Below are 56,555 nucleotides of genomic sequence, written 5' to 3' on the forward strand. Positions count from 1 at the left end.
GGCGCGGCGTGGGCGGCCCCGGCCGGGACGGCGGCCTGGGGGGCCGCGGGCGGCGCGGGCAGCGGCGCGCCCGGCGGGGGGACCGGGCCCGGCAGTCCGGGCGCCCCCGGGAAGAACGGCGTCGAGCCCGCCCCCGGGCGCGGTTCGGCGCCGTCCCCGGCGCGGCCCTTCTCGAGCTCGGTCATGATCGCTCCCACTGTTCGGCTGGACGACCCATGGTGTCGGAGAGACGGGCGGGACGTCACGCAGGCCCCCTCCCGCGGGCGCGTCCGCGGGCCCGCCCGCCGGCGCGCCCGCCCGCCGGCGCGCCCGCCCGTCCGCGGGAGGCATCCCGGCTACGTGCCGGCGCTCCGGTCTCTCTATGCTGCTGGTCAGGCCGTGAACAAAAGGAGACCGCCGCCTTGACCGCAGAGCCGGAGAAGCCCGTGGACCAGCAGGGGCGCGACGAGGCGTCCGGCTCGGGCGCCGCGGAGCACCAGTCCCGCCTCGAGGAGGAGAGGGGCGGCGCGGGCGTGCCCGACAACTTCCAGCGGCTGTGGACCCCGCACCGGATGGCCTACATCAAGGGCGAGAACAAGCCCACCGGCCCGGGGGCGGGGGAGGGCTGCCCGTTCTGCGAGATCCCGGCGATGACCGACGAGGAGGGCCTCGTCGTCGCGCGGGGCCGGTCGGTCTTCACCGTCCTCAACCTCTACCCGTACAACTCCGGGCACCTCATGGTCGTCCCGTACCGGCACGTCGCCGACTACGGCGACCTCGACGAGGCGGAGTACACCGAGCTCGCCGTCTTCACCCGCCGCTCGCTCGCCGCGCTGCGCAAGGCCAGCGGCGCGCAGGGGTTCAACGTCGGCATGAACCTCGGGCTGGTCGCCGGTGCCGGGATCGCCGCGCACCTGCACCAGCACGTGGTGCCGCGGTGGGGCGGCGACACCAACTTCATGCCGGTCGTCGGGCACACCCGGGTGCTGCCGCAGCTGCTGCGCGACACCCGGCAGATCCTCGCCGACGCCTGGCCGCAGGACTGACGGCCCCTTCGCGCGAGCGCGGGGGGAGCACGGCATGATGGACGCCATGACGCGACGCGAGCGGCCGGTGCTGGTCTACGACGGCGACTGCGGGTTCTGCACGGCCTCGGTGCGGTTCCTGGAGCGCCGTGTGCCCGTGGACGCCGAGGTCGTCGCGTTCCAGTTCGCCGACCTCGCCGCGCTCGGCACCACGTGGGAGCGGGCCGAGCACGAGGTGCTGTGGGTCGACCGGGCGGGACGCGTCAGCGGCGGGGCGGAGGCGATCGGACGGCTGCTGACGGCGGCCGGCGGCATCTGGCGCGTCCCGGGCGTCGCCATGCGGACGCCGCCGGTGAGCTGGCTCGCGCACGCCGTGTACCGGCTCGTCGCGAACAACCGGCAGCGGATGCCCGGCGGCACCGCCGCCTGCATGCTGCCCGCCGCGCAGCGCCCCGGCGCCCGGAGCTGACCGCCGCCGTCCGGCCCGCCGGGCTTCAGGCCGCCTCGGGCACGGCCACGTCGGCCGCGTCGGCCTTGTCCGCCCGGCCGCCGAGCGCCCGGCGGAGCCCCGAAGGGAGCCGTCCGGTGAGCCGCTCCAGCGGCAGGAACGCCGCCAGCCAGATCGCGTGCGGCAGGAAGTGGATGCTCATCAGCGCGTAGGTGACCGCGTGGAACCCCGCGAAGAACAGCACGAACAGGTACAGCGGCCGGCCGCGCAGGAACAGCAGCGCCGGTGAGCTCGCCTCCGCCAGGAACATGAACCACTGGCTCGCCTTCAGCAGCAGCGGGTAGCCGATGAGGCTGCGCCCGAACGCCGTCCCGCGCCGGCTCAGCGCCCACTGGACCGTCGCCCCGTTCGGCCACTCGGGGAACCCGCCGATCTTCACCTTCGCCCACATGGACAGGAAGTAGGCGGCCACCACCGAGATCTGGATCCCGCGCACCGCCCACGCGGACGCCTCGCACCCGTGCTCGTCGTCGATCCGGGCCCGTCCGACGCTCGGCAGGACGAACAGCGCCACCACGAGCGCCAGGTGGTCGTGGTCGACCTTCCCGTACGACATGCTGATCGTGACCCACCACAGGTACCCGCAGGCGCACACGTAGCCGGTCAGGCGCGGCAGGAACCGGCCCGTCGCCGCGGCGAGCCCGGACGCGAGCGTCACGGCCAGCAGCGCGTACATCGCGGCGGGCGTCGGCGCGGGCAGGTGCAGCAGCCGCCCGATCAGCACCGGCCGGTACAGGTCGGCGGGCAGCCGGGCGTGCGCCAGCGAGCTGCTGGTCAGCAGCAGCATGTCGAACGGCAGGAACGCGTACCCGAGGATCCGCAGCCACGCGACCCGGGCCCGCGGGACCGGCCCGAACCACCAGCGCCCCCACGGGCCGCGCGCGGCGGGCTCCGGCCCGGCGGGACGGACGGGCCGGGGCGCCTCCGGCGTCGCGGCGGCGGTCACCGCACGTCCCAGACGACGCGGTTGACGCGCCTGGTGGACACGACCTCGCCGTGCTGCAGCTTCTTGATCTCCTCTACGACGTAGATCCGGGTGAGCCGCGGGCCGCCGGGATGCAGCCGGTGCTGCCCCTCGGCGATGCCCTGCAGCAGCGACGGGTCGTGGACGATCCGGTCCATCTGCCCCTCGATCTCGGCGCGCTTCATGCCGGTCCCGACGGCGTCGCGGGACAGCTCGACGTGCCGGCCCTCGGCGGTGTCGGCCTCCAGCCAGAACGAGCCGATCGTCCCGCCGTCGTTCTTCACCGAGAACGCGAACTGCGTCATCGGCCCGATGGGGAAGTCGTCGTTGCTTCCGAACGCGCTGGTGAACAGCAGCGCGGCGACGAATGCCGCGCCGGTGAGCGATCGCCAGAACCGTGCGCGGGCGCTCAGGCGGAGGACGGGCGGTTTCACCGGGCAAGCCTAGAGCGCGGCCCGTCGCAGCTGCGACACGGTGACGAAGTCGAAACCGCGGCCGCGCAGCCCGCGGATCATCTCGGGCAGCCGCTCGATCGCGGTCCTGCGGCTCGCGGCGCCGACGTCGTGCGCGAGGACGATGGTGCCGGGCCGGACGTTGTCGACGACCGCGGCGACCATCTCGTCCGGCCGGCGGCCGAGCGCCCTGTCCTGCACCAGCAGCGACCACAGCACGAGTTCGTAGCCGTGCTGCGCGGCGACGTGCAGGGTGGTGCCGCCGAGCCGGCCCCACGGCGGCCGCAGCAGCGCCGGTGCGCGCCCGGTGACCTGCTCGATGGTCTGGTGCGTGCGGTGGATGGAGCGGTAGGCGTGCGCGAAGCTCATCCTGGACAGGTCGTCGTGCTTCCAGGTGTGGTTGCCGACCTCGTGCCGGCCGAGCCGGCCCGCGACGAGGCGGGCGTTGCGGGCGAGCCGGCTGCCGACCATGAAGAACGTCGCCGGCACCTTCGCCTCGTCGAGCGCGTCGAGCGCCTGCGGGGTCCAGCGCTCCATCGGCCCGTCGTCGAAGGTCAGCGCGACCAGCCGGCGGCGGGTGTGCACCGCCCACACGACGTCGACCTGCCGGTCGGGAGGCTGCCAGGAGTCGACGGACGCGGCGGACGCGGGGGTCGGCGGGTCCTCGCGGCGCCATGCCTGCTCGGTGGCGAACCCCGCGCCGCCGGCGAGCAGCCCGCCGGCCGCGAGGCCGAGGCCGCGGATGATGTTGCGGCGCCCGGGCCGGGCGGGCCGCCGGTCTTCCCCCGTGTCGTTCATGGCGCAGTAAGAATTTCACGCCGCGAACCGCCCGCCATCGCCCGAGATGCCGAAATCGGAGTCACCCTCAGGGATGAGGCCGCGCCGCCATCCGGACGACTCCGGAAGGATCAGCGAACGTGCCCCGGACGGTGCGGCCGCGAGGGCGGGCGGGGCGGGCGCCGGCCTGCGCCCGCCCCGCCCGCGGCGCGCTGCCGTGCGCTAGTCGTGCGCCGCCTCGGCCTTCGCGACCTTGTCCGCCAGATGCGAGGGAAGCGGCTCGTACCGCAGGAACGTCCGGTCGAACGTGCCGGTGCCCTGCGACATCGACCGCAGGTCGATCGCGTACCGGACGATCTCCAGCTGCGGCACCTCCGCCTTGATCATCGTCCGGCCGCCCGGCACCGCCTGCGAGCCGAGCACCCGGCCGCGCCGCGAGGTGAGGTCGGACATCACCGGCCCCACGTACTCGTCGGCGATCAGCACGCTCACCTCGTCCACCGGCTCCAGCAGCAGCACCGGCACCTGCCCGGCGGCGTCCTTCAGCGCGAGCGCGCCGGCGGCCTGGAAGGCCATGTCGGAGGAGTCCACCGAGTGCGCCTTGCCGTCGTACAGCGTGACCTTGACGTCGACCAGCGGGTATCCGGCGGACACGCCGCGCTCCATCTGCTGCCGGACGCCCTTCTCGACCGACGGGATGAACTGCCGCGGCACCACCCCGCCGACGATCTTGTCGACGAACTCGAAGCCCTCGCCGGACGGCAGCGGCTCCACCTCGATGTGGCAGATGCCGTACTGGCCGTGGCCGCCGCTCTGCTTGACGTGCCGGCCGAGCCCCTTGGCGGACCCGCCGAACGTCTCGCGCAGCGGCACCCGCAGCTCGACCCGCTCCACCTCGACGCCGTACCGGGCGCTGAGCCGGTCGATGAGGACGTCGGCGTGCGCCTCGCCCATGCACCACAGCACCAGCTGCCGCGTCTCGGCGTTGTTCTCCAGCCGCAGCGTCGGGTCCTCGGCGACCAGCCGGCCGAGCGCCTGGCCGAGCTTGTCCTCGTCGGCCTTGGACTTGGCGCGGATCGCCACGGGCAGCAGCGGGTCCGGCATCGTCCACGGCGCCATCACCATCGGCGACGACGGGTCGGACAGCGTGTCGCCGGTCTCGGCGCGCGAGAGCTTCGCGACCGCGCAGATGTCCCCGGCGCCGCACGAGGCGACCGTCCGCTGCGTCTTGCCGAGCGGGGAGGTGAGGGCGCCCACCCGTTCGTCGACGTCGTGGTCCTCGTGCCCGCGCTCCTGCATGCCGTGCCCGGACACGTGCACGGTGGTGTCGGGGCGCAGCGTCCCGGAGAACACCCGGACCAGCGAGATCCGCCCGACGTACGGGTCGGACGTGGTCTTGACCACCTCGGCGACCAGCGGCCCGTCGGGGTCGCAGCCGATCTCCCTCGGCGGCCCGCCCTCGACCGGCGTCACCGGGGGGATGCCGTGCTCGAGGGGCGAGGGGAACGCCTGGGTGACGACCTCCAGCAGCTCCAGCATCCCGACGACCGGCCCGGGGCGGTCGCCGTGCGGCACCGACGTGGCGAGCACCGGGTAGAAGCTGCCGCGCGCCACCGCGGTCTCCAGGTCCTCGATGAGCGCCTTGACGTCGATCTCCTCGCCGGACAGGTACCGGTCCATGAGGGTCTCGTCCTCGCTCTCCTGGATGATCCCCTCGATCAGCGACGCGCGCTGCTCGGAGATCTGCTCCAGGTACTCCGGGTCGGGCGCGCACTCGGTGCGCTCGCCGGTGGAGTAGTCCAGGCAGCGCTGCGTGAGCAGCCCGATCAGGCCCTTCAGCCCGTCGCCGTCCGCCGCCGGGAAGTACAGCGGGAGCACGCCCTCGCCGAAGGCGTCCTGGCAGCTCAGCACCACGTCGTCGAAGTCGCCGCGCTGCTGGTCGATCTTGGTGATGACGACCGCGCGGGGCATCCCGACCCGGGCGCACTCGTCCCAGATCATCCGGGTGAGGCCGTCGATCCCGTCCACCGCCGAGATCACGAACAGCGCCGCGTCGGCGGCGCGCAGCCCGGCCCGCAGGTCGCCGACGAAGTCGGCGTAGCCGGGGGTGTCGATGAGGTTGACCTTGATGTCGCCGTGCGTGAGCGGGGCGAGCGCGAGGTTGACCGAGCGCTGCTGGCGGACCTCGACGTCGTCGAAGTCGCTGACCGTGGTGCCCTCCTCGACCCGGCCGGCCCGCTGCAGCGTGCCCGCCGCCGTCAGCAGCGCCTCCACGAGCGTGGTCTTTCCCGCCCCCGAATGGCCGACCAGCGCGACGTTGCGCACCCTGTCGCACCCGCCGGCCTCCGGTGCCCTGCCGGGGGCTCCCGGGTGTCCTCCCTTGTCCGCCATGACTACCTCCTCGGACGGGCCTCCTCGCGGGGGCCCGCGTCGGCTGGGGCCCGGCCCGGAGGGGCCCGGCCCTGACGTCCGAGTGCGGCGTCCTCGTCCAACGTGCGTGACCGACGTCACACCCGTGTCAACACCCTTTCCCGTGAGCGGCGGGATCACAAGGGGTGAACGGCAAACAACGTGCTTCTGTCCGCCGCACGGGGCCGCAAACCCGGGCCTGACCGCGTCCGGTCGGCGGCGGCACTACGATCGGACGCGCCAACGGCGGCCCCTGGCCGATGCCGGCGGCCCTTCATCCGGCAGCACGAGAACGGACGGCGATGCTCAACAGAATCAGGCCCGCGCTGGGGCGCGTCCTGACGCCCATCGGACGGACGGTCGCGCGGACCGGGGTGTCGCCCAACGCCATCACGGTCATCGGCACCGCCGGCGTCGCCGCCGGCGCGCTCGTGCTGTTCCCGCGCGGGGAGTTCTTCTGGGGCACGATGGTGATCACCGCGTTCGTGCTGTTCGACATGCTCGACGGCGCGGTCGCCCGGGTCACCGGCAAGATCTCCAAGTTCGGCGCGTTCCTGGACTCCACCATGGACCGGGTCGCGGACGCGGCGATCTTCTCCGGGCTGATGATCGGGCTGTACCGGGACGGGCAGCACGGCCTCGCCGGCGTCGCCCTGTACTGCCTCGTCGCCGGGGTCGTCGTGTCCTACGCCAAGGCCCGCGCCGAGGGCCTCGGGTACACCTGCAACGTGGGCATCGCCGAGCGTGCCGAACGCCTGATCGTCGCCCTGGTCGCGGCCGGGTTCGACGGCCTCGGTGTGCCCTACGTCCTGGCAGTCGCGCTGTGGGCGCTGGCGGTGCTCAGCACCGTCACCGTCGGGCAGCGGTTCGCGACGGTGTACGCCCAGGCGAAGGACGACCCCGCGCCGAAGCCCGCCGCGTCCGCGCCCGCCTCGGGGCCGGCCTCCGGGCCCGGCGCGTCCGCCGCCGGGAACGAAGAGGACGAGGAGAACGGCGAGAAGGCGCACGCGAAGGCGGGCCCGCCGCCGCGCCGGTGACCCCGCCGCGCGGTGACCGGCCGCGCCGAACGCCGTACCCGTGACCGGGCCGCGCCGCCGACCGGGCGGCGCCCGGCCCAGGAGGGAGCCGTGCCCGTGACCGCGCCCGCAGGCGGCTCCGCGCCCGCGTCGCTGCGCGACGAGGTGATGGACGCCGCCTACGCGCTCGGCTGGACGGTCGTCCGCAAGATGCCCGAGGGCGCCGCCCGGCTGGTGTTCACCGCGGTCGCCGACCGCGCCTGGCAGGCCAACGGCGGCGGCGTCCGGCAGCTCGAGCGCAACCTGTGCCGCGTCCTCGGCAAGGACGCCGTGGACGACGAGGTCCGCGTGCTCAGCAAGCGCGTGCTGCGCTCCTACGCCCGCTACTGGCTCGAGGTGTTCCGGCTGCCGGAGTACGGCCGGGACCGGATCGTCGGCCGGATGCGGGTCACCGGCGAGAAGAAGATCTTCTCGAACCTGGAGGCCGGCCGCGGCGTGATCCTTGCGCTGCCGCACATGGGCAACTACGAGCACGCCGGCGCCTGGCTCGCCGCCCGCGGGCACCCGTTCACCACCGTCGCCGAGCGGCTCAGGCCCGAGTCGCTGTTCGACCGGTTCGTGGAGTTCCGCGAGAGCCTCGGCATGGAGGTCCTCGCGCACACCGGCGCGTCGGCGTTCGGCCGGATGGCGCAGCGGCTGCGCGCCGGGCGGCCCGTCTGCCTGGTCGTCGACCGCGACCTCACCGCGAGCGGCGTCGACGTGGAGTTCTTCGGCGCCACCGCGCGGATGCCCGCCGTTTCCGCGGCGCTGGCGCTGCAGACGGGCGCAGCCCTCATTCCCGTGACACTCTGGTACGAGGGGAAGTACTGGGCGGCGCGCGTCCACGGAGAGGTCCCGGTCCCGGACGAGGGCGCCAGGCGGGAGAAGATCCAGACCATGACGCAGGAGATCGCGCGGGTCTTCGAGGCGGGCATCGCCGCCCATCCGGAGGACTGGCACATGCTGCAGAAGGTTTGGGTGGACGACCTGGACCCGGCCGGGCCGGGCGGGGCGTCCCGGTGAACGTCGGCATCGTCTGCCCCTACACCTGGAACGTCCCGGGCGGCGTCCAGCAGCACATCCGCGACCTCGCCGAGGCGCTGATCGCGCTCGGGCACCGGGTGTCGGTGATCACGCCCGCCGACGACGACGCCGACCTGCCGCCCTACGCCGTGCCGGCGGGGCGCGCCGTCCCCGTCCCCTACAACGGGTCGGTGGCGCGGCTGGCGTTCGGGTTCCTGTCGTCGGCGCGGGTGCGCCGGTGGATCAACGAGGGCGGCTTCGACGTCCTGCACGTCCACGAGCCCGCCGCGCCGTCGCTCGGCCTGCTGGCCTGCTGGGCGGCGGACGGGCCGATCGTCGGCACCTTCCACGCCTCCTACCAGCGGTCCCGCGCGCTGTCGGTGACCGCGCCGATCCTGCGCAGCGCGCTGGAGAAGATCAACGGCCGGATCGCGGTGTCGGAGGCGGCCCGCACCAGCCTGGTCGAGCACCTCGGCGGCGACGCGGTGCTGATCCCGAACGGGGTCGCCACCGAGCGGTACGCGATGGCCGCCCCGCTGCCGGGCTGGCGCGGGCGCGCCGGCGGGCCGGGCGGCGGCGAGGCGCTCGGCTTCCTCGGCCGGATGGACGAGCCGCGCAAGGGCCTGCCGGTGCTGCTGCGCGCGTTCGAGATCCTCGGCCGCCGCCGCCCGGGGCTGCGGCTGCTGCTCGCCGGGCCCGGCGACGCCGGCGACGTGGCCGCCCGCGTCACCCCGGAGCTGCGCGACCGGGTGGCCGTGCTCGGCATGGTGAGCGAGGAGGACAAGATCCGGGTCTACCACTCGGTGGACGCGTTCGTCGCGCCGAACCTCGGCGGCGAGAGCTTCGGCATCGTGCTCGCCGAGGCGATGTCGGCGGGCGCGCCGATCCTCGCCAGCGACATCGAGGCGTTCGACCGGGTGCTGCTCGGCGGCCGCGCGGGGGCGCTGTTCCCGGCGGGCGACCACGAGGCGCTCGCCGCCGCGGCCGCCGCGCTGCTGGACGACCCGGCCCGGCGCAAGCAGTTGTCCGCGGAGGCCCGCGCCGCCGTCCGCGCCTACGACTGGTCGTCGGTGGCCCGCGACGTGCTGCGGGTCTACGAGACGGTCGCGTACGCGGGCGCCGGCGTCGTCGAGTCCGGCGCCGGCGCCTGAGGGACGGCCCGATGCTCTACCACTGGATCATCGACGTGCTGTTCTGGGTCGCCGTCGTGTTCCTCGTCGGGGTGTACGTGTCGTGGCGCGCCACCCGGCTGGACCGGCTGCACGTCCGCGTCGAGACAGCCCGCGCCGCGCTGGACGCCGCGCTGGTGCGGCGGGCCGCCGCGGCGCTGGAGCTCGCGGCGTCCCGGCTGCTGGACCCGGCCGCGAGCCTGGTGCTGGCGACCGCCGCCCACGAGGCCCGGACCGCCGACGCCGACAACCGCGAGTTCGCCGAGAGCGATCTCTCGCGCGCGCTGCGCGCCGTGGCCGACCAGCCGGACTTCGCCGGCACGGTCGCGGGGGAGGGCGGCGATGGCGCCGACGTGCTGGAGGAGCTGTCCTCGTCGGCGGCGAAGGTCGCTTACGCGCGCCGCTTCTACAACGACGCCGTCGCGCAGGCGCGCGCCGCGCGCCGCAAGCCGCTGATCCGCGTCCTGCCGCTGGCCGGCCGCGCGGCGCTGCCGGACTTCTTCGAGATCGACGACGACCCGCCGGGCGTCTGACACCACCCGCGGCCCGGCCCGCCGCACCGCCGAATTGATCGCGTCGGCACCCCCGAGTTGATCGCTCCGGGCCCGTCGCCGCGTACAGCGGACCGGGCGAACGCATCGATTCCGTTCGCTACCCTCGGGCAGATCGCCGCAAAGGGAGGGTTATGCGACACGCGTGGCACAGGACGGCACGGGGCCGGGCGGTCGTCGGGCTCGGCGCCGCCGTGCTCGGCGCGGCCCTCGGGGCCTGTTCCGGCTCGCACGGTGCCGGCACCGCGGCACCGCCGAGCGCGCACGGCGGCGCGTCCTCCGGCGCCCCCTCCGGGACCCCCGCGCCGGCGACGCACCCGTTCACCGGCGGCACCACGGGGCTGCACAACCCCGTCCTCGCCGTGAAGATCGAGAACACGAGGCCCGCGCTGCCGCAGGCGGGGGTGCCGGCCGCCGACATCGTCTACGTCGAGCAGGTGGAGGGCGGCGAGACCCGGCTGATGGCGGTCTACTCGTCCAAGCTGCCGAAGCGGGTCGGGCCGGTCCGCAGCGCCCGCATCTCCGACCTGCACATCCTCCCGCAGTTCGGGCATCCCGCCTTCGCCTTCTCCGGCGTGCAGAGCAAGATGAAGAAGTACATCCGCGAGGCGCCGGTGTACGACATCTCCCAGGAGAACGCCGGATCCGCCTACTCCCGCTCCAGCGCCCGGCAGATCCCCTATAACCTCTACGGCGACCCGAAGGCGCTGCTCAAGCACGCGCCCAAGGCGTCCGCGCCGCGCGACATCGGCTTCCGCTTCGGCCCCGCGCCCGAGGGCGGCAGGCCGACCGCCTCGTTCACCGCGAAATGGCCGGCGGCGACGATGGGCTTCACCTGGTCGGCCAAGCAGAAGCGGTGGCTCGCCAGCTGGGGCGGCAAGCCCGATGTCGCGGCCGAAGGCGGACGGCTCGGCGGCGCGACGATCGTCGTCCAGTACGCCAGGACGACCCGGTCCAAGTTCCACGACTTCCTCGGCAGCTACACCCCGCTGATCCAGACGACCGGCACCGGCCGCGCCACCGTGCTGCGCGACGGCAAGGCCTACGACGCCGAGTGGTCGCGCCCCTCGGAGACCTCCGGCACCACCTACACCACCGCCGGCGGCAAGCCGATGACGTTCGCGCGCGGACAGGTCTGGGTGGTCCTGGTGAACGACGGCAAGCCCCACATTCCATAGCGCCGCGGGCGGCCGGTCAACGGCCAATTCCCGCCCATTGGCCTGCCCCCGCGGCGGCGTCGAAAGGCCCCGCTAGCAGGCAATATCATGGAGGCGAACTGTCGTCCGCGCACGTGAGGAATGCCCGTGTCCACTTTGAATTCCGCCCCGGAGAACGCGCCCGAGACCGGCACCGCCCGCGTCAAGCGCGGCATGGCGGAGATGCTCAAGGGCGGCGTGATCATGGACGTCGTCACCCCCGAGCAGGCGAAGATCGCCGAGGACGCCGGTGCCGTCGCGGTGATGGCCCTGGAGCGGGTGCCCGCCGACATCCGCGCCGAGGGCGGCATCTCCCGGATGAGCGACCCCGACATGATCGACGGCATCATCGGCGCGGTGTCGATCCCGGTCATGGCCAAGGCCCGCATCGGCCACTTCGTCGAGGCGCAGGTCCTGCAGGCCCTCGGCGTCGACTACGTCGACGAGTCCGAGGTGCTCACCCCGGCCGACTACGAGAACCACATCGACAAGTGGGCGTTCACCGTCCCGTTCGTGTGCGGCGCCACCAACCTCGGCGAGGCGCTGCGCCGCATCACCGAGGGCGCGGCCATGATCCGCTCCAAGGGCGAGGCCGGCACGGGCGACGTGTCGAACGCCACCACCCACATGCGGCAGATCCGGCAGGAGATCCGCCGCCTGCAGTCGCTGCCCGAGGACGAGCTGTACGTCGCCGCCAAGGAGCTCCAGGCGCCCTACGAGCTGGTCAAGGAGGTCGCGCAGGCCGGCAAGCTGCCCGTTGTGCTGTTCACCGCCGGCGGCATCGCCACCCCCGCGGACGCCGCGATGATGATGCAGCTCGGCGCCGAGGGCGTGTTCGTCGGCTCCGGGATCTTCAAGTCCGGCAACCCGGCCCAGCGCGCCGAGGCGATCGTCAAGGCCACCACCTTCCACGACGACCCCGGCGTGATCGCCAAGGTGTCCCGCGGCCTCGGCGACGCCATGGTCGGCATCAACGTCGCCTCCCTGGGCGAGGACCAGAAGTTCGCCCACCGCGGCTGGTGAACCCCGGCGGCGCCCGCACCGCGCCGCCCGCCCGGCCCGATGACCGGGTGGTCAGGCGGGTGGGCCCCTCCCCGGCGCGGCGCCGGAGCCATTACGCTTGCGGCGCGGCCGGTGAGGGGCCGGGTCGCCGGGGCGGGCCCCCCGGAGACCGGGCGTCCCTGCGCGGTGCCCGGCCGCGGGAGGGGAGAGCATGGCTTGGTCCGTCGCGCTGGCGTGCGCGAGCGCGGGTGAACCCACCGAGGTGTTCCGGCCGGGCCTCGTGCCCGACCCCGCCGAGGCCGCGCGGATCGCGCGCGGCCTCTACCCGGCGGCCACCCTCACCGAGACCGGCGACACCGTCCTGGACTTCGCGCTCTGGCCGTACGAGGACGAGCTGTTCGTCGGCGCGTTCGAGCGCGCACTGCTGCTGTGCGACCGGCGGCTGTTCTGCCTGGACGACGACGCCCGCCGGATCGCCGACACCGCGGCCGCCGCGCTGCCCGGCGCGTCCTGCGGCGTGCTGGTCCTGCACACGGTCATCCGCGGCTGCTGGTTCCGCTGGTACACCGGCGGCGAGCTGCTCCGCGACGTGTTCGTCACCGCGGAGGACGGCGTCGTCGTCGACCAGGGCGAGCGGCTCCCCGCCGAGCGGCCGTTCTGGCGGGCCATCGACGCGGGCGCCCCGGACGTCCCGCTCCCGTTCGACCACGAGGAGTTCGGGCTCGCGCTCGCCGCGGCCCACATGTTCGGGCGCGGCATCGCCGACCGCGGCAAGGACGGCTTCCTGCCGCTGGAGCTCCCGCTCCGCCGCTTCAAGCACGCGTAGTTCCCGCAGGCCCGGCCCGGGCCCTCGCCTGGCGGCTCGGACCCCGACCGGCGGCACCTCGGGGAAGAGCCCCTGCGTCCCGCCGCGTTGTAAGGGATGTCCACGGTTCCGCCCATACGCGCTATCCCCGAGAGGTTCAGCCACGTGACTTCCGCCGTACCGACGATCGGCGTCCTCGCCCTCCAGGGCGACGTGCGCGAGCACGCCCGTGCCCTCGAGCAGGCCGGCGCGCGCACCCTGAACGTGCGGCGCGCCGAGGAGCTCGACCAGGTGGACGGGCTCGTCCTGCCGGGCGGGGAGTCCACCACCATGTGGCGGCTGGCGCGCGCGTTCGAGCTGCTGGAGCCGCTGCGCAAGCGGATCGAGGCGGGGCTGCCCGCCTACGGCTCCTGCGCCGGCATGATCATGCTCGCGGACCGGATCCGGGACGGCGTCGCGGGCCAGGAGACCGTCGGCGGCATCGACATGACCGTGCGGCGCAACGCGTTCGGCCGGCAGGTCGACTCGTTCGAGTCGAACGTCCCGCTGACCGGTATGGGGGACACGCCGTACCACGCCGTTTTCATCCGCGCACCCTGGGTGGAGTCCGTCGGCGACGCCGTCGAGGTCCTCGGACGCGCCGAGAGCGGCCCGAACGCCGGTAGGATCGTCGCCGTCCGCCAGGGTCGCCTCATGGCGACCTCCTTCCACCCGGAGCTGACGGGCGACTTCCGCGTGCACCACTACTTCGCCGATCTGGTGCGCCGGGCGATGCGCAAGGAGGATTGACTGAATGTCCGGCCATTCCAAATGGGCGACGACCAAGCACAAGAAGGCGGCCCTCGACGCCAAGCGGGGCAAGCTCTTCGCCAAGCTGATCAAGAACATCGAGGTGGCGGCCCGCACGGGCGGCGGCGACCCCGACGCCAACCCCACCCTCTACGACGCCATCTACAAGGCGAAGAAGAACTCCGTCCCCAACGACAACATCGAGCGCGCGCGCAAGCGCGGCGCCGGCGAGGAGGCCGGAGGCGCCGACTGGCAGAACATCACCTACGAGGGCTACGCCCCGGGCGGTGTCGCCGTGCTGATCGAGTGCCTGACCGACAACCGCAACCGCGCCGCCTCCGAGGTCCGGGTGGCCCTCACCCGCAACGGCGGCTCCCTCGCCGACCCCGGCTCGGTGTCGTACATGTTCAACCGCAAGGGCGTCGTGATCGTCCCGAAGGCGGGCACCAGCGAGGACGACGTGATGATGGCCGTCCTCGACGCCGGCGCGGAGGAGGTCAACGAGCTCGACGAGGAGAACTTCGAGGTCGTCAGCGAGGCCGGCGACCTCGTCGCGGTCCGCACCGCGCTGGTCGAGGCCGGGATCGACTACGAGTCGGCCGAGAGCAAGTTCCTGCCGAGCGTGACCGTCCCGCTCGACGAGGACAACGCCAAGAAGGTCTTCCGGCTGCTGGACGCCCTCGAGGACTCCGACGACGTCCAGGACGTCTACGCCAACTTCGACGTCTCCGACGAGGTCATGGAGAAGATCGACGCCTGAGCCGCGCCGCGTGCCGTGAACGCCGCCGCCGCCCACGAGGGCGCGGCGGCGTTCGGCGCTCCGGGGCGCCCGCGCGATGGTCTACGGTCGGGATCATGGAGATCCGCGCGCTCGCCCCCGAGGAGATGGAAGCCACCCGCGACATCCGCGCCCGTGCCTTCGGGCCGCTGACGGACGCGGAGTGGGAGGGCACGCTGCGCCGCACCGCGCCGGTGCTGGCGGCGGGACGGCAGTTCGCGGGTTTCGACGGCGACCGGATCGTGGCGACCGGCCGCATCCACGACATGATCCAGTGGTGGCACGGGCGGGCGGTCTCCATGGGCGGCATCGGCGGGATCACGGTCGCGCCCGAGGAGCGCGGGCGCGGGCTCGGACGCCGCCTCATGACCGAGATGCTCGAGCGCTGCGCCGGGTTCGGGCACGCCGTGTCGATGCTGTACCCGGCGACGACGCGGATCTACCGGTCGCTCGGCTGGGAGCACGCCGGCGCCCAGCACGAGATCGAGCTCCCGGCGGAGGCGCTGCGCGGCATCGCCGCCGAGCGGGTGCCGGTCCGCCGCGCCGGGCCCGGGGACGCGGCGGAGGTCGCGGCGGTGATCGGCCGCGTCCACGCATCGGCCCGCGACTGCGGGCCCATCGGCTGGCACGGGTCGATGTGGCCGGGCTTCCTCGACGACCGCGACGGGTACTGCTACCTGGCCGAGGACGGGTTCCTCGCCTATCGCTGGGCCGAGGGGAACACGGCGCTGGAGGTCGTCCGGGCGGTGGCGGCCTCCGAGCGGACGCTGCGCGCGCTCTGGGCCATCGTGGGCTCCGGCTCCTCGACGGCCTCGACGGTGAAGGCCTGCGTCTCGCCCATGGACCCGGTCCTGTGGCTGCCGGGCGAGCGCGAGAAGGAGTCCGTCGGCCGCAAGCAGTGGATGCTGCGGGTCGTGGACGCGCCCGCCGCGATCGAGGCGCGCGGCTACCCCGAGGGCGTCGCCGTCGCGGTCCCGCTGGAGATCGACGACCCGCAGCGGCCGGGGAACTCGGGCCACTGGCGGCTGGAGGTCAAGGACGGCGAGGGCCGGCTGGAACGCTCCGGCGAGGACGCCGCCGCCGTCCGCATGGGCGCGCGGGGCCTGTCCGCCCTCTACGCGGGCGTACCGGTCTCCACCCTGCGCCGCGTCGGCCTGCTCGCGGGCGGGGACGCGGGGGCGCTCTCCGCCGCGTTCGCGGCCACCCCGTACTCCCTCGACTACTTCTAGACCCCCTCGACGACCTTCTGGCGGGACACGCCCGCCGCACGCGAGCGATGTCATCCTGAGTTGGTAGCGTGTTCGGCCGAACAGATGATCGAAGGAGCGGCCGTGCGGGTGATGGGGGTGGACCCCGGGCTCACCCGGTGCGGGGTGGGGGTCGTCGAGGGCGCGCCCGGCAAACGGCTCCACCTGGTGCACGTGTCGGTGGTGCGGACCGACGCCGCCGAGGACCACGCCCTGCGGCTCCTCGGCGTCGAGCGGGGGATCGAGGCGCTGATGGACGAGCTGCGGCCGGACGCCGTCGCCGTCGAGCGGGTGTTCTCCCAGCACAACGTCCGCACCGTGATGGGCACCGCGCAGGCCGCCGGCATCGCGATGCTGGCCGCCGCCCGCCGCGGCCTGCCGGTCGCCCTGCACACCCCGAGCGAGGCCAAGGCCGCCGTCACCGGCAACGGCCGCGCCGACAAGGCGCAGGTGACGGCGATGGTCACCCGGCTGCTGAGCCTGGAGACCGCGCCGAGGCCCGCGGACGCGGCCGACGCGCTCGCCCTGGCGATCTGCCATGTGTGGCGCGGCAGCGCTCAGCGGCGGCTCGCGCGGGCGCAGGTCTCGCGGATCGAGCAGGCGGCGCGCGCCGAGCGCGAGCGCCTCGCCGCCCGCAACGGCACCGCCCCCGGCGGCCCGAGCAGAGGAGGAAGCGTCCAGTGATCGCCTTCGTCAGCGGCCGGGTGGCCGCCGCCGGGCCGGACGGCGCGGTGATCGACGTGCACGGCGTCGGCCTCGCCGTGCAGTGCACGCCCGCCACGCTCGCCGGGCTGCGGGTCGGCGACGAGGCGACGGTGCCGACCTCGCTGGTCGTCCGGGAGGACTCGCTGACCCTCTTCGGGTTCGCCGACGACGACGAGCGGACGGTGTTCGAGCTGCTGCAGACCGCCAGCGGCGTCGGCCCCCGCCTCGCCCTCGCGATGCTCGCCGTGCACACCCCGAACGCGCTGCGCCGCGCCGTCGCCACCGAGGATCTGACCGCGCTGACCAAGGTGCCGGGCATCGGGAAGAAGGGCGCCCAGCGGATCGTGCTGGAGCTGAAGGACCGGCTCGGCGGCCCGGTCGGCGACGGCGCCGCCGAGGTGCGCGCGCCCGCCGCGGCCGAGGCGTGGCGCGCGCAGGTCCAGATGGGCCTGATCAACCTGGGCTGGTCCGCCAAGGACGCCGACGCGGCCGTCGACGCCGTCGCCGCCGACCTCGACGGCGCCGAGGCGCCCCCGGTCGCGGCGCTGCTGAAGTCCGCGCTCAAGAAGCTCGCCAAGTGACGCACCCGGGCGGAGGCGAGGCGATGAGCGGCGAGGGCGAGCGGCTGGTCTCGGCGGACGCGGAGGGCGCCGAGGAGCAGGTGATCGAGGCGGCGCTACGGCCGAAGCGGCTCGACGACTTCGTCGGGCAGGAACGGGTCCGCGAGCAGCTGTCGCTGGTGCTGCGCGGGGCGCTGCGGCGCGGCCGCACGCCCGACCACGTGCTGCTGTCCGGCGGCCCGGGGCTCGGCAAGACGACCCTCGCCATGATCATCGCGGCGGAGCTGGGGCAGCCGCTGCGGATCTCCTCCGGCCCCGCGATCGAGCGCGCCGGGGACCTGGCGGCGGTGCTGTCCACCCTCGCCGAGGGCGAGGTGCTGTTCCTCGACGAGATCCACCGGCTGGCGCGGCCCGCCGAGGAGATGCTCTACATGGCGATGGAGGACTTCCGGGTCGACGTCGTCGTGGGCAAGGGGCCGGGCGCGACCGCGATCCCCCTCGACATCGCGCCGTTCACGCTCGTCGGCGCGACGACCCGGGCGGGCATGCTGCCGGGGCCGCTGCGCGACCGGTTCGGGTTCGTCGCGCACATGGACTTCTACGAGCCCGCCGAGCTGGAGGTGATCGTCCGGCGGTCGGCGCGGCTGCTGGACGTGGAGATCACCGACGACGGCGCCGCCGAGGTCGCCGGGCGCTCCCGGGGGACGCCCCGGATCGCCAACCGGCTGCTGCGCCGCGTCCGCGACTACGCCGAGGTCCGCGCGGACGGCGTGATCACCCGGGACCTGGCGCGGGCCGCGCTGAAACTCTACGAGGTGGACGAGCGCGGCCTGGACCGGCTCGACCGCGCCGTCCTCGCGTCCCTGCTGCGCAAGTTCGGCGGGGGGCCGGTGGGGCTGTCGACGCTGGCGGTGTCGGTGGGGGAGGAGCCCGAGACGGTGGAGGTCGTCGCCGAGCCGTTCCTCGTCCGGCAGGGGCTGCTGGCCCGCACGCCCCGCGGGCGCATCGCGACGCCCGCCGCGTGGGCGCATCTCGGCCTCGCCCAGCCGGCCGCGTCGCCGATGGCCGGTACGCTGTTCGAGGTGGACGACGGCGCCGAGCGGCCCGATTAGTGATCATGTTGTAACGGGATGGGAACTTCCCGGCGCCGCGGGTCGTCACGTCGTTGCCGGGGTCTCGCGTACTCTCTAGACTCCGGGACTTGGTTCCACCGTCTCCAGCCCGCGTTCCCCATGGGGTGGCCGATCCGGTCACAGGCTGGGCAAACCACATCGGAAGGATGCCCCAGTAATGGGCAGCGACATGATTTTGGCGGCTTCGTCCGGCGGCAGCGGGGGCTTCAACCTGCTGCTGCTGCTCGCCGTCCCCGTGGTGTTCTACTTCCTGCTCATCCGGCCGCAGAGCAAGCGGCGCAAGGAGCAGATGCAGATGCAGAGCGCCATGGAACCGGGTGCCCGGGTGCTGACCACCAGCGGCATCCGCGCCACCGTGGTCTCGGTCGACGACGACGGCCTCCTGCTGGAGATCGCGCCGGGCGTCGAGGTCCACTTCGTCAAGCAGGCCGTCATGCAGGTCCTCAAGGACGACGAGCCCGAGGAGCTGGACGACGAGGCCGACGACGACGAGCTCGAGGCGGACGAGGACGGCGAGCGCGTCGACCTGTCCAAGGACGAGCCGGCCGAGGTGGACCTGTCCAAGGACGCCGACGGCGCCGCGGACGCGGCGGGCCTCGGCGACGAGGACGAGGACGCGGAGTCCAAGCCCAAGGCGAAGGCCAAGGCCGGGGAGAAGCCCTCGGCCTGACGCGCCGCCGGCAACGACTCAAGGACGGGAAGAAAACGACCAGTGGCCTCGCCTAGCAACGTTCCCAAGCCCGGGCGCACGCTCTTCGCCCTCTTCGCGGTCATCGCGATCCTGGCCGGCGTCGCGCTCCTGCAGGGGCAGACCAAGCCGAAGCTCGGCCTGGACCTGGCGGGCGGGACGACCGTCACGCTCACCGCCAAGACCGAGAAGGGCAAGAACCCGCCGTCGGGCCTGATGGACCAGGCCGTCAAGATCATGACGCAGCGGGTCAACGGTCTGGGCGTGTCCGACGCCGAGGTCGCCAAGCAGGGCAGCAACAACATCGTGGTGAACGTGCCCGGCGAGGGGCAGAGCCGCGTCGTGGGGCTGATCGGCACGACCGCGAAGCTGCAGTTCCGGCAGGTGTTCGCCTACGCCGACGGCAAGCCCACGGCGGCCGGGGCGACGCCCTCCCCGTCGGCGACCCCGTCCGGCACGGCGAGCCCGTCGGGCAAGCCGACCACGAAGCCGTCGGGGTCGCCGTCCGCGTCCGCCACGCCGCGCAAGCGCGCGGTGTCGGACGCGCTGGCGGCGCCGACGCCGAAGCCGTCCGGCTCGGGCTCGCCGTCGCCGACGGCGTCCCCGTCGGCGTCGCCGTCCTCGCCGCTGGTGTCGCCGACGCCGTCCACCGGAACGCAGACCTACCCGGGCGTCACCGACAAGGCGGTCATCCAGCAGTTCGAGTCGCTGGACTGCTACAACGGCGACCGGCACGCGCCGGGCGCCAACGACCCCAAGCGCAAGTTCGTCGCGGCGTGCGCGCAGAAGGTCGAGGACGGCCAGGTCGGCAAGTACATCCTCGGCCCGGTCCGGGTGCTCGGCGAGAACGTCAAGAGCGCGACCGCGATGCCGCCGAACTCTCAGCAGGGCCAGGCGAGCTGGTCGGTGTCGCTGAAGTTCGACGGCAAGGGCGCCAAGCAGTTCGGCGACGTCACCACCGACGCGTCCAAGGCCTACCAGAGCGACTCGTCCTCGCCGCAGGCGCAGGTCGCGATCGTGCTCGACGGCCAGGTCGTGTCCGCGCCGCAGATCAACCAGGGCGCGATCACCGGCGGCAGCGCCAGCATCGACGGCCCCGCCGACAGCTTCACCCAGCAGTACGCGACCGACCTCGCCAACGTGCTGAAGTACGGGGCGCTGCCGCTGGAGTTCAAGCAGAGCTCCATCGACGAGGTGTCGTCCACGCTGGGCTCCGACCAGCTGACCGGCGGCCTGATCGCCGGCGCGATCGGCCTCGGCCTGGTCGTGGTCTACTGCATGCTCTACTACCGGGGTCTCGGCCTGGTAGCGGTGTCCAGCCTGATCGTCGCGTCCGTGATCACCTACGAGGCGGTGGTGATCCTCGGTGAGGGGATGGGCTTCCGGCTGTCGCTGCCGCACATCATCGGCCTGATCGTGTCGATCGGCATCACCGCCGACTCGTTCATCGTCTACTTCGAGCGGCTGCGCGACGAGCTGAGAGCGGGCCGCAGGCTGCGCTCGTCGGTGGAGAACGCCTGGAAGCGGGCGCGGCGCACGATCCTGGTCGCCGACGCCGTGACGTTCCTGGCCGCCGTGGTGCTGTACTTCCTCGCGGTCGGCGGCGTCGCCGGGTTCGCGTTCGCGATGGGCCTGACCACGCTGATCGACCTCGTGGTGGTGTTCTTCTTCACCAAGCCGATGGTGGCCCTGCTGTCGCGGACGAGGTTCTTCGGCCGCGGGCATCCGATGTCCGGGCTGGACGCCAAGCGGCTGCGCCGCACCACGCAGGACGCCTCCGGCGTCGCCGCCCGCAAGACGAGCCAGGAGGCCTGAGCCATGGGGCTGCGCGCGGTCATCTCCCGGATCTACCGGGGTGAGATCAGCGCCGACATCGTCGGCAAGCCGAAGATCTGGTACTCGCTGTCCGGGGCGCTGCTGATCCTGTCGCTCGCCGGGCTGCTGGTCCAGGGCCTCAACTTCGGCGTGGAGTTCAAGGGCGGCTCGGTCTTCACCTTCAAGGCGCCGAGCTCCTCGATCGAACAGGTGCGCGGTGCCGCGACCGACGGCGGCGCGCACGACCCGATCGTGCAGAAGGCCGGCGACGACTGGCGGGTCACCACCCAGAGCCTGTCCTCGGACCAGGTGACCCAGGTCAAGTCGGTCATCACCAAGGAGCTGAAGGTCCCGGCCAGCAAGGTCAGCACCCAGGTGGTCGGCGCCTCGTGGGGCGGCGAGATCCAGAAGAAGGCGTGGCAGGCGCTCATCGTCTTCATGATCCTCATCATCGGCTACCTGTCGGTGGCGTTCGAGTGGCGGATGGCGGTCGCCGCCGTCGTCGCCCTCGTGCACGACCTGATCATCACGGCGGGCGTGTACGCCTGGTCCGGGTTCGAGGTCACGCCCGCGACACTGCTGGGGTTCCTGACGATCCTCGGGTACTCGCTGTACGACGCGGTGGTCGTCTTCGACATGATCAAGGAGGTCACCAAGCCGCTCGGCCCGACCTCCAGGACGACCTACAGCGAGGCGGCGAACCAGGCGCTGAGCAGCACGCTGGTCCGGTCGCTGAACACCTCGCTGGTCGCGATCCTGCCGGTCGGAGCGATCCTGTTCATCGGCACCACGCTGTTCGGCGCGGGCACGCTGAAGGACCTGTCGCTCGCGTTGTTCGTCGGCATGATCATCGGTACGTACTCCTCGCTGTGCGTGGCGACGCCGCTGCTGGTGCAGCTCAAGGAGCGCGAGCCGAAGTACAAGCAGATCCGCGCGAACATCGCCCGCCGCGAGCAGAGCGCCAAGCGGCAGGCCAGGAGCGCGAAGGTCAAGGCCGCGACCGGGGCGTCCGGCGACGCGCCGCCGGCCGGCGAGCCCGGCGACGGCGCGCCGGACGACGACGGGTCCGGGACCCTGCCGTCCGGCGTGACCGTCCGGAAGGTCGTGCAGACGGGGCCGCGGCAGCAGCCGCGCCGCGGCACCCGCCAGCAGCGCCGCGGCGGCAAGTAGAGCGGGACGCGCCGTGCCCGCGCCGGTCACCCACCGTGGTGACGGGCGCGGGCACGGCGCGGTCATGAGCGGGATCACGTGGGATTCGTCACAGGGAGTGCAACGGTGGACCTCGGCAAGCTGATCCAGGAGCGGATCCGCGACGTGGACGACTACCCGAAGCCGGGCGTGCTGTTCAAGGACATCACCCCGCTGCTCGCCGACCACGTCGCCTTCGCCGGGGTCGTCGACGCGATCGTCAACCACCGCGGCCGCGGCACCGTCGACAAGATCGTCGGGATCGAGGCGCGCGGGTTCATCCTCGCCGCGCCGGTCGCCTACCACTTCGGCGCGGGGTTCGTCCCGGTGCGCAAAAAGGGGAAGCTGCCGTCGCGGACGCACGAGGAGACCTATGATCTCGAGTACGGGACCGAGACGATCGAGATCCACGTCGACGCCTTCGAGCCCGGCGACCGGGTGCTGATCGTCGACGACGTGCTGGCCACCGGCGGGACGGCCCGAGCCGCCGCCGAGTTGGTCCGCCGCGGCGGCGGCGAGGTCGTCGGCCTGTCGGTGCTGCTGGAGCTGTCCTTTCTGCAGGGGCGCGGCAGGCTGGGGAATCTGGACGTCCACTCGTTGGTTACGGTCTAGGACGAAATGCCCGGCGGATACACTGGTCATCAGGGTCCGCCGGGACGGGTGCGTTCCCGCCGGCGCGGAGACGGCGCCCGCGAGGGCTGAGGAGGCTGGGTGCGCGGTGAGGTGGCATCGACCGGAGCGGTGACCGACGCCGCCGTGGACGCCGCGGACGAGACCCGCCGGGAGCGGGACGCCGCGGAGCCCGCAGAGCGGACCGGTGCGCCCGCCGCCGCGCGGCGACGCCCCGCCGACGAGCCCGTCGGCCGCCCGCCCGCCACCGCGCAGGAACCCTCCGCCGCCCGACCGTCCTCGCCGCGGACGACCGCGCCGCATACGACCGCGGAGAAGCCGCAGGCCGCGACGGCCCCCGCCGAGGGGACCGCCGATGCGGCGGCCCGCCCCGTCCAGGGGCCGGCGACGCCGCCGGCGCCCGCCGCCCCGGGAGCCACCCCCTCCGATGCCCAGTCCAGGCCGACACCGGCCGCGATCCCACCGTCCGCCGCCCGGGTGCGCCGCAGGCTCGCCCGGCTGGGCGCCCAGCGGGGTCCCGCTATGAACCCGGTACTCGAACCTCTCATCAAGACCGTCCGCAACACCCACCCCAAGGCGGACCTGCGGCTGATCGAGCGCGCCTACGACGTCGCCGCGCACTACCACCGCGACCAGAAGCGCAAGAGCGGCGACCCGTACATCACGCACCCGCTCGCCGTCGCGACGATCCTCGCCGAGCTCGGCATGAACACCGAGACGCTGTGCGCGGCGCTGCTGCACGACACCGTCGAGGACACCGAGTACACCCTCGAGGAGCTGCGCGCCGACTTCGGCGACGAGATCGCCGCGCTCGTCGACGGCGTCACCAAGCTCGACAAGGTCAAGTACGGCGAGGCCGCCGAGGCCGAGACCGTCCGCAAGATGGTCGTCGCGATGTCCCGCGACATCCGCGTCCTGGTGATCAAGCTCGGCGACCGGCTGCACAACATGCGCACCCTGCGCTACATGCCGCGGCACAAGCAGGAGAAGAAGGCCCGCGAGACCCTGGAGGTGTTCGCGCCGCTCGCGCACCGCCTCGGGATGAACACGCTGAAGTGGGAGCTGGAGGACCTCGCGTTCGCCACGATGTACCCCAAGCGGTTCGATGAGATCGCCCGGCTGGTGTCCGAGCGCGCCCCGCGCCGCGACGTCTACCTGCAGGAAGTGATCGAGAACGTCTCCACCGACCTGCGCGAGGCCCGGATCAAGGCCACCGTGACCGGCCGGCCGAAGCACTACTACTCGATCTACCAGAAGATGATCGCGCGGGACGTCTCCTTCGACGACATCTACGACCTGGTCGGCATCCGGGTCCTCGTCGACAGCGTCCGCGACTGCTACGCCGCCCTCGGCTCGATCCACGCGCGGTGGAACCCGGTCCCCGGCCGGTTCAAGGACTACATCGCGATGCCGAAGTTCAACATGTACCAGTCGCTGCACACCACGGTGATCGGCCCCGAGGGCAAGCCCGTGGAGCTGCAGATCCGCACCTGGGGCATGCACCGGCGCGCGGAGTACGGTGTCGCCGCGCACTGGAAGTACAAGGAGGAGACGGTCGGCGGCCGCAAGGCCGGCGACATGCAGTGGCTCCGCCAGCTCCTCGACTGGCAGAAGGAGACCGCCGACCCGGCCGAGTTCCTGGAGTCGCTGCGCTTCGACCTGTCGGTCTCCGAGGTGTTCGTGTTCACCCCGAAGGGCGACGTCATCGCGCTGCCGCAGGGCGCGACCCCCGTCGACTTCGCGTACGCGATCCACACCGAGGTCGGGCACCGATGTATCGGCGCCCGCGTCAACGGCCGCCTCGTCCCCCTCGAGTCCACCCTCGACAACGGCGACACCGTCGAGGTGTTCACCTCCAAGTCGCCGGACGCCGGCCCGAGCCGCGACTGGCTCGGCTTCGTCAAGTCCGCCCGCGCCCGCAACAAGATCAAGCACTGGTTCTCCAAGGAGCGCCGCGACACCGCGATCGAGTCCGGCAAGGACTCCATCGCCCGCGCCATGCGCAAGCAGAACATGCCGCTGCAGCGGATGATGTCGGGAGAGGCGTTGCTGGCCCTCGCCCGCGACATGCGCTACACCGACGTGTCGTCGCTGTACGCGGCGGTCGGTGAGAGCCACGTGTCCGCGCAGACCGTCGTGCAGCGCCTCGTCGACGCGCTCGGCGGCGTGGAGAGCGCCGAGGAGGACCTCGCCGAGATCGCCCTGCCGACCCGCCGCAAGCGGGGCCGTCCGGCGGGCGACCCGGGCGTCGTCGTCGCCGACGACCCCGACGTGTGGGTCCGCCTGTCGCGCTGCTGCACGCCGGTGCCCGGCGACGACATCGTCGGCTTCGTCACCCGCGGCCACGGCGTGTCCGTCCACCGGGCCGACTGCGCCAACGTCGCCAGCCTGAAGGCGCAGCCCGACCGGCTGATCGACGTCAAGTGGTCCCCGGGCGAGGACTCGGTCTTCCTCGTCGCGATCCAGGTCGAGGCCCTCGACCGGCCCCGCCTGCTGTCGGACGTGACACGCGTGCTGTCCGACCAGCACGTCAACATCCTGTCGGCGTCGGTCACCACCACCCGCGACCGCGTCGCCGTCTCCCGCTTCACCTTCGAGATGGGCGACCCGAAGCACCTCGGGCACGTCCTCAAGGCCGTCCGCTCCATCGACGGCGTCTACGACGTCTACCGCGTCACCAGCGGCGCCACGCGCTGACCGACGGGAAGGGGGGCGGCCACCGGATCCGGTGGCCGCCCCCCTTCCCCCGTTCCGGGTCAGCTCTCGCTGGGGGCGTCCTCGGGGACGACGTCGACCCCGGCCTCCTTGCGCTGCGCCGGGGTGATCGTGGTCGGCGCCGCGGTCAGCGGGTCGAGGCCGGACGCGGCCTTCGGGAAGGCGATCACGTCGCGGATGGTGTCCCCGCCGGCCAGCAGCATGACGGTGCGGTCCCAGCCGAACGCGATGCCGCCGTGCGGCGGCGGACCGAACTTGAACGCCTCCAGCAGGAAGCCGAACTGCGACTCGGCCTCCTGCTTCGACAGGCCCAGCACGTCGAAGACGCGCTGCTGCATCTCGGCGCGGTGGATGCGGATGGAGCCGCCGCCGATCTCGTTGCCGTTCAGGACGAGGTCGTAGGCGTCGGCGAGCGCGGAGCCGGGGTCCTCGTGGAAGGTGTCGGCGAACTCCGGCTTCGGCGCGGTGAACGGGTGGTGCACCGACGTCCAGCCGATCTGCTCGCCCTTGTCGTTCTCCACCGGCTCGAAGATCGGCGCGTCGACGACCCAGACGAAGTTCCACGCCGACTCGTCGATCAGGCCGCGGCGGCGGCCGATCTCCAGGCGGGCCGCGCCGAGCAGCTCCTGCGTGGCGTGCCGCTTGCCGGCCCCGAAGAAGATCGCGTCGCCGGGGGACGCGCCGGTCTTCGCGGCGAGCCCCTCCTTCTCGGTGTCGGACAGGTTCTTCGCGACGGGCCCGCCGAGCGCGCCGTCCTCCTGGACGAGGACGTACGCGAGGCCGCGGGCGCCGCGGGCCTTCGCCCAGTCCTGCCAGGCGTCCAGCTCCTTGCGGGTCTGTGACCCGCCGCCCGGCATCACGACGGCGCCGACGTACGGGGCCTGGAACACCCGGAACGAGGTGCCGGCGAAGTACTCGGTCATGTCGGTCAGCTCGAGGCCGAACCGCAGGTCGGGCTTGTCGGAGCCGTACCGGGCCATCGCGTCGGCGTAGGTGATGTGGGGGATCGGCCGGGGGATCTCGTACCCGGCGATGTCCTTCCAGAGCCGCGCGACGAGGTCCTCGCCGACCCTCAGGACGTCGTCCTGCTCCACGAACGACATCTCGATGTCGATCTGGGTGAACTCCGGCTGCCGGTCGGCGCGGAAGTCCTCGTCCCGGTAGCAGCGGGCGATCTGGTAGTAGCGCTCCAGGCCGCCGACCATGAGCAGCTGCTTGAACAGCTGCGGCGACTGCGGCAGCGCGTACCAGTGGCCGGGCTTGAGCCGGACGGGCACCAGGAAGTCGCGGGCGCCCTCGGGGGTGGAGCGCGTCAGCGTCGGGGTCTCGACGTTGACGAAGCCGTGCTCGCGCATGACCTCGTGGGTGAGGAAGGACGCCTCGGAGCGGATCCGCATCGCCCGTGCGACGGCGTCGCGGCGGATGTCGAGGTACCGGTACTTGAGCCGGATCTCCTCGTTGACGTTGACGTCGCCCTCGATCGGGAACGGCAGCGGCGCCGACTCCGACAGCACCCGGATGTCGGTGGCGGCGACCTCGATCTCCCCGGTCGGCAGCTCGGGGTTCTCGTTGCCGGCGGGCCGGACCCGGACCTCCCCGACGACCTGCACGCAGAACTCCGAGCGCAGGTCGTGCGCCGCCTCGTCCTCGCGGAAGACGACCTGCGCGGTGCCGGAGGCGTCGCGCAGGTCGATGAACGTGACGCCGCCGTGGTCGCGGCGGCGGCCGACCCAGCCGGCCAGCGTGACCTGCTGCCCGGCGTGCTCCTTGCGGAGCGCGCCCGCCTCGTGGGTGCGGATCATTTCTGCAGCCTTTCCTTCAACGTCGTGGTGAGGTCGGTGAGGGGGACGGCGTCCTGCTCGCCCGCGGCCAGATCCTTGACCTGGGCGACGCCGCCGGTGATATCTCGCTCACCGAGGATCACGGCGTACCGGGCGCCCGACCGGTCGGCGTCCTTCATGGCGCCCTTCAGCTTCTTGCCGCCGAACGCCATGTCGGCGGCGATCCCCGCCCGGCGCAGCTCGGCGACCAGGGCGAACAGCCGGCGCTCGGCGGTGTCGCCGAGCGCGACCCCGAACACCTCGCAGCGCGGCTTCGGCGCGAACGCGGCGCCCCCAGACGCGCCCTCCGCCGACTCGGCCTCCAGCGCCAGGATCGTGCGGTCCAGGCCGAGGCCGAACCCGATGCCGGGCAGCGGGGGGCCGCCGATGTCCTCCGACAGGCCGTCGTAGCGTCCGCCGCCGCCGATCCCGGACTGCGCGCCGAGCAGCGGGTGGTCGAACTCGTAGGTGGTGCGGGTGTAGTAGTCCAGGCCGCGGACGAGGGTGGGGGTGTCCTCCCAGGCGATGCCGAGATCGGACAGCAGCTCCCGGACCCGGTCGTGGTGGGCCTTGCAGTCCGCGCAGAGGTGGTCGGCCATCAGCGGGGCGCCGGCGAGCTGCGACTTCACCTGCGGGCGCTTGTCGTCCAGGACGCGCAGCGGGTTGATCTCCACGCGGGCGCGGGTGTCCTCGTCCAGGTCGAGCCCGCGCAGGAAGTCCTGCAGCAGCGCCCGGTAGGCCGGACGGCACTCCCTGCAGCCCAGCGAGTTCAGCAGCAGCCGCACCCGGGTCAGGCCGAGCGAGCGGTACCAGTTCGCCGCGATCGCGATCGTCTCCGCGTCGACCTGCGGGTCCTCGCTGCCGATCGCCTCCAGGTCGAGCTGGTAGAACTGCCGGTACCGGCCCTGCTGCGGGCGCTCGGCGCGGAACGCGGGCCCGGACGTCCACACCTTCACCGGCAGCGCGCCCTTGTGCAGGTTGTTCTCCAGGACGGCCCGCAGCGCCGACGCGGTGAACTCCGGCCGCAGCGTCAGCGACCGGCCGCCCCGGTCCTCGAAGGTGTACATCTCCTTCGACACCACGTCGGTGGACTCCCCGACGCCCCGCCGGAACAGGTTCGTGTCCTCGAAGACGGCCAGCTCCAGGTAGCCGTAGCCGGCCAGCCGGGCCTGCTCGGCGAACGCCTCGCGGATGGCGTAGAAGAGGTCCGCGCGCGGTGGAACGTACTCACTGACCCCCTTGGGGGCCCGGAAACTCGAACTCATGGTCTTTTCGGCTCAGAATCCCTTGTTGGGCCCGCCGGCGGGCTTCAGCTCCGCCAGGAACGGGTTGGTCGCGCGCTCGCGGCCGATTGTGGTCTGGGTGCCGTGCCCGGGCAGGACCGCCGTCTCGTCCGGCATCGACAGGCACACCCGCGACAGGCTCGCGAGGATCTCCTCGTACGAGCCGCCGGGCAGGTCGGTGCGGCCGATCGACCCGGCGAACAGCAGGTCGCCGGTGAACATCACGTCCGGCAGCTCCGGCGTCTTCGGCGTCCGGAAGGTCACCGACCCGGGCGTGTGGCCGGGCGCGTGGTCGACGGTGAAGCTCAGCCCCGCCAGCTCCAGCACCGCGCCGTCCGCCAGCTCCCGCACGTCGTCCGGCTCGGTCAGCTCCAGGCCCCCGAACAGCTGCTGCCCGGGGGCCAGGGACAGCCCCTTGGCCGGATCGGTGAGCAGGTCGCGGTCGTCCGGATGGACGTAGGCCGGGACGTCCTTGGCGCCGCACACCGGCGCCACCGACCACACGTGGTCGATATGGCCGTGCGTCAGCAGCACCGCCACCGGCTTCAGCCGGTGCTCGCGCAGGATCTCCTCGATCCCGGCCTCGGCGTCCTGGCCTGGATCGACGATGACGCACTCCTCGCCCGCGGCGGGCGCCACGACGTAGCAGTTCGCGGCGAACGATCCAGCGGGGAACCCGGCGACGAGCACGGTCGTCCTTCCTTAGAACCATCTCGGGTGGGCGTGTCCGAGCGTACCGGCGCGGCCGCGGCCACCGCGAACGAGATGGGCCGATCGCCGTGTCGCGCGGCGGCCCGCGGCGGGTTCGCGGAGGCGGACCGGGCCGTCACGGCTTCCTCCATGTTCGTTCAGGCAGAAGTCCGTGCCGGGCCCGGGTGCCGCTACTATGCGCTGCACGTTCACCTGATCACAGCGGAAGGGCAGGCACGTGGCGGGGAAGGACCGCAAGAAGCAGCTCGCTCGGCAGCGCTACGAGCGGCAGCAGCAGGCGCTGGCGCAAGCGGCCGCCAAGGCCCGCCGCGTCAAGATCATCAGCTCCGCGGTGGCGGTGGCGGTCGTCGTGGTGGGCGGCGCCGCGTTCGTCGTGTTCACCGGCAAGGACGACAAGTCCAAGGCCGACGGGCTCCACTGCACGTACAAGCCCGCGGGCCAGGCGGCCGGCAAGATCAAGAATCTCGGGACCCCGCCGACGAAGCCCGCCTACAAGGGCACCGTCCAGGCCACGGTCAAGACCAACCAGGGCGACGTCGTCATGGAGCTGGACGCCAAGGCCGCGCCCTGCACCGTCGGGTCGTTCGTCCACCTCGCCCAGAAGGGCTTCTACGACGACACCCCCTGCCACCGGCTGACCAGCGGCGGCCTCAACGTCCTGCAGTGCGGCGACCCGTCCGGCCAGGGCACCGGCGGCCCCGGGTACCAGTACGCCGACGAGAACACGGCGAACGCCAAGTACACCGCCGGGACGCTGGCCATGGCGAACTCCGGCCCCGACACCAATGGCAGCCAGTTCTTCCTCGTCTACAAGGACTCCCAGCTCCAGCCCGACTACTCGGTGTTCGGCAAGATCACCAAGGGGCTGGACGTGCTGCAGAAGATCGCCAAGGCGGGCTCGGACCCCGCCGGCGACGGAAAGCCCAAGAAGAAGGTCACGATCCAGGACGTCGCGATCGCCCCGGTTTAGGCGATCGGGATACTAAGGTGTGGAGGGTCCGGAGGCCGTGAGCCTGATCGGACCTGCGATTCAGGAGGCAAGGGTGTCCAGCGCGACCGATCCCTGGGGCCGGGTGGACGAGGACGGCACCGTCTATGTCAGGACCTCCGACGGCGAGCGCGTCGTCGGCTCCTGGCAGGCCGGCGCGCCCGAAGAGGCCCTGGCCTACTTCAAGCGCAAGTACGACGCGCTCGTCACCGAGATCGGCCTGCTCGAACAGCGCGTCCGCACCACCGACCTGCAGCCCGCGCAGGCCCAGCACAGCATCGCCCGGCTGCGCGAGGCCGTCGGCGAGGCGCACGCCGTCGGCGACCTCGACGCGCTCGCCCGCCGGCTCGACGGCCTGACCGAGCAGGTCGGCCGGCGCCGCGAGGAGGTCAAGGCCCAGCGCGAGCAGCACCGGCACGAGGCCCGCGAGGTCAAGGAGCGCATCGTCGCCGAGGCCGAGCGGATCGCCGCCGAGGAGACGCACTGGAAGAACGGCGGCGAGCGGCTGCGCCAGCTCGTCGAGGAGTGGAAGGCCGCCGACCGTATCGACCGGCCCACCGAGACCGCGCTGTGGAAGCGGCTCTCCTCCGCCCGCAACGCCTTCACCAAGCGCCGCAAGGTCTACTTCGCCACTCTCGACGACCAGCGCGAGGAGGCCCGCCGCGAGAAGGAGCGCCTCGTCGCCGAGGCCGAGGCGATGCGCGAGTCCACCGACTGGGGGGAGACCGCCGCCGCCTACCGCGACCTCATGCGCCGCTGGAAGCTCGCCGGCCGCGCCTCCCGCGACGCCGAAGAGGACCTCTGGGCCCGCTTCAAGGGCGCCCAGGACACCTTCTTCCAGGCCCGCAGCGCCGCGTTCGCCGAACGCGACGCCGAGTTCCGCGGCAACGCCGAGGAGAAGGAGAAGATCCTCGCCGAGGCCGAGCGGCTGCTGCCCGTCCGCGACGTCCGGCAGGCCCGGCAGGCGCTGCGCGCCATCCAGGAGCGCTGGGAGGCCGCCGGCATGGTGCCCCGCGACCAGCGCGACCGCCTCGAAGGCCGGCTCCGCAAGATCGAGGAGGCCGTCCGGGCCGCCGAGGAGTCGGAGTGGCGGCGCACCAACCCCGAGGCCCGCGCCCGCGCCGAGGCCACCGTCAACCAGCTGCGCAGCTCCATCGAGCAGCTGGAGAAGCGCCTCGACAAGGCCCGCGCCGCCGACCGGGACAAGGACGTCAAGGACGCCGAGGAGGCCCTCGGCGCCCGCCGCGCCTGGCTCGAAGAGGCCGAACGGACACTGGCTGAGTTTTCGTAGTCGCCCAGGGGGGCAACCCCCTGGAACTCCCGTTGCGACGGACAGGCCCGCTGCGCTCGCTGCACTCGCTCCGTGTGCCTGCCCGTGCCGGTGGCTGGGCTCTGGTCTTCCGCTGGGGTGCTCAGCCGGCTCTTCCTGGCCGGAGTTCAGTCGGGTCTTTCGTGTGCTTCAGGTGATCGGCCTGCCTAGGAAGGCCAGGAGGCGGGTTTGTTCGTCGGCGCCTTGGGGGGCGGGGAGTTGGGGGGCCAGCTGGCCCGCGGCGCGGAGGTCGGCGGCGATCATGTGGGCGGTCGCGAGGGCGTGGTGCACCAGGTCGGGGTCCAGCCGGGTCGGCTGGCCCGTGGCGCGGGCCAGGTCCCAGGCGTGCACCAGCGGCTCCAGGATGTAGCCCTGCAGGTAGTCGCCCAGCGGCAGGCGGCCGAGCGCGCCGACCGGGACCGGGCGGCTCAGCCCGTCCGGGGTCAGCGCCGCCGCGGCCTCCTTGCGGGCCGTCCGCCACGCCGCCAGGGCGTCCCCGGGCACGAAGCGCGCCGGGTCGGTGCCCACGTCCGGCACGGGCTCCCCGGTCGCCAGCGACCGGACCAGGTACTGCCCGCCGGTGACGTGGCCGGCGACGTCCCGCGCCGTCCAGCCGTCGCAGGGCGAGGGGGCGTCCCAGGCGTCGCCGGGGACGCCGGCCAGCAGACCTTCGAACAGGTCCAGAGCCCGGTGGTAGCCGCTGAGGTTGTGAGCCATGGTGGTCAGTGACCCGCGATCGGACCGCCCTGTCAAGCGCTATCGCGAAGCTCGTCCGGCGGGCGGTGCGGCGGCACCGCCCGCCGGGCCGTCAGGCGGGCGCCGCGCCGCGCTCCCGGAGCATCGCGTTCATCTGCGCGATCTCCGAGAGCTGCCCGCTGACCATCGTCCGGGCCAGCCGGCGCACCTGGTCGCGGCCGGTCCGCTCGAGCACGGCGCGGGCCATGTCCACGCCGCCGCGATGGTGCGCGATCATCAGCCGGAGGAACAGCACCTCGGCGTCCTTGCCCGAGGCCTTGCGCAGCTCGGCGAGCTGCGCGTCGGTCGCCATCCCCGGCATGCGGGCGCCGCCGGGCGCGGCGGTCCGCGGCATCGCCATCCCGGCGTGGCCGGACATCCAGCGCATCGGGCCGGCCGGGTCGGTCTTGGGCAGCCCCCACTGGTCGAGCCAGGCCGTCATCATGCCGATCTGCGCCGACTGGGTGTTGATGATGTCGTAGGCCAGCAGCCGGACGGCGGGGTCGGACGTCCGGTCCCGGACGATGAACGACATCTCCACGGCCTGCGCGTGGTGGGCGCTCATGTCGCGGGCGAACCCGGCCTCGGGCCCGTCCGTGCCGGGCTCGCCGGACCTCCAGGCCGCCGTCCCGAGCAGTGCGGCGGCGGCGAGGAGCACCAGGGCGGCGATGGCGACCGTGACGCGGCGGCCCCGGGTTTTCACGGCGTGTCCTTGGCGCCGTCGCAGGCCGCGCCGGGCTCCGGCGTCTGCGGGCCCTTGACGTAGGTGCTCAGGAACCGGTCCACGCGCGCGTCGCCGGCGTCCTGGAGCTTCAGCTGGTGGCCCCACGCGGTGAGCGCGATCGGCGCGTCCAGCGACGGGTACGGGCTGAGGAACGTGTAGTCGGTGCGCTCGACCTTGGCCTTGAGCGCGTCCAGCTGGGCCGCCGCCAGGCCGGGGCGGTAGGTGATCCAGACGGCGCCGTGCTCGAGGGAGTGGACGGCGTTCTCGTTGCGCAGCGGCTGGTCGTAGACGCGGCCGTCGCAGTTCTGCCACACCGGGTCGTGGTCGCCGCCCATGGGCGGGTTCGCGTCGTACTTGACGGAGTCGCTCGTGTGGTTGCGGGTAAGACCGTTCTCGACCACCACGCCCTTGATGGACGAGGCGTCCGCGGACGACGGCCTCGACTGCACGAACGCGTAACCGATGGCGACGACGGCGACCAGTCCGATGACGGTGAAGAAGGCGATGCCGCCCCACGGCACCTGCCGTTGCGTCAGGGCGTTCTTCTTCCTGGCCTGCTTGTTCCGGGCGCTCTTGGACATGGAGCGGTCCTCTCAGGGTTCTCAAGGGGCATACGGACATGGCGGCACCGCGCCTCAACGGGCGGTGCCGGTGGGCCTTACGGCCGGTCCGTCACAGCCGGAGAACCTGGAGGGACGCCAGGGAAACGGGCGTGAAGAAGCCGCCGGGCGGCGGCGCGGGGGCCCGGCCACCGCGGGCGGGCAGGCGCAGCAGCGCCCGGCGCCCCGTGGCGAGCCCCAGCAGCACGAGGGCGAAGAGCACGGCCAGGCACAGGCACGCGTCCGCCGGAGCCAGCGGCGGGAGCCTCAGCGGCGTGCTGAGGGACGCGGCGGCGGGTCCGGGATGCCCGGGTGCGCCGTGGACGGGAGCCGTGCGGGCGGCGGGCGCGTGCTCGGCGGGGACGCTCGTCCCGTTGCCGATGCACACGCGGTCGGGCAGCCCGTGCTCGAGGCCGTAGCTGAAGACGAGCCCGGCCACGACGAACAGCGCCACGAGCAGACCCGCCTGCCCATGGCGCCGGCGGTGGGCCGTTCCGGACACCGTCACGCTCCTGACTCCGTCTTCCGGCCGGTAACAACGCGGCGGCGGGACGCGGGGTTCCCGGTCCCGTCCCGGACTCCGGTCGGAGGCCGATACCCTCCTGACGGATCAGGCGTGCCGCGCCGGGTGGCTGGAGGATGAACCCTATGCGGCGACCAGGGGGTACGGAGGCCATTCTGCAACGCGATCTGACCGGACGCCGCCTCGCCGCGGCGACCGCCGTGCAAGTCCTGGTCATGGGCGCGGTGATCGGGGCCTACGAGCTCGGCCGCCATTTCGCCGACGGTCGTCCGGGCGACGCGTTCGCGCACGCCCGGTGGCTGTGGGACCTGGAGCGCACGCTCCACCTGCCGGACGAGGCGGCGTTCCAGAAGTGGGCGCTCGGCTGGGACGGCTGGGTGCGCGCCGCCAACGAGTACTACGTCCGCGTGCACTTCCCGGCGATCCTGCTGTTCATGGCATGGATGTGGTTCCGGCACCGGGAGGGGTGGCCACGGGTGCGGGCCGTGATCGCGGTCACGGCGGCGGCGGCCCTGGCGCTGCACTTCGCCTTCCCGCTGGCGCCGCCGCGCATGCTGCCCGGCCACGGGTTCATCGACCTGATGAACGAGTACGGCCCGAGCTCCTACAGTTCCAAGCCGGGGGAGGGGATGGCCAACCAGTTCGCGGCCATGCCGTCGCTGCACGTCGGGTGGGCGCTGCTGGTCGCCTGGGGCGCGATCCGCTACGGCGGCGGCCGCCTGCGCTACGTCCTGGCCCTCCATCCGGTCCTCACGTTCACCATCGTGGTCGTCACCGCCAACCACTACTGGACGGACGGGATCGTCGGCTGCGCGATCGTCGTCGCGACGCTGTGGGCGTCGTCCAGGATCCCGGCGCTGGCGGACCGGCCGCCCGAGCGGACGGGAGTGTCGCCCGCGCGAGATAGTGTCGGAGCGTGACCAGCAGGGCGGAACCGGGCGAGCCGGAGGGGCTCTTCGACGATCCGTCGGCCGAGGCCGCGGGCCGCTCCGCAAAGCGTGATCGCGCCGTGGCCGCGGCGCCGCCGGCGGCGGAGGCCGGGCGGCAGCCGCTCGCGGTGCGGATGCGGCCCCGCGCGCTGGACGAGGTCGTCGGGCAGGCCCACCTGCTCGGCCCCGGCACCCCCATCCGGCAGCTCGTCGACCGCGACGTGCCGATGTCGCTGGTGCTGTGGGGCCCGCCCGGCACGGGCAAGACGACCCTGGCCACGGTCGTCAGCCATGTCACCTCGCGCCGGTTCGTGGAGATCTCCGCGGTCAGCGACGGGGTGAAGCGGGTCCGCGCGGAGATCGACCTGGCCCGCCGCGAGCTCGGCATGACCGGGCGGCAGACCGTCCTGTTCGTCGACGAGGTGCACCGCTTCAACAAGGCCCAGCAGGACGCGCTGCTCCCGGCCGTGGAGAACCGGTGGGTGTCGTTCATCGGCGCCACCACCGAGAACCCGTTCTTCTCCGTGATCAGCCCGCTGCTGTCGCGGTCGCTGCTGCTCACCCTGGAGCCGCTCGGCGAGGACGACCTGCGCGAGGTGGTCCGCCGCGCCCTCGCCGACGAGCGCGGCCTGAACGGGGCGGTCGGCCTCGACCCCGCCGCCGAGGACCACCTCATCCGGCTCGCCGGCGGCGACGCCCGCCGCACCCTCACCTACCTGGAGGCCGCGGCGCTCGTCGTCGACGACGGCGCGGTGATCGACGCGGACGTGCTGGAGAAGGCCGTCGACCGGGCCGCCGTCCGCTACGACCGCGAGGGCGACCAGCACTACGACGTCATCAGCGCGTTCATCAAGAGCATCCGGGGCAGCGACGTCGACGCGGCCCTGCACTACCTCGCCCGCATGATCGAGGCGGGGGAGGACGCGCGGTTCATCGCGCGGCGCCTCATCGTGCACGCCAGCGAGGACGTCGGCATGGCCGACCCGACCGCGCTGCAGACGGCGGTCGCGGCGGCGCAGGCGGTGGAGTTCGTCGGGCTGCCCGAGGCCCGCATCAACCTCGCGCAGGCGGTCATCCACCTGTCCCTCGCGCCCAAGTCCAACGCGGTGGTCATGGCGGTGGACGGGGCGCTCGGCGACGTCCGCAAGGGCCTTGCCGGGCCCGTCCCCGGCCACCTGCGGGACGCGCACTACAAGGGCGCCGCCAAGATCGGGCACGGCGAGGGCTACAAGTACGCCCACGACCATCCCGGCGGGGTCGTCCGGCAGCAGTACGCGCCCGACACCGTGGACGGCCGCGAGTACTACCGGCCGACCCGGCACGGCGCCGAGTCCCGCTTCACCGAGGTCCTCGCGCGGATCCGCTCGGTGCTGCGCGGCGACCCCCCGGCGAGGCCCGGCCGATGAAGATCGATCTCCCCGGCGCCGTGCTCCCGGCATCGGCGGCGCCGGCCCGCTACTCTGCCGGGAACGGCCCCGGGCGCGGTCCCGGCACGCCGGCCGCCGGGCCGGCGCCCGCCGCCGCCCGGCCCTGACCGGCGCCCACGGCGCGCGTCCGGGCCGGTAAGGTCTGTCAGGCCGGCGCCCGGCCTTGGCCGCAACCACAGCGAAACGGAAGCCCTCATGCTCACTGGTGGACAGCTAGCAGGTCTCATCGTGGCCGTGTTCTGGGCTGTGCTCGTCGCGTTCGTCGCGCTGACGCTGCTGCGGCTCGCCCGGCTGCTCGGCGACGCCAGCAAGCTCGTGCGCGACCTCGGCGACCAGGCGGCCCCGCTGCTGGACGACATGGCGACGACGGTGAAGCGCGCCAACGAGCAGCTCGGCCGCACCGACGTGATCACCAAGCAGGTCGCGGGCGTGACGCAGAACGTCTCGGCCGTCACCACCGTGATGACCTCGGTGGTGGGCGGGCCGCTGGTGAAGGCGGCCGCCTTCTCCTACGGCGTGCGCAAGGCGCTGAGCAGCCGCGACGGCGACGGGCGGGCCGCCGCGTCCGGCCGCCCGCAGCTGCCGGCCCGCCCGTCGGGGAAGGGGCGCAAGTGAAGCGGCTGTTCTGGCTGTCGGTCGGCGCGGGCGCGGGCGTCTACGCCACGCACCGCGTCAAGCGCCGGGTCGAGCGGTTCGCGCGCAGCTGGTCCCCCGAGGGGGTCGCGGCGCGGGCGGTGTCGACCGGGCAGTCCGCGGGCGAGCGGTTGAGGCATTTCGCGGCGGACGTGCGTACCGAGATGCGGGCCCGCGAGGAGGAGCTGCGCGAGGCCGTCCGCATGGACCAGGCTCCGCCCGAGACCCCGGGGCAGCGGCCCCGCCGGGTGCTGCGGGCGCGTTACACGATCATCGACGACGAGAAGGATGGCCACTGATCATGGAGTCGGCAGAGGTGGCGCGCCGCTTCCTGAAGTTCTTCGAGGAGCGCGGGCACACGGTGGTGCCCTCCGCCAGCCTGGTCGCCGAGGACCCGACCCTGCTGCTGGTGAACGCCGGCATGGTCCCGTTCAAGCCGTACTTCCTCGGCCAGCGCACCCCGCCGTCGCAGCGGATGACCAGCGCGCAGAAGTGCGTCCGGACGCCCGACATCGACGAGGTCGGCAAGACCACCCGGCACGCCACGTTCTTCCAGATGCTGGGCAACTTCTCGATCGGGGACTACTTCAAGGAGCAGGCGATCCCGTTCGCGTGGGAGCTGCTGACCCGCTCCCGCGAGGACGGCGGCTTCGGCTTCCCCGAGGACAGGCTCTGGGTGACCGTCTTCCACGACGACGACGAGGCCCGCGACCTGTGGCACAACAAGGTCGGCGTCCCTCTCGAGCGCATCCAGAGGCGCGGCATGGAGGACAACTTCTGGTCGATGGGCGTCCCCGGCCCCTGCGGCCCCTGCTCGGAGCTCTACTACGACCGGGGCCCGGAGTACGGGCGCGAGGGCGGCCCGGTCGCCGACGAGGACCGCTACCTCGAGGTGTGGAACCTCGTCTTCATGCAGTTCGAGCGGGGCCCCGGCGACAGCAAGACCGACTTCCCGATCCTCGGCGACCTGCCCGCCAAGAACATCGACACCGGCATGGGCCTGGAGCGCATGGCGGCGATCCTGCAGGGCGTCGACAACATCTACGAGACCGACACCCTGTGGCGGGTCCTGGACCGCGCCGCGGGCCTGACGGAGGCGGTCTACGGGCGCGACCACCGCGCCGACGTGTCGCTGCGGGTCATCGCCGACCACGTCCGCAGCGGGACGATGATGGTCGCCGACGGCATCCGCCCCGGCAATGAGGGCCGCGGCTACGTGCTGCGCCGCATCCTGCGCCGCTCGATCCGCAACCTGCGGCTGCTCGGCGGCCAGGACGCCGGGCTGATGCACGAGCTGACCTCCGTCGCGATCGCCGCGATGGGCGAGCAGTACCCCGAGCTGATCCGCACCGCCGCCGGCATCCACACGGTCATCGACGCGGAGGAGGAGTCCTTCCTCCAGACGCTGCGCACCGGCACGGCGATCTTCGACACCGCGGTGGAGGAGACCCGCCGCGCGGGCGGCACGACCCTGGCCGGCGACCAGGCGTTCAAGCTGCACGACACCTACGGGTTCCCGATCGACCTGACCCTCGAGATGGCCTCCGAGGCCGGCCTCCAGGTCGACGAGGACGGCTTCCGCCGGCTGATGAAGGAGCAGCGGGACCGCGCCAAGCAGGACGCCCGCGACAAGAAGACCGGCAACCTCGACGTCTCGGTCCTCGACGAACTGCTCACCGGCGCCGGCGGCAAGGTCGACTTCATCGGCTACCACGACGTCACCGGCGACGCCCGGCTCGTCGGGCTGCTGGTCAACGGCGCCAACGCGCCCGCGGCGGGGGAGGGCACCGAGGTCGAGGTCGTCCTCGACCGCACCCCGTTCTACGCCGAGGGCGGCGGCCAGCTCGCCGACCAGGGCGTCATCCGGCTCGGCAACGGCGCGGTCATCGACGTGCACGACGTGCAGGCGCCGCTCGCCGGCCTGATCGTGCACCGCGGCCGGGTCCGCAGCGGCGAGGCGCAGGCGGGTGACTCCGCGCACGCCGAGATCGACCTGACCCGGCGCGCCGCGATCTCCCGCTCGCACACCGCGACCCACCTGGTGCACGCCGGGTTCCGCCGGGCGCTCGGCGAGTCCGCCGCGCAGGCCGGCTCGGAGAACTCGCCCGGCCGGTTCCGGTTCGACTTCACCGCCTCCGGCGCCGTCCCGCCGAGCGTGCTGCGCGACGTCGAGGACGAGGTCAACGAGGTCCTGATCGGCGACCTGGACGTGCGGGCGTTCCACACCTCGATCGACCAGGCCCGCGCCATGGGCGCGCTCGCGCTGTTCGGCGAGAAGTACGGCGACGAGGTCCGGGTCGTGGAGGTCGGCGACTACTCCCGCGAGCTGTGCGGCGGCACGCACGTCGCCCGGTCCGGGCAGCTCGGCCTGGTGAAGGTGCTGGGCGAGTCGTCGATCGGCGCGGGCGTCCGCCGCGTCGAGGCCCTCGTCGGCATCGACGCGTTCCGGTTCCTGGCCCGCGAGAGCGTGCTGGTCGCGCAGCTCGCCGAGCAGATGAAGGCGCGCAAGGAGGAGCTGCCCGAGCGCATCTCCGGCGTCGTCGGCCGCCTGCGCGAGGCGGAGAAGGAGCTGGAGAAGCTGCGCTCCCAGCAGATCCTCGCCGCCGCCGGCGCCCTCGCCGACGGCGCGAAGGACGTCAACGGCACCGCGTTCGTGGCGCACCGCGCCCCCGACGGCACCGGCGCCGACGACCTGCGCAAGCTCGCCGTGGACGTGCGCGGCCGGCTGCAGGCGCGGCCCGCCGTGGTGATGGTGACGGGCGTCCCGAAGGACCGTCCCGTCGTGGTCGTCGCCGTGACCGAGGGCGCGCGCGAGCGCGGCCTGAAGGCCGGCGCGCTCGTCGGCCTGGCCGCCAAGGCGCTCGGCGGCGGAGGCGGCGGCAAGGACGACCTCGCGCAGGGCGGCGGCGCGAACCCCGCCGCGGTCGACGACGCGCTCGCCGCGGTCGAACGAGCCGTAGGGGCCGCGTGAGCCCCGCGGGCGGGTTAAGGGGCGGCGCGTCATGAGGCTCGTGACGGACGCGGCGCCGCCCGCGAGGCGTCCCGCACCGCGGAGCGGAGCGGGACGATGAGGCAGGGCGTGCGGCTCGGCGTGGACGTGGGGAGCGTCCGGGTGGGCGTGGCCCGGTGCGATCCCGGCGGGATCCTCGCCACGCCCCTGGAGACCGTGAAGAGCGGCAAGGGCGACATCGACCGGCTCGTCGACCTCGTGGCCGAGCACGAGGCGATCGAGGTCGTCGTCGGGCTGCCGACGTCGCTGTCGGGCCGCGAGGGCCCGGCGGCGCAGTCGGCGCGCAGGTTCGCCGCCAGGCTCGCCGACCGCCTTCCCCCGGAGGCCGTCCGGCTGTACGACGAGCGGCTCACCACCGTCACGGCCGAGAGCGGGCTGCGGGCGGGGGGAGTGCGCGGGCAGGCGCGCCGCAAGGTCGTGGACCAGGCCGCCGCCGCGGTCCTGCTTCAGGCCGCCCTGGACGGGGAACGGTTGACCGGGCGCCCCCCAGGCGAGATCGTCCGGGGGAGCTCATGAACGATCTGGACCTCTTCTCCGACCCGTACGGTGATCCGTACGAGGAGGGGCAGCCGCAGGAGCCGCCGAGCAGGCGGAACCAGCGGCGGGCCCGCAAGCGGCAGAAGCGTCGCCGCCGCAGCGGCCGCGCCGCGTTCCTGTTCGCGCTGGCGTTCATCGTCGCGGTGTTCGGCACCGCGGGCGTGTTCGGCGTCGCGATCCTGGACAACCGGCTGCATCCGCCGGACTACTCCGGGTCCGGGACCGGCAGTGTCACGGTCCAGGTGAAGGACGGCGCGAGCGGCGCGGTGATCGCGGCGACGCTGCAGGAGCACCGCGTCGTGAAGAGCACCCGGGCGTTCGTGAAGGTCTACAACGCCGAGACGCGCGCCTCCAGCATCCAGCCGGGCTTCTACCAGATGCGCCTGCGGATGTCGTCGAAGGCGGCGATGGCCCTGCTGCTGGACCCGAAGTCGCGGGCCGGCAACCAGATCTCCGTCCCCGAGGGCAAGCGCGTGACCGAGGTCTTCCAGCTGCTGTCGAAGAAGACCGGCATCCCCGTCCGGGACTTCCAGGCGGTCGCGAAGGACACCAGCGGCCTCGGGCTGCCGTCGTACGCCGGCGGGAAGCTGGAGGGCTTCCTGTACCCGGGCCGCTACGACCTGGACCCGAACGGGTCGGCGCGGAAGATCGTCCAGCAGATGGTCGACGCGTTCAACAAGGAGGCGAGCAGCTCCGACCTGGAGGGCAAGGCACGGGAGGCGAACCTCACCCCGCTGAAGGTGCTGACGCTGGCCAGCCTCGCCCAGGCCGAGGGCGGCAAGCCGGACGACCTGCCGAAGATCTCCCGGGTGATCTACAACCGGGTCAAGGCCGGGATGGCGCTGCAGTTCGACACCACCGTCCTGTACGCGCTGAACAAGCGCACGCTGGACGTGCGCAACCGGGACCTCCAGGTCGACTCCCCGTACAACACCTACAAGCACAAGGGCCTGCCGCCGGGACCGATCTGCAACCCCGGCCCCGACGCGATCGAGGCCGCGCTGTCGCCCGCGACCGGGGACTGGCTGTACTTCGTGGCCACCGACCCGACGCACAAGGTCACGAAGTTCGCCAGCACCGACGCCGAGCGCCAGAAGCTGGAGCAGGAGTTCCGCGAGTGGCAGAAGAAACACCCGAACGGCTGACGCGTGACGGATCGGAGCGGGCAGGTGGGTAGCGGGCACGTGGGCGAGGTCCGGCGCGCGGCCGTGCTGGGCTCGCCGATCGCGCACTCGCTGTCGCCGGTGCTGCACCGGGCGGCGTACGCGGCGATGGGCCTGGACGGCTGGCGCTACGACGCCGTCGAGTGCGGCGAGGACGGCCTCGCCCGGTTGCTGGACGGCCTCGGCCCCGAGTGGGCGGGCCTGTCGCTGACGATGCCGCTCAAGCGGGTCGCGCTGAAGCTCGCCGACTCGGTGTCGGAACTGGCGGAGCGGGTCGGCGGCGCCAACACGCTCGTCTTCCGCGACGGGCGCCGGCACGCCGACAACACCGACGTGCACGGCATCGTCACCGCGCTCGCCGAGGCGGGCCTCGGCTCGCCCGGCAGCGCGCTGGTGCTGGGCGGCGGCGCGACCGCCGCCTCGGCGCTGGCCGCGCTCGCCGCGCTGGGCCTGGACGCGGCGGTCCTCGCGGTCCGCGACCCGGGCCGGGCGTCGCAGGCGGCCGAGGTCGGCGAGCGCTGCGGGCTGGCGGTGCGGGTCGTCACCCTCGACCGGGTCGCCGACCACCTGCCCGCCGGGCTGGTGGTGTCGACCCTGCCGGGACGGGCCGCCGACGCCTTCGCCGGGCCCGTCGCGGCGTCCGGCGCCGCGCTGTTCGACGTGGTGTACGCGCCGTGGCCGACGGCCCTCGCCGCGGCCGTCGAGCGCGCCGGCGGCACGGTCGTCGGCGGCTTCGAGATGCTGCTGCACCAGGCCGTCCGGCAGGTCGAGCTGATGACCGGCCGCGACGAGGTCCCCGTGGCGGCCATGCGCGAGGCCGGCGAGGCGGAACTGGCCCGCCGCGCCGCCACCGCCGGCGGCTAGGGGGCCGCGGGCGGCGGGCCGCGCGGCGTCCGCCGCCGTTTCAGCGACTCGTCCACGCCGGCCAGCACGATCGGCACGATCACGCTCAGCCAGAAGTCGCGCCAGCCCCACGCGCCGAGCGTGACGCCGAACGCGCTCGACACGCAGACTGACCCGAGCACCAGCGCCGGCCAGTGCCGCCGCACCAGCGCGACCGGGTCGACGAGCCGGCGGTGCGGCAGCAGCGCCGCCACCGGCCGCTCGCGCGCGTGCGCGCGCTGCACGACCGTCGCGTCCGGGTACCAGTGCAGCACGTCCGCGCTCCCGGCGAGCGGGACGCGGGACAGCGCGATCAGCGTCTCCAGCCGCCACCACAGCGTCCACAGGGAGGTGCGGCCGCCGCCCGGCGGGCCGCCGAGGCGGGGATCGGCGACCTCGCCGCGCACCAGCGTCCGGAACGCGCGGGCGATCGTCGGCCCGTGCGGGCCGCGCGGGTCCCGCAGCAGCGCGGTCAGCGCGATCGGCAGGCCGTAGTGCCACAGGGCGAGCCGCCACACCGGCCGGGAGCCGAGCCCGTGCGGGGACACCTCGTAGGTCTCGATCCAGGTGTGGTCGTCGTCGGGGTCGAGGTGGGCGAGCAGCCAGTCGTAGGCGTCCAGCAGCCGCTCGGTCCGCAGGCCCGGCCGGGCCTCGGCGAGGGTCACCAGGACGAACGCGGTGTGCGTGACGGTCGGCGCGGCGTCCGGCACCGGTCCCCACGCGGGCCGGTGCGCCGTCCGGCCGGCCGTCAGCCACTCCACACCCCGGTCCACCGCGGGTTCGTACGGGTTCAGCTGGGCGAGCGCGCGCAGCGCCAGGCAGGTCTGCCACACCCGGGACGCGCAGCCGTACAGCGAACCCCAGCCGCCGTCGGGGTTCTGGTTGCGCAGCAGCCACCGGTAGGCGCGCCGCAGGTCCGGAGCGTCCTCGCGCAGGTCGCAGCGGGCACGGGCGAGGAACCGGGCGATCCATCCGGTCGCCTCGACCACGGGCATGCCGAGGCTGGTCCGGGTCGCCCAGCCGCCGTCGCGCAGCGCGTCCGCGGACGCCGCCTGCCGTTCGGCGAGGAACGCCAGGCCCGCGTCGAAGTGCTCGAAGGGGCGGCCCGCCTCCACGAACGCCAGCAGCCCGAGCGCGGTCGCGGTCGTCCCGGGCTCGGGCCGGGCCAGCTCGTGGTACCAGCCGCCGCCGCTGCCGGGGGCGGGCGCGTAGGTGTCGCGCAGGACGTCCAGGGACTCGCTCAGGCGGGCTTCGAGCACCGCCATGTCGATGACGGGGGCCGCGGTGGCGGTGGCCGCGGCGGCGGAGGGAGCGGCGCGGGGCGCCGGTGCGGGGGGCTGGGAGGTCTGGTTCACGGTGCTGCCTTCTCTCCTCATATGTGCCCACGCGGTCGAGTTCTGTACCCCGCGGGTCCCGGGACTGTGGCGACCGCCGCACAGATCACCGGCGCCGGGCGGTGGGCACGCTGGAAGCGACCGCCCGTGTTCCCGTGTGCTGGAGGAGGCGTTGACAGAGCCATCCGTGCAGGCCGAGCCTGGTTCCGAGTGCGTGCTGTGCCCGCCCCTCCGGTTCCGGATCAACGCCATGGCCGGCCTGCCCGGCGAGCCGTCCGTCCTCGAAAGGGACCGCGACTTCCTGCTGATGCCGGACGTCGCGCCGCTCACCGACGGGCACCTCCTCCTCGTCACGCGCGAGCACCGCCAGTGCGCGGGCGACTTCGACGAACGGCTGTGGGACCGTGCCCTGCACTGGCGCGACCGCGTCGCCCGCCTCTACCGGCACGCCTACGGCACCGGCGAGCTCCTGCTCTTCGAGCACGGGCCCGCGCTGCCGCAGGGCGGCGGCGCGTGCATCGACCACGCGCACTGGCACTTCGTCCCGGGGACGCCGGGCGTGCGCGGCGTCGTGGAGCGGCAGGGCCTGCCGGGCTCACCCGCCGGATACGCGGCGGTCCGCGCCCGCTTCCGCGCCGGGCGCTCCTACCTGCTCATCGAGGAGCGGGGGACGGCGACCGTCCATTCCGGCGACGGGGTGCGCGGCCAGTTCCTGCGCTGGGCCGTCGCCGCCGCCCTGAACGGTGCCACCGCGCCCGGGACGGCCCCGGCGGGCGGGACGTGGCGCTGGCAGGAGACCTTCGGCCTCCCCGAAAGCCGCCGCCGGTTCCTGCGCACCCTGCGGACGCTGCGCCGCGCGTCCGCCGCCCTCGACGGCCCGCCCCGCCGCGATCACCACGACGACAGCCACCAGTAAAGCTCGCGGACCGCCAGCCGGTCACCGAAACCCGCCCGCACGTCACCCTCCCGGTATCCGCTCGCGTACTCCGTCAGCAACCGTTCCCGCCGGTAGGCCAGCACCCGCTCCAGCCGCGTAGGGCCGAAGCGCAGCAACCACAGCGGACGCCCCGGGACCAGGTCGTCCAGCGCGCGTGCCAGCGCCCGCACCTCGCCCGCCCCGGCGGGCACCGGCCGGCCGAGCACCCGCGCCAGCGTCGGCGCCTCCGCGATCACCAGGTCGGCGGCCGACAGCAGCGGCAGCACGTCCGCCGCCGCGAGCCGCGCGTCGATGTCGTGCGGGACGAGGTCGAACGCCACTCGGGTGCCCGCCGCGCGCGCCGCCTCCGCCGCCGCCCGCAGCGCCGCCCGCGACACCGGCGACAGCAGCGAGTACCCGTCCAGGAACAGCACGTCCGCCCGGCCGATCGCGCCCGCCGCCGAGCGGACCTCCGACTCGGTGAGCCGGCGGCCCGGCGCGTCCGGCTCTGCCACCAGCAGCCGCACCCCCGGCCCGCCGCCGGCCGGCCCGTCGCGCAGCATCACCGTCACCCCGTTCGGCGCGCCCGGCTCGACCCGCAGCCGGTCCCGGACGCCGATCCGGCGCAGCTCCCGCCGGATCACCGGCGTGAACTCGTCGTCCCCCACCTTCGCCAGCACGCTCACCCGGCGGAAGCGCGCCACCGCGCACCGGGCCAGGTTCACCGCCGTCCCCGCGACCAGGGCGCGCGCCGGCGCGTAGCAGAGCCGGTCGGCGGTCAGCTCCCCGAACCGGACGCCCGCCAGCTCCGCCCGCACCTCGATCCGCACGTCCCCGAGCACGAACAGGGAGAAGCGGCGGCGGCCCGCCGCGTCCGGGCCGGGCGGGCACACGGGGGAGGGGCCGGCGCTGCCCGTGCCCGCGTCCGCGTCCATCCGGCCGTCAGCGGGCGAGCGGCAGGAACGCCCGCACCACCGGGCGCAGGCTCGGGATCAGCGGGTAGGAGCACACCTCGTCCAGCGGCACCCAGGCGCATCCGTCCAGGTGGTCGCTCTCGTCCTGGTTGCCGAACGCGACGTCGAACGTCAGCGGGCGGCAGCGGCGGGCCGCCGCGACCACCCGGACCCGCCCGCCCGGCGCGCCCGCGGACCGGTCGTCCATGAACCACTGCCACAGATGGAACGGCGGCCCCGGATCGATCTTCAGGCCGACCTCCTCCCACACCTCCCGCCGGATGTGGTCGTCGAGGTCAAGGTCGCCGCGCACGTCCAGCCGCCCGCCGGGCACCTCCCAGCGGCCCGGCTGGAAGGGGTCGGACGCCGCCTTGCGCACCATCAGCAGCCGGTCCGCGGCCGTGATGAACGCCTTCTGCGCGAACTGCAGGCGGGTCGGCGGCCAGGCGCTGACAGGGCCGGGGGAACCGGTCTCGACTGAGGGCATCGCGCGAATACCTCTCTGGCGCCGGCCCCACCGGGCCGTCCTCGCACCACGGTAACAACGCGGACGTCCGCGGCCAGGCGACCGCCCGGCCAGAAGACCCTCACCTCCACGCGGGAAAGGCGCGGGAAGGGCCGCCGGACGGGGGTAGGCGACCCGCCCGCATTCCCCCGGGGGGCGCGGCGGACGACCCGCGCCCGGGAATGCGGCACCGCCATGCCGGGTTGTAGCGAACGGCGTACTTCGCGGTGCACGCGGAACCTGCGAGGCGCGAAGGTGCTCCGCAGGTGGTAGTGTTGGTGGTCGACCGGCCCTGTGCACGCGACCGACGAGGTCACGCGCGCCGGGCGCTCAAGCGGAGGCCACCTCCCACCTGACCGGCCGCGAGGCCGGTGGGTATCGGTCCGGCGAACGGGCGCGGCGCGCTCGTCCCGCCGTCGTCCCCGGACGGCTCCGCCGTCCAGGGCGACCGAAGGTGGCCCCGCACGTGAGTCGTGCGGGGCTTTTCGCGTGAGAGCCTCGGGGTACGACCGGTCCCAGAACTTGAGAACGGCCCCAAGGAGGTCCCATCAGCGCCGAACCGCGTATCAACGACCGCATTCGCGTGCCCGAGGTCCGGCTCGTCGGCCCGAACGGCGAACAGGTGGGCATCGTGCCCATCGCCAAGGCCCTTGAACTCGCGCGTGAGTCGGACCTCGACCTGGTCGAGGTGGCGCCCACCGCGCGCCCGCCCGTCGCCAAGCTCATGGACTACGGCAAGTTCAAGTACGAGTCCGCGATGAAGGCGCGTGAGGCGCGGAAGAACCAGGCGCACACGATCATCAAGGAGATCAAGCTCCGCCCGAAGATCGACCCGCACGACTACGAGACCAAGAAGGGTCACGTGGTGCGGTTCCTGAAGGCCGGCGACAAGGTCAAGGTCACGATCATGTTCCGTGGTCGTGAGCAGTCCCGCCCGGAGCTCGGTTTCCGGCTGCTGCAGCGGCTGGCCGACGACGTCGAGGAGCTCGGCTTCGTCGAGTCGCGGCCCAAGCAGGACGGCCGTAACATGATCATGGTGCTCGGTCCGCACAAGAAGAAGGCGGAGGCCAAGGCGGAGCGCGCCGCGAGCCGCGAGCAGGACGCGGCGGCCGGTTCGGCCTGACCCGCCGCCGGGCCGCGCGAGCCGGACGCCCGCCGCGGATGCGGCACCGGCGCCCGGTCGGCGGCTGCCCCGGATGCCGCCCGCCCCAGTGCGGAGCGCACCGGGCGCGGTGCCTGTACGACCTTGGTGCCGGACCGGCCGCAACGCCGGTCCGGCCGCAACGCCCGCGGCCCGCAAGGGCCGCCGGGCCCCCGCCACGGCGGCGGGCCCGCCGGCGGCCTCGCGGCTTTCGCGGGGGCGCCACGCACGTACATTGAAGCCTGACCTGGCGCGCCGCACGCGTCCGAGTGCGACGCGCCGATCAGGTGCGCCCCCGTGCCGCCGCACGGGGGCCCGGGAACGAGGGAGACGACGGCGACCATGCCGAAGACCAAGACCCACAGCGGTGCCAAGAAGCGCTTCAAGCTGACCGGCTCCGGCAAGGTGATGCGCCGCCGCGCCAACAAGAACCACCTGCTCGAGCACAAGCCCACCAAGCGGACGCGCCGCCTGTCCGGCCCGGCCGTGGTGGCCGACGCCGACGCCAAGAACATCAAGAAGCTGCTGCGCAAGTAGCACCGACCGGCAACATCGACGACCGGCCGGCGCCAGGACGGCTCCGGCCCCCACGAAGGAGTTCAGCACGTGGCACGCGTGAAGCGGGCGGTCAACGCCGCCAAGAAGCGTCGGGTCGTTCTGGAGCGGTCGAGCGGCTACCGCGGCCAGCGTTCGCGGCTGTACCGCAAGGCCAAGGAACAGCAGCTCCACTCGATGACCTACGCCTTCCGGGACCGCAAGGACCGCAAGGGCCAGTTCCGCCGCCTGTGGATCCAGCGGATCAACGCCGCGGCCCGCGCCAACGGCATCACCTACAACCGGTTCATCCAGGGCCTGAAGGCCGCCGAGGTCGAGGTCGACCGGCGCATGCTGGCCGAGCTCGCCGTGAACGACGCCCCCGCGTTCGCCGCCCTGGTCAAGGTGGCCAAGGACGCGCTCCCGGCGGAGGCCGCCTGAGCCGGGCGACCTGGCGACGGGCGAGTACGGCGACATGGCGGGCCGCGAGCTGACCTCTATCCGATCACCACGGGTGAAGGCCGCTCGCCGGCTCGCCAAACGCGCCTTCCGGCGCCGTGAGGGGCGGTTCCTCGCCGAGGGGCCGCAGGCGGTGCGGGAGGCGCTGGAGATCCCCGGCGGGCTGGCCGAGCTGTTCACCACGGCCGAGGCCGAGACCCGCCATCCCGAGCTGGTCGGCGCCGCCGAGCGCGCCGGGGTCCCGGTGCTGCGGGTCAGCGGCGAGATCATGGCCGAGCTGGCGCAGACCGTCACCCCGCAGGGGCTGCTGGCGGTCTGCGAGTTCGTGGACGTCCCGCTGGCCGGCGCGCTGGCGGCCGGCCCGCGGCTGGTGACCGTCCTCGCGCACGTCCGCGACCCCGGCAACGCCGGGACGGTGCTGCGCACCGCCGACGCGGCGGGGTCGGAGACGGTCGTGTTCACCGACGCGTCCGTCGACCCCTACAACGGCAAGTGCGTGCGCGCCTCGGCGGGCAGCCTGTTCCATCTGCCGGTCGTGACCGGCCCGCGCTTCGACGTCCTGATCCCCGAGCTGAAGCGGGCGGGGCTGACGGTGCTGGCCGCCGACGGCGCGGGCGAGCGCACCCTGGACGGGGCCATCGACCAGGGGCTGCTGGCACGGCCCACCGCCTGGGTGTTCGGCAACGAGGCGTGGGGCCTGCCCGAGGAGATCCTCCGGCACGTGGACGAGGTCGTCCGCGTGCCGATCTACGGCCGGGCCGAGAGCCTGAACCTGGCGACGGCCGCGGCCGTCTGCCTGTACGCGTCGGCGCGGGCGCAGCGCTCGGCCTGAGCCGGGCCGCGCGCACCCGGCGCGGCGCGGTCGGCACCGGCCGCTGCGCGGCGAACTCCCGGGGAGACCCGGGCGAACAGACGGCCACGTACGAACGGGCGCGAAGGTTCAATGCGTTCCGTGGCCGGTTGGCCGCAAGCGGTCGCGTTCGGGGCCGTTTCATGGCATGTGAGCTGCGAAGATGGTCTTGACGCGGACGGAGGGGCAGGGGGCCCGCCGGAGCGGGGGACTCATTCCCAGGTAGGAGCGGGATACCGGCCCGGTGGTGGATTCCACCGTCCCGGCCCGCTGCTTACGGTGTTGACCAGGTCTTTGACCAGGGCGGCGTTGACCAGGGCGGCAACGGAGCCGCGCAGAGTGGGGGGCGAACGTGATGACCGAGGAGACCAGGCCGGCGAGACGGCCGGGCCGGCGCGCGCCGGAGATCCGGTGCCGGACGGGCGCCGGCCAGGCCGCGTCCCGCGGCTCCGCGGCGCCCGGCACCGCCCCGCGCGGCGCCGCGGCCCCCGCTGCGGCGGCGCCCGACGCGATCGGCGCGTGGACGGCCGGCCCGGTGCCGGGCCTGGCGGTCGAGGTCGCCGAGCGGCGGCCGGGGACCGCCGTCGTCGCGGTGGCCGGGGAGATCGACCTGCACACCGCGGACGGCCTGCGGGCCGCGCTGGTCAGGGCGCACGCCGCGGGGGCGCGCCGGCTGGTGCTGGACTTCGCCGCCGTCCCGTTCTGCGACGCGGCGGGGCTCGGCGCGCTGGTCGGCGCGCACAACGAGGTCTGCGCGTCCGGCGGCGAGATCGTGCTGGCCGGGGTGCGCCCCGCCCAGTTGAGGCTGCTGCGGATCACCGGGCTGCACCGGCTGTTCGCGGTGCACGCGGACGTGGCGGCCGCGCTCGCGAGCCAGGACTCGCCGACCGGCTCCCGCTGACGACCCGGCTCCCGGAACCAGCCCTGCGGGTGCTCGTCCAGGGCCTGCCCGGTGGCTACAAATGCCTTGCCGCGAGGCGTTCTCCGGGTCCCGTAAGGGGCCCGACTGCGGATAGAGTCTCTTTTCGACAGGCCGCGCTCTACCGGTGTTCTGGAGGCCGCTGTGGGCGGAGAGGAACCCCCCGGCGTGGCCGCGCGCGCTCTCTTCGAGCCCGGGCAGGTGGACGACCTGCCGGACGGGCTGCTGGTCGCCGACCGCGACGCCCGCGTCGTGGTGTTCAACGCCGCCGCCGAGCGGATGACCGGGATCGCCGCCGCGGCCGCGCTGGGCCGCGACTTCCGCGACGTCCTGCCGCTGCACGACGCCGAGGGCCGCGACTGGTGGAAGTGCCTGGCCCCCTACGACGGCCTCGCGACCCGCACCAGGCAGCCCGAGCGCTCGCTGTTCCTGGCCGGCACCGAGCTGCTGGTCACCGCGGGCTACCGGCGCGGCGAGGGCGGCCGGGTCGAGCGCTTCACCGTCTGCCTGCGCGACGCGCAGCACCGCGCCCGCCAGGAGCGCGACCGCGCCGACCTGGTGTCGACCGTCGCGCACGAGCTGCGCTCCCCGCTGACCAGCGTCAAGGGCTTCACCGCGACGCTGCTGGCCAAGTGGCACCGCTTCAACGACGACCAGAAGCGGGTCATGCTGGAGACCGTCAACGCCGACGCCGACCGCGTCACCCGGCTGATCACCGAGCTGCTGGACGTGTCCCGGATCGAGGCGGGCCGGCTGGAGATGCGCCGCCAGGTCGTCGACCTGCCCGAGGAGGTCCGCAAGGTCATCGCGGGCCGGGTCGCCGCCGGCGACGCCGCGGACCGGTTCCGGTTCGAGGCCCGCGGCGAGCTCCCCGAGATGTGGCTGGATCCCGACAAGATGGACCAGATTCTCGGCAACCTGGTGGAAAACGCGGTGCGGCACGGCGCCGGCACTGTCACCATCGTGGTGGAGCCGGACGCGCACAAGGAGGGGGCGGCCGTGTCGGTGCGCGACGAGGGCGAGGGCATACCGCCCGAGGCCGTCCAGCGCGTCTTCCGGCAGTTCTGGCGCGGCCCGGGCGGTAACCGGCGCGGCGGCACCGGGCTCGGCCTCTACATCGTGAAGGGCCTGGTCGAGGCGCACGGCGGCGCGATCACGGTGCGGCGGGCGCCCGGCGGCGGCGCCGAGTTCCGATTTACCGTGCCCGCCGGGGCCCCCGACCACGCGAGCTGAGCCCGACCCGGGCGCGACCGCGGCCGCGGAAGGGCTCCGGGCGGGCCGCGCGCCACGCGCACGCTTTCCGGATGTTCACCGCCCGCGCACTAGACTGCGGGCGTCCCACGCCGACCGGAGTCGATCACACCACCATGTCTGCACCCAACAAGTCCTATGACCCCGTCGAGGTGTCCGCGCTGCAGCCCGAGGAGCTGGACCGGGCCCGCGACGAGGCGCTCGCGGCGATCGCCGCGGCCGCCGACCTCGACGCACTCAAGCAGGTCCGCCTGGCGCACGCCGGCGACCGTTCCCCGCTGGCGCTCGCCAACCGGGAGATAGGCGCGCTGCCGCCGGCTGCGCGCGCCGACGCGGGCAAGCGCATCGGCGCCGCCCGCGGCGCGGTGTCCAAGGCGCTGAAGGAGCGCCAGGCCGCCCTGGAGGAGGAGCGCGACCAGCGGGTCCTCGTCGAGGAGACCGTCGACGTCACCCTGCCCTGGGACCGCGCGCCGCGCGGCGCCCGGCACCCGCTGACCACCATGCAGGAGCGGATGGCCGACGTCTTCGTCGCGATGGGCTTCGAGGTCTCCGAGGGCCCCGAGGTCGAGGCGGAGTGGTTCAACTTCGACGCACTCAATTTCCTGCCGGACCATCCGGCCCGCACCATGCAGGACACCTTCTTCGTGGAGTCGGAGGGGTCCGGGCTGGTGATGCGCACGCACACCTCGCCGATGCAGATCAGATCGCTGCTGTCGCGGCCGCTGCCGGTGTACGTGGTCGCGCCGGGCCGCACGTTCCGCACCGACGAGCTGGACGCGACGCACAGCCCGGTGTTCCACCAGCTGGAGGGCCTCGCGGTCGACGAGGGCCTGACGATGGCGGACCTGCGCGGCGGCATCGCCGCGTTCGTCACCGGCATGTTCGGCGAGGGGCTGAAGACCCGGTTCCGGCCGTCGTACTTCCCGTTCACCGAGCCGTCGGCGGAGGTGGACATGCAGTGCTTCGTGTGCCGGGGCGCGTCCGCCGAGCCGGGCGGCGAGCCCTGCCGCACGTGCGGCTCGGAGGGCTGGATCGAGCTGGGCGGCTGCGGCATGGTCAACCCGCGGGTGCTGGTGGCCTGCGGTGTCGACCCGGACCGCTACAGCGGCTGGGCGTTCGGGCTGGGCGTCGAGCGGACGCTGATGTTCCGGCACGGCGTGGAGGACATGTACGACATGGTGGAGGGTGACGTCCGGTTCACCCTCCCGTTCGGGACGGAGATCTGATGCGGGCCCCGCTTTCCTGGGTGCGCGAGCACGTCGAGCTGCCCGCCGGCGTGACGGGCCGGGACCTGGCCGCCAAGCTGATCGCGGCGGGCCTGGAGGTCGAGACGGTCGAGCAGGCCGGCGCCGACATCTCCGGCACGCTCGTGGTCGGCGAGATCCTCGAGATCGAGGAGCTGACCGGCTTCAAGAAGCCGATCCGGTACTGCCGGGTCGACGTCGGCGACGCCAACGGCACCGGCGAGCCGCAGAACATCATCTGCGGCGCGACGAACTTCGCGGCCGGCGACCGCGTCGTGGTGGTCCTGCCGGGCGGCGTGCTGCCCGGCGGGTTCCGGATCGGCGCCCGCAAGACCTACGGCAGGATGTCCGAGGGCATGATCTGCTCGGTCACCGAGCTCGGCATCGGCGACGACCACAGCGGCATCCTCGTGCTGCCGCCGGACGCGCCGGTCGGCGCCGACGCCGTCGAGCTGCTCGGCATCCGCGACGAGGTCCTGGACATCGCCGTCACCCCGGACCGCGGCTACGCGCTGTCGATCCGCGGCATCGCCCGGGAGGCGGCGATCGCCTACGGCGTCCCGTTCAAGGACCCGGCGGACGTGGAGCTGCCCGCCAAGAACGGCGAGGCGTACCCGGCGAGCATCGGCGACCCGACCGCGTGCGACCGGTTCGTCCTGCGGGAGGTCCGCGGCTTCGACCCGGACGCGCGGACCCCCATGTGGATGCAGGTGCGCCTGCACCGCGCGGGGATGCGCCCGGTGTCGCTGGCCGTCGACGTCACCAACTACCTGATGCTGGAGCTCGGGCAGCCGCTGCACGCGTTCGACCGCGCGAAGCTCACCGGCCCGATCGTGGTGCGGCGCGCCGAGAAGGGCGAGAGCCTGGAGACCCTCGACCACGTCAAGCGCACCCTCGACCCCGAGGACATCCTGATCACCGACGAGTCGGGCCCGATCTCGATGGCCGGGACGATGGGCGGCCTCGCGACGGAGATCGACGACCGGTCGGCCGACATGGTCATCGAGGCCGCGCACTTCGACGCGATCGGCACCGCCCGGATGAGCCGCCGGCACAAGCTGCACAGCGAGGCGTCCTACCGGTTCGAGCGCGGCGTCGACCGGGAGCTGCCGCTGTACGCGTCGTACCGCGCGGCGCGGATGCTGGCGGAGCTCGGCGGCGCGGAGATCGTGCCGGGCGTCACGCATGCCGAGGCGCCGGTCGCGGGCGTCACGATCACGATGCCGGCCGGGCACCCGGACAGGGTCGCGGGCGTGGCGTACGGCCGCGACGCGGTCGTGCGGCGGCTCGAGCAGGTCGGCTGCGCGGTCGAGGGGGGCGACGTCCTGACGGTGGCGCCGCCGTCGTGGCGCCCCGACCTCACCGACCCGAACGACCTCGCCGAGGAGGTCATCCGGCTCGAGGGCTACGAGGACATCCCCGTGCGCGCGCCGCGCCCGTCGGCCGGGCGGGGCCTGACGGCCGAGCAGCGGCTGCGCCGCCGGGTCGGCCGGGCGCTCGCCGGCGCCGGGTACGTCGAGGTGCTGGCGTTCCCGTTCGTCTCCGCGAAGGACTGGGACGACCTGCAGCTGCCCGCCGACGACGTGCGCCGCCGCGCGCTGCGGCTGGCGAACCCGCTATCGGAGGAGGAGCCGCTGCTGCGCACCACGCTGCTGCCGGGCCTGCTGCGGACGCTGGCGCACAACGTCGGGCGGGGCTTCCCCGACACGGCGCTGTTCGAGATGGGCGTGGTGTTCCGGCCGCGCCCGGACGCGCCGGAGCGGGCGCCGCGGCTCGCGGTGGACCGCGGCCCGACGGCCGAGGAGGTCGCGTCCGTCGAGGCGGCGCTGCCGGACCAGCCGCACCGGGTGGCGGTCGTGCTGTCCGGCGACCGCGAGCCCTCGGGCTGGTGGGGCGGCGGCCGTCCGGCGCTGTGGGCGGACGCGGTGCAGGCGGCGCGGCTGGTGGCGGCCGAGGTCGGCGTGGAGCCGGTGGTGAAGGCCGACCAGCACGCGCCCTGGCATCCGGGCCGCTGCGCCGCGCTGTACGTGGGCGGTACGCTCGTCGGGCACGCCGGCGAGCTGCACCCGCGCGTCACCAAGGCGTACGGCCTGCCGGCCCGCACCTGCGCGATGGAGCTGGAGCTACGCCGCCTCGGCGAGCCGGTGACGGTCCGCGCGCCGCACGTGTCGACCTACCCGGTCGCCACGCAGGACGTCGCGCTCGTCGTCGACTCCGGCGTGCCCGCCGCGGAGGTGGAGGCGGCGCTGCGCGACGGCGCGGGCGAGCTGCTGGAGGCGATCCGGCTGTTCGACGTCTACACCGGCGAGCAGGTGGGGGAGGGCCGCAAGTCCCTGGCCTACTCGCTGCGGTTCCGCGCGCCGGACCGCACCCTCACCGCCGAGGAGGCGTCGCAGGCCCGCGACGCCGCGGTCGCCGTCGCGGCCGAGCGCACCGGCGCCGTGCTGCGCGGCGCCTGACCTGCCGCGTCTCATCTGCGGAAACGTGCCCCGGGCCTGCCGCAGGCCCGGGGCACGTGAAGGGGTGCAGCCAGCCGGGCAGCGCCGCGACCGGCACGAGGATCCCGCCGAGGATGGAGAAGGTGCGCCGCCAGCGCGGCGGCGCGCCCGGCGAAGACCGGGCTGACGGGTCCCATGGGTTCAGCATGGCGGCACGCGCCCCGCCGATCCACTGGGAATCGGCGGCCGGCCCCCGGCCCGCGCGCGACGCGCAAGGCCCCGCGCGGAACGTCCGCGCGGGGCCCCGGGCCGCCGGTCAGGTCAGGACGCGGCGGGTGAACGTGCGGGTCGCGGCCCACGTCAGCAGGGCCGTCCCGCCGACGATGGCCAGCAGGAACGCCCACGCCGGCATGTGCGGGATGCCGGGCGTCAGGGTGCTGCGCAGCCCCTCGCTGACGTAGACGAGCGGGTTGAACAGGCTGAGGACCTGCAGCCACCGGATGTGGTCCAGCGCCGACCACGGGTAGTACACGCAGCCGAGCATCGTCATCGGCAGCAGCACCATCGCGAACAGGACCTGCACCTTCTGCGGGTTCAGCAGCGTGCCGAGCAGCAGCCCGCCGGCGGCGGCCAGCAGCGACCCCGCCACCATCACCACGACCAGCACGGGCCAGTTCTCCACGTGCACGTGCGGGGACTGGCCCTCGGCGTGGATGAGCAGCACGGCCGGGAACACCAGCAGCCCGCCGATCAGCCCCTGCAGGGCCGCCGCGATGATCTTCTGCACCGCCAGCAGCGGGATCGGCACCGGCGCCAGCGCCCGGTCGGTGATGGACTTCTGCCAGTTCAGCTCCATCATCAGCGGGAAGATCACCGCCATCATCGCCTGCATGATGATGGACGAGCCGACCAGCCCGGGCACGAGGATCGTGGAGAAGGTCGGCCCGCCGGGGCCGCCCGCCATCGCGCCGCCGCCGAGCTTCGGCAGCACGTACGAGAACACGAACACGAACATCACCGGCTGCACCAGCACCCGGACGAACGTCGACAGGAAGTTCTTGCGCATCACCCGCGCCTCGCGCGCCATCATCGCGCCGAACGTGCGGGGGATCGTCGCCCGCGCCGGCGGCGGGGGCGTCAGGACGGTCGCGGCCGGGGCGGTCATTCTCGGTATTCCCTTCCGGTGAGGGTGAGGAAGACGGTCTCGAGGCTGGGGCGCAGCTGGGTGGCGTCGGTGACGCCGACGCCGGCGGCCGCCCCGATCGCGACCAGCTCGCCGAGGATCCCGTCGGGCTCGGTCGCGAACACCCGGACCTGTCCGTCGTTCACCTCGACCTTGCTGATGCCGTCGCGGTCGGCGAGCTTGTGGATCTGGTCGGGCGCGGGCGCGTCGTAGGCGACGGTGATGACGGTGTCGGCGCCCGCCGCGTTCTTCAGCTCGTCCACGGTGCCCGCGGCGAGGATCTTGCCGTGGTCGACGACCGCGACCCGGTCGCAGAGCGCCTCGGCCTCCTCCATGTAGTGGGTGGTGAGCAGGATCGTCTGCCCGCCGGCCTGCAGGCCGCGCAGCACCTC

The 56,555-nt window shown here is 73.6% G+C and carries 56 protein-coding genes (1 of these 56 running past the window's edge); 39 read left to right on the forward strand and 17 right to left on the reverse strand.

Going from position 1 to position 56,555, the window contains the following annotated elements:
- A partial coding sequence (locus tag F8568_RS39905; RefSeq protein ID WP_202125899.1) for a hypothetical protein occupies positions 1-185 on the reverse strand: 185 nt, incomplete at its 3' end.
- Between the two features lie 216 nt (positions 186-401).
- Between F8568_RS39905 and F8568_RS39910 the strand changes: the two genes are divergently transcribed.
- Together F8568_RS39910 and F8568_RS39915 are read left to right on the forward strand one after the other, a co-directional pair.
- A complete protein-coding gene (locus F8568_RS39910; RefSeq protein WP_407924511.1) occupies positions 402-1,025 on the forward strand; it encodes an HIT family protein in 624 nt (207 codons plus the stop codon).
- Positions 1,026-1,071: 46 nt separating this feature from the next.
- On the forward strand, positions 1,072-1,473 hold the full coding sequence (locus F8568_RS39915; RefSeq protein WP_202125900.1) for a thiol-disulfide oxidoreductase DCC family protein: 402 nt from the start codon (positions 1,072-1,074) through the stop codon (positions 1,471-1,473).
- Positions 1,474-1,498: 25 nt separating this feature from the next.
- Here the strand turns inward: F8568_RS39915 and F8568_RS39920 are convergent, their stop codons facing one another.
- The 4 genes from F8568_RS39920 to F8568_RS39935 all read right to left on the reverse strand — a co-directional run bounded on the left by F8568_RS39920 (position 1,499) and on the right by F8568_RS39935 (position 6,096).
- Positions 1,499-2,458 (reverse strand): hypothetical protein, encoded by a 960-nt coding sequence (locus F8568_RS39920; protein ID WP_151598931.1) that lies wholly within the window; start codon positions 2,456-2,458, stop codon positions 1,499-1,501.
- Positions 2,455-2,910 (reverse strand): hypothetical protein, encoded by a 456-nt coding sequence (locus F8568_RS39925; RefSeq protein ID WP_151598933.1) that lies wholly within the window; start codon positions 2,908-2,910, stop codon positions 2,455-2,457. The genes F8568_RS39920 and F8568_RS39925 overlap by 4 nt, the downstream gene beginning before the upstream one ends.
- Before the next feature lie 9 nt (positions 2,911-2,919).
- Positions 2,920-3,726 (reverse strand): polysaccharide deacetylase family protein, encoded by an 807-nt coding sequence (locus F8568_RS39930; RefSeq protein ID WP_151598935.1) that lies wholly within the window; start codon positions 3,724-3,726, stop codon positions 2,920-2,922.
- A 201-nt stretch (positions 3,727-3,927) separates the two neighbouring features.
- On the reverse strand, positions 3,928-6,096 hold the full coding sequence (locus tag F8568_RS39935) for an elongation factor G-like protein EF-G2 (protein ID WP_151598937.1): 2,169 nt from the start codon (positions 6,094-6,096) through the stop codon (positions 3,928-3,930).
- 320 nt (positions 6,097-6,416) lie between these two features.
- Here F8568_RS39935 and pgsA point away from each other — a divergent pair, with 320 nt between their 5' ends.
- The 18 genes from pgsA to F8568_RS40025 all read left to right on the forward strand — a co-directional run bounded on the left by pgsA (position 6,417) and on the right by F8568_RS40025 (position 25,145).
- Positions 6,417-7,151: a phosphatidylinositol phosphate synthase gene (gene pgsA / locus F8568_RS39940; protein ID WP_151598939.1), complete on the forward strand. Its 735-nt coding sequence runs from the start codon at positions 6,417-6,419 to the stop codon at positions 7,149-7,151.
- Between the two features lie 96 nt (positions 7,152-7,247).
- A complete protein-coding gene (locus tag F8568_RS39945) occupies positions 7,248-8,192 on the forward strand; it encodes a phosphatidylinositol mannoside acyltransferase (protein WP_328601235.1) in 945 nt (314 codons plus the stop codon).
- The gene (locus F8568_RS39950; RefSeq protein ID WP_151598941.1) at positions 8,189-9,343 is read left to right on the forward strand and encodes a glycosyltransferase family 4 protein; all 1,155 of its coding nucleotides are present in this window, start codon (positions 8,189-8,191) and stop codon (positions 9,341-9,343) included. The genes F8568_RS39945 and F8568_RS39950 overlap by 4 nt, the downstream gene beginning before the upstream one ends.
- A gap of 11 nt (positions 9,344-9,354) precedes the next feature.
- Entirely contained in the window at positions 9,355-9,894 is a 540-nt protein-coding gene (locus F8568_RS39955) for a LemA family protein (RefSeq protein WP_151598942.1), read from the forward strand.
- A 152-nt stretch (positions 9,895-10,046) separates the two neighbouring features.
- Positions 10,047-11,090 carry a DUF3048 domain-containing protein gene (locus F8568_RS39960; RefSeq protein ID WP_151598944.1) on the forward strand — a complete coding sequence of 348 codons (1,044 nt, stop codon included), beginning with the start codon at positions 10,047-10,049 and terminating at the stop codon, positions 11,088-11,090.
- A gap of 120 nt (positions 11,091-11,210) precedes the next feature.
- Positions 11,211-12,131, forward strand: coding sequence for a pyridoxal 5'-phosphate synthase lyase subunit PdxS (gene pdxS / locus F8568_RS39965; protein ID WP_151598946.1), 921 nt, complete (start codon positions 11,211-11,213; stop codon positions 12,129-12,131).
- Positions 12,132-12,321: 190 nt separating this feature from the next.
- A complete protein-coding gene (locus tag F8568_RS39970) occupies positions 12,322-12,936 on the forward strand; it encodes a DUF6928 family protein (protein ID WP_151598948.1) in 615 nt (204 codons plus the stop codon).
- Positions 12,937-13,080: 144 nt separating this feature from the next.
- Positions 13,081-13,704 (forward strand): pyridoxal 5'-phosphate synthase glutaminase subunit PdxT, encoded by a 624-nt coding sequence (gene pdxT / locus F8568_RS39975; RefSeq protein ID WP_328601237.1) that lies wholly within the window; start codon positions 13,081-13,083, stop codon positions 13,702-13,704.
- Between the two features lie 4 nt (positions 13,705-13,708).
- Complete coding sequence (locus F8568_RS39980) at positions 13,709-14,464, forward strand: YebC/PmpR family DNA-binding transcriptional regulator (protein WP_151598952.1); 756 nt, start codon at positions 13,709-13,711, stop codon at positions 14,462-14,464.
- A 95-nt stretch (positions 14,465-14,559) separates the two neighbouring features.
- A complete protein-coding gene (locus F8568_RS39985) occupies positions 14,560-15,711 on the forward strand; it encodes a GNAT family N-acetyltransferase (RefSeq protein ID WP_151598954.1) in 1,152 nt (383 codons plus the stop codon).
- Between the two features lie 102 nt (positions 15,712-15,813).
- The gene (gene ruvC / locus F8568_RS39990) at positions 15,814-16,413 is read left to right on the forward strand and encodes a crossover junction endodeoxyribonuclease RuvC (protein WP_151598956.1); all 600 of its coding nucleotides are present in this window, start codon (positions 15,814-15,816) and stop codon (positions 16,411-16,413) included.
- Entirely contained in the window at positions 16,410-17,015 is a 606-nt protein-coding gene (gene ruvA, locus F8568_RS39995; protein WP_151598958.1) for a Holliday junction branch migration protein RuvA, read from the forward strand. Before ruvC ends, ruvA begins: the two co-directional genes overlap by 4 nt.
- 23 nt (positions 17,016-17,038) lie before the next feature.
- A complete protein-coding gene (gene ruvB, locus F8568_RS40000; protein ID WP_151599042.1) occupies positions 17,039-18,106 on the forward strand; it encodes a Holliday junction branch migration DNA helicase RuvB in 1,068 nt (355 codons plus the stop codon).
- A gap of 178 nt (positions 18,107-18,284) precedes the next feature.
- Positions 18,285-18,797, forward strand: a complete 513-nt coding sequence (yajC, locus tag F8568_RS40005) for a preprotein translocase subunit YajC (RefSeq protein ID WP_151598960.1) — start codon at positions 18,285-18,287, stop codon at positions 18,795-18,797.
- A 42-nt stretch (positions 18,798-18,839) separates the two neighbouring features.
- The gene (gene secD, locus F8568_RS40010; RefSeq protein WP_151598962.1) at positions 18,840-20,630 is read left to right on the forward strand and encodes a protein translocase subunit SecD; all 1,791 of its coding nucleotides are present in this window, start codon (positions 18,840-18,842) and stop codon (positions 20,628-20,630) included.
- Positions 20,631-20,633: 3 nt separating this feature from the next.
- Positions 20,634-21,800, forward strand: coding sequence for a protein translocase subunit SecF (gene secF, locus F8568_RS40015; RefSeq protein ID WP_151598964.1), 1,167 nt, complete (start codon positions 20,634-20,636; stop codon positions 21,798-21,800).
- Positions 21,801-21,905: 105 nt separating this feature from the next.
- A complete protein-coding gene (locus tag F8568_RS40020) occupies positions 21,906-22,430 on the forward strand; it encodes an adenine phosphoribosyltransferase (RefSeq protein WP_151598966.1) in 525 nt (174 codons plus the stop codon).
- Between the two features lie 540 nt (positions 22,431-22,970).
- Positions 22,971-25,145: a RelA/SpoT family protein gene (locus F8568_RS40025; RefSeq protein ID WP_151599044.1), complete on the forward strand. Its 2,175-nt coding sequence runs from the start codon at positions 22,971-22,973 to the stop codon at positions 25,143-25,145.
- Between the two features lie 59 nt (positions 25,146-25,204).
- Here the strand turns inward: F8568_RS40025 and aspS are convergent, their stop codons facing one another.
- Genes aspS through F8568_RS40040 form a run of 3 tightly spaced genes read right to left on the reverse strand, consistent with a single transcriptional unit; the run spans position 25,205 to position 28,956 of the window.
- On the reverse strand, positions 25,205-26,965 hold the full coding sequence (gene aspS / locus F8568_RS40030) for an aspartate--tRNA ligase (RefSeq protein ID WP_151598968.1): 1,761 nt from the start codon (positions 26,963-26,965) through the stop codon (positions 25,205-25,207).
- On the reverse strand, positions 26,962-28,248 hold the full coding sequence (hisS, locus tag F8568_RS40035) for a histidine--tRNA ligase (protein WP_151598969.1): 1,287 nt from the start codon (positions 28,246-28,248) through the stop codon (positions 26,962-26,964). Before hisS ends, aspS begins: the two co-directional genes overlap by 4 nt.
- A 12-nt stretch (positions 28,249-28,260) precedes the next feature.
- A complete protein-coding gene (locus F8568_RS40040) occupies positions 28,261-28,956 on the reverse strand; it encodes an MBL fold metallo-hydrolase (RefSeq protein ID WP_151598971.1) in 696 nt (231 codons plus the stop codon).
- Between the two features lie 238 nt (positions 28,957-29,194).
- On the opposite strand from F8568_RS40040, the gene F8568_RS40045 reads away from it, so the two are divergent.
- Together F8568_RS40045 and F8568_RS40050 are read left to right on the forward strand one after the other, a co-directional pair.
- Positions 29,195-29,947, forward strand: coding sequence for a peptidylprolyl isomerase (locus F8568_RS40045; protein ID WP_151598973.1), 753 nt, complete (start codon positions 29,195-29,197; stop codon positions 29,945-29,947).
- Positions 29,948-30,020: 73 nt separating this feature from the next.
- Positions 30,021-31,256 carry a DUF349 domain-containing protein gene (locus tag F8568_RS40050; RefSeq protein WP_151598975.1) on the forward strand — a complete coding sequence of 412 codons (1,236 nt, stop codon included), beginning with the start codon at positions 30,021-30,023 and terminating at the stop codon, positions 31,254-31,256.
- Between the two features lie 168 nt (positions 31,257-31,424).
- Here the strand turns inward: F8568_RS40050 and F8568_RS40055 are convergent, their stop codons facing one another.
- The 4 genes from F8568_RS40055 to F8568_RS40070 form a co-directional block, all read right to left on the reverse strand.
- Entirely contained in the window at positions 31,425-31,991 is a 567-nt protein-coding gene (locus F8568_RS40055) for a TIGR03086 family metal-binding protein (RefSeq protein WP_151598977.1), read from the reverse strand.
- Positions 31,992-32,082: 91 nt separating this feature from the next.
- Entirely contained in the window at positions 32,083-32,712 is a 630-nt protein-coding gene (locus tag F8568_RS40060; protein WP_151598979.1) for a DUF305 domain-containing protein, read from the reverse strand.
- Positions 32,709-33,314, reverse strand: coding sequence for a DUF3105 domain-containing protein (locus F8568_RS40065; RefSeq protein WP_151598981.1), 606 nt, complete (start codon positions 33,312-33,314; stop codon positions 32,709-32,711). The genes F8568_RS40060 and F8568_RS40065 overlap by 4 nt, the downstream gene beginning before the upstream one ends.
- A 91-nt stretch (positions 33,315-33,405) precedes the next feature.
- Positions 33,406-33,834, reverse strand: coding sequence for a hypothetical protein (locus F8568_RS40070; protein ID WP_151598983.1), 429 nt, complete (start codon positions 33,832-33,834; stop codon positions 33,406-33,408).
- 146 nt (positions 33,835-33,980) lie between these two features.
- On the opposite strand from F8568_RS40070, the gene F8568_RS40075 reads away from it, so the two are divergent.
- The 8 genes from F8568_RS40075 to F8568_RS40110 all read left to right on the forward strand — a co-directional run bounded on the left by F8568_RS40075 (position 33,981) and on the right by F8568_RS40110 (position 42,418).
- Positions 33,981-34,775: a phosphatase PAP2 family protein gene (locus F8568_RS40075; RefSeq protein WP_160573928.1), complete on the forward strand. Its 795-nt coding sequence runs from the start codon at positions 33,981-33,983 to the stop codon at positions 34,773-34,775.
- Between the two features lie 143 nt (positions 34,776-34,918).
- The gene (locus F8568_RS40080) at positions 34,919-36,190 is read left to right on the forward strand and encodes a replication-associated recombination protein A (RefSeq protein ID WP_202125908.1); all 1,272 of its coding nucleotides are present in this window, start codon (positions 34,919-34,921) and stop codon (positions 36,188-36,190) included.
- A 216-nt stretch (positions 36,191-36,406) separates the two neighbouring features.
- Entirely contained in the window at positions 36,407-36,826 is a 420-nt protein-coding gene (locus F8568_RS40085; RefSeq protein WP_151598988.1) for a DUF948 domain-containing protein, read from the forward strand.
- Positions 36,823-37,143: a hypothetical protein gene (locus F8568_RS40090; protein ID WP_151598990.1), complete on the forward strand. Its 321-nt coding sequence runs from the start codon at positions 36,823-36,825 to the stop codon at positions 37,141-37,143. The genes F8568_RS40085 and F8568_RS40090 overlap by 4 nt, the downstream gene beginning before the upstream one ends.
- A 2-nt stretch (positions 37,144-37,145) precedes the next feature.
- Entirely contained in the window at positions 37,146-39,815 is a 2,670-nt protein-coding gene (gene alaS / locus F8568_RS40095) for an alanine--tRNA ligase (protein WP_151598992.1), read from the forward strand.
- A gap of 96 nt (positions 39,816-39,911) precedes the next feature.
- Complete coding sequence (gene ruvX / locus F8568_RS40100; protein WP_151598994.1) at positions 39,912-40,370, forward strand: Holliday junction resolvase RuvX; 459 nt, start codon at positions 39,912-39,914, stop codon at positions 40,368-40,370.
- Complete coding sequence (mltG, locus tag F8568_RS40105; protein ID WP_151598996.1) at positions 40,367-41,536, forward strand: endolytic transglycosylase MltG; 1,170 nt, start codon at positions 40,367-40,369, stop codon at positions 41,534-41,536. The genes ruvX and mltG overlap by 4 nt, the downstream gene beginning before the upstream one ends.
- 3 nt (positions 41,537-41,539) lie before the next feature.
- On the forward strand, positions 41,540-42,418 hold the full coding sequence (locus tag F8568_RS40110; RefSeq protein WP_328601238.1) for a shikimate dehydrogenase: 879 nt from the start codon (positions 41,540-41,542) through the stop codon (positions 42,416-42,418).
- Here F8568_RS40110 and F8568_RS40115 read toward each other — a convergent pair.
- Complete coding sequence (locus F8568_RS40115) at positions 42,415-43,791, reverse strand: prenyltransferase/squalene oxidase repeat-containing protein (RefSeq protein WP_160573929.1); 1,377 nt, start codon at positions 43,789-43,791, stop codon at positions 42,415-42,417. The two genes, F8568_RS40110 and F8568_RS40115, sit on opposite strands and share 4 nt — an antisense overlap.
- A gap of 151 nt (positions 43,792-43,942) precedes the next feature.
- Between F8568_RS40115 and F8568_RS40120 the strand changes: the two genes are divergently transcribed.
- Positions 43,943-44,686 carry an HIT family protein gene (locus F8568_RS40120; RefSeq protein WP_160573930.1) on the forward strand — a complete coding sequence of 248 codons (744 nt, stop codon included), beginning with the start codon at positions 43,943-43,945 and terminating at the stop codon, positions 44,684-44,686.
- Here the strand turns inward: F8568_RS40120 and F8568_RS40125 are convergent.
- Positions 44,662-45,621 (reverse strand): PfkB family carbohydrate kinase, encoded by a 960-nt coding sequence (locus F8568_RS40125; protein WP_151599002.1) that lies wholly within the window; start codon positions 45,619-45,621, stop codon positions 44,662-44,664. The two genes, F8568_RS40120 and F8568_RS40125, sit on opposite strands and share 25 nt — an antisense overlap.
- A 7-nt stretch (positions 45,622-45,628) precedes the next feature.
- Positions 45,629-46,126, reverse strand: a complete 498-nt coding sequence (locus F8568_RS40130; protein WP_151599003.1) for an NUDIX domain-containing protein — start codon at positions 46,124-46,126, stop codon at positions 45,629-45,631.
- Positions 46,127-46,709: 583 nt separating this feature from the next.
- On the opposite strand from F8568_RS40130, the gene infC reads away from it, so the two are divergent.
- The 8 genes from infC to pheT all read left to right on the forward strand — a co-directional run bounded on the left by infC (position 46,710) and on the right by pheT (position 55,001).
- Positions 46,710-47,267: a translation initiation factor IF-3 gene (gene infC / locus F8568_RS40135; protein ID WP_328601241.1), complete on the forward strand. Its 558-nt coding sequence runs from the start codon at positions 46,710-46,712 to the stop codon at positions 47,265-47,267.
- A 360-nt stretch (positions 47,268-47,627) separates the two neighbouring features.
- The gene (gene rpmI / locus F8568_RS40140; RefSeq protein ID WP_067468638.1) at positions 47,628-47,822 is read left to right on the forward strand and encodes a 50S ribosomal protein L35; all 195 of its coding nucleotides are present in this window, start codon (positions 47,628-47,630) and stop codon (positions 47,820-47,822) included.
- A 69-nt stretch (positions 47,823-47,891) separates the two neighbouring features.
- Complete coding sequence (rplT, locus tag F8568_RS40145) at positions 47,892-48,260, forward strand: 50S ribosomal protein L20 (protein WP_151544049.1); 369 nt, start codon at positions 47,892-47,894, stop codon at positions 48,258-48,260.
- Positions 48,261-48,294: 34 nt separating this feature from the next.
- Entirely contained in the window at positions 48,295-49,110 is an 816-nt protein-coding gene (locus F8568_RS40150; RefSeq protein ID WP_151599008.1) for a TrmH family RNA methyltransferase, read from the forward strand.
- 373 nt (positions 49,111-49,483) lie between these two features.
- Positions 49,484-50,029 carry an STAS domain-containing protein gene (locus F8568_RS40155; protein ID WP_151599010.1) on the forward strand — a complete coding sequence of 182 codons (546 nt, stop codon included), beginning with the start codon at positions 49,484-49,486 and terminating at the stop codon, positions 50,027-50,029.
- A 162-nt stretch (positions 50,030-50,191) separates the two neighbouring features.
- On the forward strand, positions 50,192-51,280 hold the full coding sequence (locus tag F8568_RS40160) for a sensor histidine kinase (protein WP_407924512.1): 1,089 nt from the start codon (positions 50,192-50,194) through the stop codon (positions 51,278-51,280).
- 134 nt (positions 51,281-51,414) lie between these two features.
- The gene (pheS, locus tag F8568_RS40165) at positions 51,415-52,524 is read left to right on the forward strand and encodes a phenylalanine--tRNA ligase subunit alpha (RefSeq protein ID WP_151599015.1); all 1,110 of its coding nucleotides are present in this window, start codon (positions 51,415-51,417) and stop codon (positions 52,522-52,524) included.
- Positions 52,524-55,001 carry a phenylalanine--tRNA ligase subunit beta gene (gene pheT, locus F8568_RS40170; protein WP_151599017.1) on the forward strand — a complete coding sequence of 826 codons (2,478 nt, stop codon included), beginning with the start codon at positions 52,524-52,526 and terminating at the stop codon, positions 54,999-55,001. The genes pheS and pheT overlap by 1 nt, the downstream gene beginning before the upstream one ends.
- 295 nt (positions 55,002-55,296) lie before the next feature.
- Here pheT and F8568_RS40175 read toward each other — a convergent pair whose 3' ends face one another.
- Positions 55,297-56,145 carry an ABC transporter permease gene (locus F8568_RS40175; RefSeq protein WP_151599019.1) on the reverse strand — a complete coding sequence of 283 codons (849 nt, stop codon included), beginning with the start codon at positions 56,143-56,145 and terminating at the stop codon, positions 55,297-55,299.
- Positions 56,142-56,555, reverse strand: partial view of an ABC transporter ATP-binding protein gene (locus tag F8568_RS40180; protein ID WP_151599021.1) — the end only. The gene runs 555 nt beyond the window's last position; only the last 414 of its 969 coding nucleotides appear in the window; its start codon lies off the right edge, out of view; the stop codon is at positions 56,142-56,144. Before F8568_RS40180 ends, F8568_RS40175 begins: the two co-directional genes overlap by 4 nt.

This window comes from Actinomadura physcomitrii, from assembly GCF_008923205.2.
Classification (GTDB): domain Bacteria; phylum Actinomycetota; class Actinomycetes; order Streptosporangiales; family Streptosporangiaceae; genus Spirillospora; species Spirillospora physcomitrii.

What these genes read in the sequence shown, in the direction of transcription:
- F8568_RS40085 (WP_151598988.1), top strand. Translation starts at nt 36,407, where the DNA reads ATGCTCACTGGTGGACAGCTAGCAGGTCTCATCGTGGCCGTGTTCTGG.
- F8568_RS39960 (WP_151598944.1), top strand. Translation starts at nt 10,047, where the DNA reads ATGCGACACGCGTGGCACAGGACGGCACGGGGCCGGGCGGTCGTCGGG.
- pdxS (WP_151598946.1), top strand. Translation starts at nt 11,211, where the DNA reads ATGCCCGTGTCCACTTTGAATTCCGCCCCGGAGAACGCGCCCGAGACC.
- F8568_RS40075 (WP_160573928.1), top strand. Translation starts at nt 33,981, where the DNA reads ATGCGGCGACCAGGGGGTACGGAGGCCATTCTGCAACGCGATCTGACC.
- F8568_RS40155 (WP_151599010.1), top strand. Translation starts at nt 49,484, where the DNA reads ATGACCGAGGAGACCAGGCCGGCGAGACGGCCGGGCCGGCGCGCGCCG.
- rpmI (WP_067468638.1), top strand. Translation starts at nt 47,628, where the DNA reads ATGCCGAAGACCAAGACCCACAGCGGTGCCAAGAAGCGCTTCAAGCTG.
- F8568_RS39955 (WP_151598942.1), top strand. Translation starts at nt 9,355, where the DNA reads ATGCTCTACCACTGGATCATCGACGTGCTGTTCTGGGTCGCCGTCGTG.
- mltG (WP_151598996.1), top strand. Translation starts at nt 40,367, where the DNA reads ATGAACGATCTGGACCTCTTCTCCGACCCGTACGGTGATCCGTACGAG.
- F8568_RS39930 (WP_151598935.1), bottom strand. Translation starts at nt 3,726, where the DNA reads ATGAACGACACGGGGGAAGACCGGCGGCCCGCCCGGCCCGGGCGCCGC.
- pheT (WP_151599017.1), top strand. Translation starts at nt 52,524, where the DNA reads ATGCGGGCCCCGCTTTCCTGGGTGCGCGAGCACGTCGAGCTGCCCGCC.
- hisS (WP_151598969.1), bottom strand. Translation starts at nt 28,248, where the DNA reads ATGAGTTCGAGTTTCCGGGCCCCCAAGGGGGTCAGTGAGTACGTTCCA.
- pgsA (WP_151598939.1), top strand. Translation starts at nt 6,417, where the DNA reads ATGCTCAACAGAATCAGGCCCGCGCTGGGGCGCGTCCTGACGCCCATC.
- F8568_RS39980 (WP_151598952.1), top strand. Translation starts at nt 13,709, where the DNA reads ATGTCCGGCCATTCCAAATGGGCGACGACCAAGCACAAGAAGGCGGCC.
- F8568_RS40025 (WP_151599044.1), top strand. Translation starts at nt 22,971, where the DNA reads ATGAACCCGGTACTCGAACCTCTCATCAAGACCGTCCGCAACACCCAC.
- F8568_RS40150 (WP_151599008.1), top strand. Translation starts at nt 48,295, where the DNA reads ATGGCGGGCCGCGAGCTGACCTCTATCCGATCACCACGGGTGAAGGCC.
- F8568_RS39935 (WP_151598937.1), bottom strand. Translation starts at nt 6,096, where the DNA reads ATGGCGGACAAGGGAGGACACCCGGGAGCCCCCGGCAGGGCACCGGAG.
- alaS (WP_151598992.1), top strand. Translation starts at nt 37,146, where the DNA reads ATGGAGTCGGCAGAGGTGGCGCGCCGCTTCCTGAAGTTCTTCGAGGAG.
- F8568_RS39970 (WP_151598948.1), top strand. Translation starts at nt 12,322, where the DNA reads ATGGCTTGGTCCGTCGCGCTGGCGTGCGCGAGCGCGGGTGAACCCACC.
- ruvB (WP_151599042.1), top strand. Translation starts at nt 17,039, where the DNA reads ATGAGCGGCGAGGGCGAGCGGCTGGTCTCGGCGGACGCGGAGGGCGCC.
- pheS (WP_151599015.1), top strand. Translation starts at nt 51,415, where the DNA reads ATGTCTGCACCCAACAAGTCCTATGACCCCGTCGAGGTGTCCGCGCTG.
- F8568_RS39985 (WP_151598954.1), top strand. Translation starts at nt 14,560, where the DNA reads ATGGAGATCCGCGCGCTCGCCCCCGAGGAGATGGAAGCCACCCGCGAC.
- aspS (WP_151598968.1), bottom strand. Translation starts at nt 26,965, where the DNA reads ATGATCCGCACCCACGAGGCGGGCGCGCTCCGCAAGGAGCACGCCGGG.
- F8568_RS40130 (WP_151599003.1), bottom strand. Translation starts at nt 46,126, where the DNA reads ATGCCCTCAGTCGAGACCGGTTCCCCCGGCCCTGTCAGCGCCTGGCCG.
- F8568_RS40080 (WP_202125908.1), top strand. Translation starts at nt 34,919, where the DNA reads ATGCGGCCCCGCGCGCTGGACGAGGTCGTCGGGCAGGCCCACCTGCTC.
- F8568_RS40175 (WP_151599019.1), bottom strand. Translation starts at nt 56,145, where the DNA reads ATGACCGCCCCGGCCGCGACCGTCCTGACGCCCCCGCCGCCGGCGCGG.
- F8568_RS39915 (WP_202125900.1), top strand. Translation starts at nt 1,072, where the DNA reads ATGACGCGACGCGAGCGGCCGGTGCTGGTCTACGACGGCGACTGCGGG.
- F8568_RS40065 (WP_151598981.1), bottom strand. Translation starts at nt 33,314, where the DNA reads ATGTCCAAGAGCGCCCGGAACAAGCAGGCCAGGAAGAAGAACGCCCTG.
- F8568_RS40125 (WP_151599002.1), bottom strand. Translation starts at nt 45,621, where the DNA reads ATGGACGCGGACGCGGGCACGGGCAGCGCCGGCCCCTCCCCCGTGTGC.
- yajC (WP_151598960.1), top strand. Translation starts at nt 18,285, where the DNA reads ATGGGCAGCGACATGATTTTGGCGGCTTCGTCCGGCGGCAGCGGGGGC.
- secF (WP_151598964.1), top strand. Translation starts at nt 20,634, where the DNA reads ATGGGGCTGCGCGCGGTCATCTCCCGGATCTACCGGGGTGAGATCAGC.
- ruvX (WP_151598994.1), top strand. Translation starts at nt 39,912, where the DNA reads ATGAGGCAGGGCGTGCGGCTCGGCGTGGACGTGGGGAGCGTCCGGGTG.
- F8568_RS40055 (WP_151598977.1), bottom strand. Translation starts at nt 31,991, where the DNA reads ATGGCTCACAACCTCAGCGGCTACCACCGGGCTCTGGACCTGTTCGAA.